The sequence below is a fragment of the Rhodococcus sp. PD04 genome, assembly GCF_035918275.1.
Lineage (GTDB): Bacteria > Actinomycetota > Actinomycetes > Mycobacteriales > Mycobacteriaceae > Rhodococcus > Rhodococcus rhodochrous.
Window position 1 is genome coordinate 803,358 of the sequence record NZ_CP142143.1, and the last position, 56,554, is coordinate 859,911.

Sequence of the window (56,554 nt, forward strand, 5' to 3'; positions counted from 1 at the left end):
CGGTGGTGTCCCGCCGAAGGTCGATCTCGACCGTGAGCGGCTGCTGTCGGAGATCCTCACCGCCGGTTCGCGCGACGGCCTGATCTCCGCCGCGCACGACCTGTCCGAGGGTGGCCTCGCGCAGGCCGTCGTCGAGGCCGCGCTCGCGGGTGAGACCGGCTGCCGCGTGCTGATCCCCGAGGGCGCCGATCCGTTCGTGACGCTGTTCTCCGAGTCGGCCGGCCGCGTGCTCGTGGCCGTGCCGCGCACCGAGGAGTCGCGCTTCACCGGTATGTGCACCGCACGCAACATGCCGTGGGTGCGCATCGGTGTCGTCGACGAGGGATCCGACTCCGTCGAGGTCCAGGGCCTGTTCTCGATCCCCATGACCGAGCTGCGCGAGGTGTGGGAAGGGACCCTGCCTGCCCTGTTCGGGTAACCGTGCCGGCCACCCAGGTCGATCGGCTGGCGGCGTTCGAGGCCCGGCAGGGCCGGATCATCGCTGCGGTCACCGACTTCGGTGAGCGCCACCCCCTCACCGCACGGGTGTGGGGGTGGCTCAGCCTGGACTTCACGGGCGTCGCCTTCGCCGCGCTCTTCTTCTGCTGGTCGCTGACGCCCTCGCTGCTCCCGCGCGACTGGCTCTTCCAGGGCCTGATCGGCGGCATCAACGCCGCGATCGGGTACGGCGTCGGATGCATCGTGGGCTGGGTCGTGGCACGCTTCCTGCTCCCCGGGCGGAGGTGGTGGCCGCCGCCGCTCCCGGTCCTGCGTGCCATCAAGGTCGCGGTTCCGGTCGCGGCCGTTCTCGCGTCGCTCGTCGCGCTCGTGCTCTCCGCCGGCGAGCAACGCCAGCTCGCAGCCCTCATGGGTGTCGAGGGCACCACGACCTCGGGATATCTACGCACCATCGTGCTGAGCGTCGCGGTCGCGGCCGCCCTCATCGCGCTGTGGCGCGGGCTGCGCGACATCGTCCGCTGGGTGTCGATGCTGCTCATGCGCCGCACCCGGATGCCGCTCGGTCTCGCCCGCACGCTGGGCGTTCTCGTCGTGGTCCTCGCCACCTTCATGCTCATCGACGGCGTGCTCATCCGCGGCACCTACGCCATCGTCAACCAGGCGTTCGGCCTGCAGGACGACACCACCCGTCCCGGCGCGATCCAACCCATCGATCCCGCCAAGTCCGGTAGCCCCGAATCCCTCGCGCCGTGGGAGACGCTCGGATTCGAGGGCCGCAACTTCGTCTCGCGGGGACTCGACGCCGAGGAACTCACCGCCGTCAACGGCAGTCCCGCACAGGAACCGATCCGCGTGTACGTCGGTCTCGACACCGCGCCCACCCCGGAAGAACGCATCGACCTCGTCCTCGCGGAACTCGAACGGACCGGTGCCTTCGACCGCTCCACGCTCGTCCTGATCCCCACTACCGGCACCGGCTGGGTCAATCCCACCGCAGCCCGCGCGATGGAGCTCGTCCACAACGGTGACCTGGCGATGGTGGCCTGGCAGTACTCCTACCTCCCGAGCTGGATCTCCTTCCTCGCCGATCGCGAGAAGGCCGCTGCCGCAGGCAAGATGCTGGTCGAGCGGGTGCACGAACGCTGGTCGCAGCTGCCCGAGGACGACCGTCCCGATCTGTTCCTCTACGGCGAGAGCCTCGGCACGCAGTCGGGGGAGGGCGCCTTCGACAGTCTCGCCGAGATCCGCGCCCAGATGGACGGAGTGCTGTGGGTGGGCCCGCCCAACTCCAACCGTCTGTGGCGACAGCTGGTCGAGCGCCGCGATCCCGGCACCACCGAGGTGCAGCCGGTGTACGCGGACGGTCTCGTTGTGCGCTTCGCCGACAGCCGGGAGGCGATCCACGAACCCGAGACACCGTGGTTGTCGCCGCGCGTGCTCTACATCCAGCACGCCTCGGATCCCGTCGTGTGGTGGTCGCCGGACCTGTTGTTCTCGCGTCCCGACTGGCTGTCGGAGCCGCCCGGACGCGATCGGCTGCCGCAGATGCGGTGGTTCCCCTTCGTCACCTTCTGGCAGGTCTCCGCCGACCTCACCAACGCTGCCGGTGTGCCCGACGGGCACGGCCACAACTACGGGTCGGCGGTGCTCGAGGGGTGGATAGCGGTCACCCAGCCCGAGGGGTGGACCGAGAACGACACCGAGCGGGTGCGCATCGCACTCGAGGCGTTCGCCGAGGTCGACGGGCCCGAGAAGTGACATCGCGAGTCGTCGTCCCGAGTTGCACCGCCCTGACGTGCACCGCTGCGGGATGCGCTGCCGCACTCGTCGCATGGAACAACGTCGTCCTCCCGGCGATGGATCTCGGTCCGCGTGGCAGGGCCGCCGCGAACGCCGGTTTCGGTGTCGCACTCGCCGCCGCGACCCGCGCCGCCGGTGTCTCCGCAGCCGAGCTCGGCTGGCGCAGGGCAGGGCAGGGACTGCGGTGGGGGACCGCGTCGGCGGCTCTGCCGGTCGCGGCCTACACGGTGATGCTCGCCGTCCCACCCGTGCGACGGCGGATGGCCGCCGGAGCGCGCCGCGCCGACCACACCGAGTGGGTCTTCGTGCACATACCCTTCGGGACGGTCCTGGCCGAGGAGTTGCTGTTCCGATCGGTGCTGTACGCCCTGGCCCGCCGCGCGTCGCGGAGGTGGCATCGGGTGCTGACCTCGGTCGCCTTCGGGCTCTGGCACGTCGTCCCCGCCCGGCGCGCCGGCGACTCGGTGCCCGGAACCGTCGTGCTGACCGCTCTGAGCGGGGTGGTGTTCGACGAACTGCGACGACGGACCGGCAGTGTCGTCGCGCCGATGCTCCTGCACCTGGCGATCAATGCCGGCGGTGCCGTCGCGGTCGGCATCGCGACGATGCCGCGTCGCTAGGCTGGGCTGCCATGGCACCCCGGAAACCTGTCGACCCCGCCGAACTGCGCGCAGCCCTCGAACGGGTGGGTCCGTGGGTGACGGGGGAGAGCGACGAGAAGCCGCCGCGCCCCGATCTCGCCGCCGCCGTCCGGCTCAGTGCCCGCACCCTCGAACAGATCGCGCCGGGGTCGAGCGTGGAGGTGCGGGTGCCGCCGTTCGTGGCCGTCCAGTGCATCGAGGGCCCTCGCCACACACGGGGGACACCGCCGAACGTCGTCGAGACCGATCCGCGGACGTGGCTGCGTCTGGTGGTCGGCAGCATCGATTTCGACGGGGCCGTGGACACGGGTGCGGTGGAGGCGTCGGGTGGGCGCGCAGCGGAGATCGGACGGCTGCTCCCGATCGCCCGACTCTGACGTTTTGCCGGGTCCACACAGGGCGTCCGGGAGGGAGCACCTCGCGCTGGCCGTAGAATGGGAGGAGCCCCGCTTGTCCAGCCTCAGGGAGCACGTCCGTGACCAGTGCCGATCTGTCGGTCCACACACGTAATCTTCTCGCCTCCACCGAACCCGAGAACGAACCCCGCGAAGAGTGCGGAGTGTTCGGAGTGTGGGCTCCCGGGGAGGACGTGTCGAAGCTCACCTATTACGGTCTCTATGCGCTGCAGCACCGCGGACAGGAAGCTGCGGGCATCGCCGTGGCCGACGGTTCGCAGGTGCTCGTGTTCAAGGATCTCGGTCTCGTCAGCCAGGTCTTCGACGAGCAGACGCTCGCCGCGATGACCGGCCACATCGCCATCGGTCACTGCCGCTACTCCACCACCGGGTCCACGACCTGGGAGAACGCGCAGCCGATCTTCCGCACCACCGCCACCGGCTCGGGCGTCGCGCTCGGCCACAACGGCAACCTCGTCAACACCGCCGAACTCGCCGAACGGGGACGCCGTCTCGGTGTGCTCGATCCCACGCGCCCCGGTGCGGCGAACTCCGACTCCGACACCGTCGGTGCGCTGCTCGCCCACGGCGCGAAGAACAGCACGATCGAAGAGGCCGCGATGGAGCTGCTCCCGCAGCTGCGCGGCGCGTTCTGCCTGACCTTCATGGACGAGCACACCCTCTACGCGGCCCGCGACCCGTGGGGTATCCGCCCGCTGTGCCTCGGACGCCTCGACCGCGGCTGGGTCGTCGCCAGCGAGACCGCCGCCCTCGACATCGTCGGCGCATCCTTCGTCCGCGACATCGAGCCCGGTGAGCTGCTCGCGATCGACGCTGACGGTGTGCGCTCGTCGCGCTTCGCGAATCCCGAGCCCAAGGGCTGCGTCTTCGAGTACGTCTACCTCGCGCGCCCCGACTCGACCATCGCCGGTCGCTCCGTGCACGCGACCCGCGTGGAGATCGGCCGCCGGCTCGCGAAGGAACACCCGATCGACGCCGATCTGGTCATCCCGGTGCCCGAGTCGGGCACCCCGGCCGCCGTCGGCTACGCGCAGGGCTCCGGCCTGCCCTACGGCCAGGGCCTGATGAAGAACGCCTACGTCGGCCGCACCTTCATCCAGCCCAGCCAGACCATCCGCCAGCTCGGCATCCGGCTGAAGCTGAACCCGCTGCGCGAGGTGATCCGCGGCAAGCGCCTCGTCGTCGTCGACGACTCGATCGTGCGCGGCAACACCCAGCGCGCCCTGATCCGCATGCTGCGCGAGGCCGGTGCCCTCGAGATCCACGTGCGCATCGCGTCGCCGCCGGTCAAGTGGCCCTGCTTCTACGGCATCGACTTCGCGTCGCCGGCCGAGCTGATCGCCAACGGCGCGGGTACCCGCGACACCGTCGAAGAGGGGCACGACTACGACGAGATGGTCGAGATGGTGCGCCGGTCGATCGGCGCCGACTCGCTCGGCTATATCTCGATCGACGGCATGATCGGCGCCACCGAGCAGCCCGCATCCCGTTTGTGCGCTGCATGTTTCGACGGCCACTACCCGATCGCCCTCCCCAGGGAACATCAGGCGGGCAAGGACGTCCTCAACGGCGTCGTCGACACCGATTCGGTCACCCCGACGGTGTTGGACAACGACAACGCGGACGTTCTCAGTCGGCCGTAGAAGCTGGTCGGGTACCGTAAGTGCCGCGGTCGGCACGGTTCGGCGTGTGTTTCGCATGCCCGGACGCAGGTGTGCCTGGCCGCATGTAGCCAGATTTTTCACGACAAGACACAACTCGAGGCTGGAGCCGACAACTCATGACCGAGGACGCAACCCCCGGAGCTTCCTACGCCGCGGCGGGCGTGGACATCGAGGCCGGTGACCGAGCCGTCGAACTGTTCGCCCCGCACGCGAAGAAGGCCACCCGCCCGGAGGTCATGGGCGGCCTGGGTGGGTTCGCCGGTCTGTTCGCGCTCAAGGGTGGATACAAGGAGCCGCTGCTCGCGGCGTCCACCGACGGTGTCGGCACCAAGCTCGCGGTGGCGCAGGCACTCGACAAGCACGACACGGTCGGTCTCGACCTCGTCGCCATGGTCGTCGACGACCTCGTGGTCTGCGGTGCCGAGCCGCTGTTCCTGCAGGACTACATCGCCGTCGGTCGCGTCGTGCCCGAGCGGGTCGCGGAGATCGTCGCCGGCATCGCCGAGGGCTGCGTCCAGGCCGGTTGCGCGCTGCTCGGTGGCGAGACCGCCGAGCATCCGGGTGTCATGGCCGCCGACGACTACGACCTGTCCGCCACCGGCGTGGGTGTCGTAGAGGCCGAGAAGCTCCTCGGACCCGACCGCGTGCGCCCCGGCGACGTCGTCATCGCGATGGGTGCCTCGGGTCTGCACTCGAACGGCTACTCGCTCGCCCGCAAGGTGCTGCTCGACATCGGCAAGATGAGCCTCACGGCGCACGTCGACGAGTTCGGTCGCACCCTCGGCGAGGAGCTGCTCGAGCCCACCCGCATCTACGCCAAGGACTGCCTCGCGCTCGCTGCCGAGACCGAGGTGCGTACCTTCTGCCACGTCACCGGTGGCGGTCTCGCCGCGAACCTCGCGCGCGTGATGCCCAAGGGACTCGTCGCCGAGCTCGACCGCACCACCTGGAGCCCGGCTCCGGTCTTCGGCCTCATCGCGCAGCGCGGACGGGTCGAGCGGGTCGAGATGGAGAAGACCTTCAACATGGGTGTCGGCATGGTGGCCATCGTGGCTCCCGAGGACGTCGACCGTGCTCTGGCAGTGCTCACGGCCCGGCACATCGACTGCTGGACGCTCGGCACGGTCCGCAAGGCACAGGACGGCGCCGACGAGCGCGCGGTGCTGCTCGGAGATCACCCGCGCTTCTGACGGGCGTGCGTCGCCCGACGCGAACACGACGAAAGGCCGGTTCCCCCAGGATGAATGGGGGACCGGCCTTTCGGCTCAGTGCCGTGTTGTGAACTCGGAAGTCACAGGCTCGAAGGCTGCGGACGGTGAGGAGCGCCGTCCGGCCTCGCGTCGAACGCCGACCACACCACCGACGGAGGGGGAGCCGAATGTCGGCCTCCCCCTCCGTCGGAGAGTGATATCAGGTCAGCGACGCCAGTCGTCGTCGTAGTCGTCGTCCCAACCGGAACGTTGCTCGGCGAAGACTTCGTCCCGCTGCGAGTTGGTTGCTCCGCCAGACAGCTCTCGCTGGAGGCTCTCGAAGTCGGTGGACGGCGAGCTGTACTTGAGTTGCCGTGCAACCTTGGTCTGCTTTGCCTTAGCCCGGCCGCGGCCCATGGCCAACCCCCTCGCGCTTTGACGGGGCGGCCTGGGGAAAAGTGGCGGCCCCGGTGTGTTGAGTATTTTCCTGACGCCCACTTTAGCGTGGAAACTTCGGTTGCGCCTCCACACACCCGGCTGGGCCGGTGTCCGTTACGCCTCATAACGACCCGACCTGCATGAATGCTGTTGAAATGTGATAAAGATGCCCTTCAGAACACCCCCGGGACGGCCCGGACGGTGCCGACTCGCACGCCACCACCGAACACCGGCGCCGACGAGAGCACCGCGAGCCGTTCGGAATCGAAGGTCGCGGCGTTCGCGGCGGTACCCGCTCCGAGGCGGTGGAGCAGGGCCGCGGTGAGCGGAAGGCGTGCCCGCTCGTGTCCGTCGTCGATCTTGAAAGCGAAGGACGTGCCGTCCGGCAGCGCACCGGCGTGGATCCCGTCGGCGCCCGCCTTGCAGAGCAGGCCGCCCACCGCGCGCATGAGCTTCAGGTCGTCCTTGCCGGTGCCGGAGATCAGGAACGGATGCTCGCGCACCGCGTCGGCCACGGCGCGCTCGGGCGTGCCGGTCTCCGCTGTCGCGAGCCGCGAGTAGGCGCGGGCGAGGTTGAACAGGGGGACGGGCACGATCGGTAGACCGCAGCCGTCGATGCCGAGATCGGTGTCCTCGATGTCGCCGGTCAGCTCGAGGATGGTCTCGGTCACCAGCTGCTGCAGCGGGTGGCCCGCGTCGGTGTAGCCGTCGGTGTCCCAGCCGTTCGCCGCGCACGCCGCGAGCATCGCCGCGTGCTTGCCCGAGCAGTTCATGTAGATCGACCGCGGCGTGCGTCCGGCGGCGAGCACCTCGGCGCGCGCGAGTTCGTTGCCGGGCAGATCCGTCGGGCAGCGGAGATCCTTCTCGGTGAAACCGGCACCGGACAGGACGCGCTCGACGGCCTCCACGTGGTCGGCCTCACCTTCGTGCGAGGCCGTGGCGATCGCCAGTTCCGCGGAGTCGCGGGGAACGAAGCCGGCGCGCAGCAACGCGACCGCCTGCATCGGCTTGTTCGACGACCGCGGGTAGATCGGTGTGTGCACCTCGCCCAGGGATACGAGGACCCCGCCGTCCGGGTCGAGGACGATCAGCGACCCGCGGTGGACGCACTCCCGGAAGCCCGAGCGCACCACCTCGACCAGTTCGACGCTCAACGACTCTCTCCCTTCCGTGCCCGCCCCACGAGACGGTGCGCCTTGTCGGCGACGCTGGGAGCGATGTCGGCCTGTTGCTCGAGCATCGCGGCGACCCGCTCGTGGCCCTGTCCGGTGAACAGATCGCGCACCGTGGCCCCGTGGGAGGGGACGTGCTCGACGACGATGCGGTCGCCGGAGGCCACCGGTCCCTCGGAGATCACCTTCAGGTACGCGCCGCAGTCGCCCCGGGCGACGAACCGCGTGGCCCAGTCGTCCTCCTCCGAACGGATCGCGAAGGTGCGGCAGGGGGTGCGGGGGCCGGTCACTTCGAGGAGCAGACCGCCGTCGCCGACGCGCCACCGCTCGCCGATGACGGCGTCGGTGGGGGAGAACCCGGCGACGTGCAGGTTCTCGCCGAACCAGCCGACGGGGAGCTCCCGGTCGAGTTCGGAGCCCCAGCGGCGCGACTCGTCCTGCGAGAAGGCGTAGACCGCCTTGAAGACGCCGCCGTGGTTGGCGGTGTCGCACTGGCGGTCGCCGGTCAGGCCGAGTTCACCGACGTGCACCGGTCCGTCGACGGGACGCTTGTCGATCGCGGTGACGGGATTACGCCGCAGTCCGGTCTCGTGCAGCGTGTGCACGACGCAGACCGCTGCGACGGTCCCCGAGGTCGCCGGCCGCATGCCGGCCGTCTCGGCGGTCACCGGCCGCGCAATCGGTCGACCGCCGCCCTTCCTGCCTGGATGCCGTCGTCGGGAGGGATGGAGTCGGGGTCGATGGACGCCGCGCACGGTCCTGCGACGAGGGCCGTGTCGGGCGTGATGGTGCGCTTGACGAGCGCGAGCGCGATCGGCCCGAGCTCGTGATGGTCGACGATCGTGCCGATGCGCCCGACCGCGCGACCTCCGGCGGTGATGTCGTCGCCCGTCTCGGGTCGTCCGTCGGCCGAGCCGTCGAGATGGAGAAGGACGAGATGTCGCGGGGGCTTGCCGAGGTTGTGGACCCGCGCGACGGTCTCCTGGCCGCGGTAGCACCCCTTGTCGAGGTGGACGGCACCGTACTGCTCGGGTCCGCCGATCCAGCGGGCCTCGTGGGGGATGGTGCGCTCGTCGGTGTCGACACCGATCCGGGGACGGACCGCTTCGACGCGCAAGGCCTCGAACGCCCAGCTGCCGGCCGGACGCGCGCCGGCGTCCCGCAGGGCGGTGAAGAGCGCGGTGAGCGACTCGCGCGGCACCAGGAGGTCGAAGGAGTGCTCGGTGGGCCACGGCATGCGGCGCACGAAGCCACCGGCGGGCAGGGCGACGGCGGCATAGGGTTCGGCCGGCAGCGCGTCGATCCCGAGTGCGGCGAGCACGGCGGGGCTGCCGGCGTCCGGTCCGAGGAGGCTCAGAACCGCGAGTTCGTTGCCGTCGCGAGGTTCGGCCTTCGCCCAGAACACCATCTTCTTCAGGAACGCGAGCAGGTCGGGTCCACGGTCGGCTTCGGTGTCGATCCACGTCACGCCGTCGAGGTCGGTCTGCACGAAGTGGTGCTCGACGCGGCCGTTCGCGTCGAGGCTCAGGTTCTCGGCGGAGGTGCCGTCCGGGAGCGACGCGATGTGCTGGCTGGAGATGGTGTGCAGCCAGCTCAGGCGTTCGTCGCCCGGAACGGCGATGACGAAGCGGGTGGAACGGTCGACCACGGCGGCGGATGTGGCGGCGGCACGTTGCTCGCCGAGCGGGTCGCCGTAATGCCAGGGGAGTCCGGCATCGGGCCCGCCGGAAGGCGAGGCGACTGCGCCGGGAAGTGCGAGAAGGGCGCTTTCGGACACGATCGGAGACTCGGTCACGACACCAGTCTATGGGGAACCGGCCGACAGGTCTGCCAGTGGCTAGGCTGAGCGCCATGGCTGAGCGGGTGCTGGTGACGCTGGACGGCGAGGTGAGGGATGCGGACGCACCCCTTCTGCACGCCGACGATTTCGGTGTTCTTCGTGGCGACGGGGTGTTCGAGACGTTGCTCGTGCGAGGAGGCCGGGCGCGTGCGCTCGAACTGCATCTCGCCCGGCTCGCGGCGTCCGCGGCCGCCGCGCAGTTGCCCGAACCCGATCGCGACGACTGGCGGCTCGCCGTCGACGTGGCACTCGAACAGTGGGGCGCCGAGCAGGAGGGCGTGCTGCGCCTGGTCTACACGCGTGGTCGTGAGGGTGCCGACACGCCGACGGCCTTCCTGCTCGTGACGCCGGTGGCCGAGCGTGTCGGCATCGCACGGCGCGACGGCGTGTCCGTGGTGACCCTCGAACGGGGTTTTTCGACCGATCTGGCGCAGAAGGCGCCGTGGCAGCTCCTCGGTGCCAAGACGCTGTCGTACGCGACGAACATGGCGGCACTGCGTCACGCCGAGTCGGTCGGCGCCGACGACGTGATCTTCGTCAGTGCCGAGGGCTACGTGCTCGAGGGTCCGCGGTCGACGGTGCTCGTCGCGCGTGGCCGGACGTTGCTCACTCCGCCGCCGGAGCAGGGGATCCTCCCCGGCACCACGCAGCAGGCACTGTTCGACCTGGCGGGGGAGCGGGACTTCACGGTCCGGTACGAGCCGCTGCGCCCGGCGGATCTCGTCGTCGCCGACGGTGTCTGGCTGATCTCGAGCGTGGCGCTCGCGGTGCGGGTGCACACGCTCAACGGGCACGCGCTGGTCTCGCGGGTCCAGGAGGGCGAGATCGAAGGCCTCGTCGACGAGGCGGTCGACACCGCCGGGTGAGTGAGGCGGGGTGTGCCCCCGCGGGTGATCCGTATCCGATGTGACGTGAGTCCGATGTGTCGGGCGACACGAACGTGTTCCACTTCGCGCAATCGCTACTACATTCGGTAGTAGCAAGGCCGGAGCAGTGCTGCCGGCGTGTCTTTGCGAACGAGAACCGCAGCGTCGGCCCCGCTCGGATTTCCGTATCGACCCGGGCCTCACCTCGGAGTGGCAATGGATGTCTTGGATCTGTCCCGGTGGCAGTTCGGGATCACGACGGTGTATCACTTCATCCTCGTGCCGTTGACGATCGGCCTCGCGCCGCTCGTCGCGATCATGCAGACGATGTGGGTGGTCACCGGCAAGGACCACTGGTACCGCCTCACGAAGTTCTTCGGGAAAATGTTCCTGATCAACTTCGCGCTCGGTGTCGCGACCGGCATCGTGCAGGAATTCCAGTTCGGCATGAACTGGAGCGAGTACTCCCGCTTCGTGGGCGACGTCTTCGGCGCACCCCTCGCCCTCGAAGGTCTCGTTGCCTTCTTCATGGAGTCGACATTCCTCGGCCTGTGGATCTTCGGCTGGACGCGCCTGCCGAAACTCGTTCACCTCGCGACCATCTGGCTCGTCGCGATCGGCGTGAACGCCTCCGCCTTCTTCATCATCGCGGCGAACTCGTTCATGCAGCATCCCGTCGGGGCCACCTACAACCCCGAGACCGGCCGCGCCGAGCTGACGAGCATCTGGGAACTGCTCACCAACAACACCGCGCTCGCAGCCTTCCCCCACGCGGTCGCCGGCGGCTTCCTCACCGCCGCAACCTTCGTCGCCGGCATCGGTGGCTGGTGGATGGTCCGCAACATGCGACGCGCCGCCGAGATCCGCACCTCGGAACCCGAGGAGGCCCAGCGCCTCGAGAACGACGCCCGCGGACTGTTCCGCCCCGTGACCCGCCTGGGCCTGATGGTCATGATCATCTCGGGCATCGGGTTGTTCGTCACCGGTGACGTCCAGGCCAAGCTCATGTTCGAGCAGCAGCCGATGAAGATGGCCTCGGCCGAGTCGCTGTGCCACACCGAGACCGACCCCAACTTCTCGATCCTCACGATCGGCACGCACAACGACTGCGACGGCGTCATCCACGTCCTCGACGTGCCCTACGTGCTGCCCTTCCTCGCGCAGGGTGAGTTCAGCGGCGTGACCCTCCAGGGCGTCGAGGACCTGCAGGCGCAGTACGAACAGGAATTCGGCCCCGGCAACTACAAGCCCAACCTGTTCGTCACCTACTGGTCGTTCCGCGCGATGATCGGCCTCGCCGCCGGTTCCGCGGCCCTGGCCCTGGCCGGGCTGTGGGTCACCCGCAGCGGCCGGGTGCCCGACCAGAGGTGGTTCTCGACGCTGTCGCTCGTCGCGATCCCCACGCCCTTCCTCGCCAACAGTGCGGGCTGGATCTTCACCGAGATGGGCCGGCAGCCCTGGGTGGTGCATCCGAATCCCACGGGCGTGGACATGATCCGGCTCACCGTCGACCAAGGTGTCTCCGAGCATGCGGCCGGAACGGTGCTCACCTCGCTGATCGCCTTCACCCTCGTCTACGCGGCGCTCGGCGTGGTGTGGTTCTGGCTCATCCGCAAGTACGCGATGGAAGGCCCGCAGGAGCACGACGCGCAGCCGCCGGGCTCCGACGACGACACCGACGACACGCAGCCGAAACAGCTGTCCTTCGCGTACTAGGAGTGGGCGGACATGGGACTTCAGGAAATCTGGTTCATCCTCATCGCAGTACTGTTCACCGGCTACTTCGTCCTCGAGGGGTTCGACTTCGGTGTCGGCATGCACTTCCCGGTGCTCGGCCGCGGTAGGACCGTCGAGGCGGACACCCGGCGCCGGGTGCTGCTCAACACGATCGGTCCGGTCTGGGACGGCAACGAGGTCTGGCTCATCACCGCGGGCGGTGCGCTGTTCGCGGCGTTCCCCGAGTGGTACGCGACCCTCTTCTCCGGCTTCTACCTCCCGCTGCTGCTGATCCTGCTCGCCCTGATCGTGCGCGTGTGCGCCATCGAATGGCGCGGCAAGGTCGACGATCCGACCTGGCGTCGCCGCTGCGACTGGGGGATCATCTTCGGCTCGTGGGTGCCCGCCGTGCTGTGGGGTGTGGCGTTCGCGAACATCGTGCGCGGCGTGGCGATCGACGCCGACAAGCAGTATGTCGGCGGGTTCTTCGACCTGCTGAACCCGTACGCCCTGCTCGGCGGTGCGACGACGGCGCTGGTCTTCGCTCTGCACGGCGCGGTGTTCATCGCGCTCAAGACCGAGGGACAGGTCCGGACGGATGCCGTGGCGATGTCGCGGAAACTGGCCGTGCCCGCCGTCCTCGTGGCCGGTGCGTTCGTGGTGTGGACCCAGCTCGCCTACGGCAAGGGCTGGACGATCGCGCTCGTCGCCGTGGCGGCGATCTCCCTGCTCGCGGTGGTCGCGCTGACCGCCGTCGCGCGTGAGGGCTGGGCGTTCGTGTTCACCACCGTCGCGATCGCCGCGACCTCGGTGCTGCTGTTCGCGTCGCTGTTCCCGAACGTCATGCCGTCGACCCTCGACCCGTCCTGGTCGCTGACGATCGAGAACGCGTCGTCGAGCCCGTACACACTGAAGGTCATGACGTGGGCCGCAGCGTTCATGACCCCGGTCGTCCTGGCCTACCAGGGCTGGACGTACTGGGTGTTCCGTCAGCGTCTGTCGACCGACCACATCCCGCACTCGATCGGTCTGAAGATCGGCTCGAAGTGAGCATGACGCAGTCCGCCGCCCCCGCCGACGCGCCCGCGCGCCGGCGGGGTCCGGTGGACCCGCGGTTGTGGCGCTACTCGGCCGCAGCCCGCGGATATCTCGTCCTGACCGTGGTCACGTCGGTGGTCGACGTCGTGATGGTCGTCGTCACCGCACTCATGGTCGGACGGGTCCTCGCGGGCGTCATCACCACCGACGCCCGGTCCGTCGGCGACCGGACGACCGAACTGGCGATCCTAGCGGCGGCGATCGTCGTGCGGGTCGCGGTGACGTGGCTGCAGTCGCGGTATGCGCACCGGTCCGCGACCCGCGTGGTCGCCGAACTCGAACACGAGGTCCTCGATTCCGCGGCGAATCTGCCCCCGCGCGAACTCGACCCGCGACGCGACGAGATCGCGGTGGTTCTCACCCGCGGACTCGACGGGCTGAAGGAATATCTCACCGGCTATCTGCCGGCGCTGCTGCTGGCCGTGATCCTCACCCCGGTGACGATCGTCGTGATCGCCCTGCACGACCTCACCTCGGCGGTCATCGTCGTGATCACGCTGCCGCTCATCCCGATCTTCATGATCCTCATCGGCCTGCTCACCAAGGGCAAGGCCGACCGCACCCTGCGCGCGATGACGACACTGTCGTCGCAACTGCTCGACCTCCTCGCGGGTCTTCCCACGCTGCGCGCCCTCGGTCGTGAGAAGGGGCCCGCCGATCGCGTGCGCGAACTCGGCGACGAGCACCGCGCGACCACGATGTCGGCCCTGCGCGTGGCGTTCCTGTCCGGCACGGTCCTCGAATTCCTCGCGACGCTGTCCGTCGCCCTCGTCGCCGTGAGCATCGGCATGCGGCTCGTCTACGGGTCGATGCCCCTCGAGGCCGGCATCATCGCGTTGATCCTCGCGCCCGAGGCCTACCTCCCGCTGCGCACCGTCGGCAACAAGTTCCACGCCGCCGAGGACGGGATGGCGGCAGCCGACAAGGCGTTCGCCGTGCTCGACTCGGTGCCGGACGACGCCTCCTCGCGTCACGCCCCCACGGACGCGATCGGCACCGGCCGGGTCGCGAACTGCGAGATCGCCTTCGACGGCGTCTCCGTGCCCGGCCGCGACGGCTGCGCCCCACACCGGCTCGACGCGATCTGCCGTCCCGGCCGGATCACCGCGTTCACCGGCGCCAACGGGGCCGGCAAATCCACCGCCCTGCTGGCGCTGCTCGGGCTCGCCGAGCCGAGTGAGGGGACCGTCACCGTCGACGGACGTCCCGTCGCGGGCGACGAGAACTGGTGGTCGCAGGTTGCGTGGCTTCCGCAGCGGCCGGTGCTGCTGCCCGGCACGCTCGCCGACAACCTGCGACTCACCGGTGTCGACCCGGAGACCACCGAACTCGACGACGTCTGCGCCGCCACCGGCTTCGACAGCGTGCTCGCCGAACTTCCGGACGGCTGGCGGACCGTCGTGGGGACCGGAGGCACGGGCCTGTCGCTCGGCCAACGTCAGCGACTGGCGCTCACCCGCACCCTCGCCTCCCCGCGCCCGGTCCTGCTGCTCGACGAACCCACGGCCCACCTCGACGAGGACACCGAGGCCACCGTCCTGTCCACGCTGCGCGGGCTCGCCGCGGCCGGCCGCACCGTGGTGGTCGTCGCGCATCGCTCCACCCTGCTCGCCATCGCGGACGAGGTCGTCACCGTCCACGCAGGGCCGACGGAGGTGTCCCGATGAAGGATCTGCGCCGGGCGATGGCCCTGCTCGAACTCGAGCCGCGCCGAGTGCTGCTCGCCGTCCTCGCCGGAGTCGCGACCCTCGGCAGTGCCCTGCTGCTCGCCGGTCTCTCGGCGTGGCTGATCGTGCGGGCATGGGAGATGCCGCCCGTCCTGGACCTGACCGTCGCGGTCGTCGCGGTGCGGGCGCTGGGCATCTCCCGCGGGTTGTTCCGCTACTTCGAACGACTCGCAACGCACGAGACCGCGCTGCGCGGCACCACCTCGGCCCGCGCGAATCTCTACCGGCGACTCGCGGACGGCGACCCGGCCGCCACCCTGGGCCTGGGACGCGGCGACCTGCTCGCGCGCACCGGTGCCGACGTCGACGCTCTCGGCGACGTCGTGGTGCGCGCACTCGTGCCCATCGCCGTCGCGGCCGTGCTCTCCCTCGCGGCGGTCGTGACCCTCACCGTCATCGCTCCCGCCGCCGGCGTGGTCCTCGCCGCGGCGCTGCTCGTCGCCGGACTGCTCGCACCGTGGCTGTCCGCCCGCGCCGCGGCCCGCGCGGACGCCGATGCGAACGCCGCACGGACCCGGTTCACCGAGGACGCGGTCACGGTGCTGGACCACGCGGCGGAACTGCGGGTCGCGGGACGGCTCGACACACTCACCCGGCGGGCCCGCGCCGCGAACGTCGCCTCCGTCCGTGCCACCGACCGCTCTGCGGTCCCCGCGGCGTTCGCCGACGCGGCCGCACCCCTCGCGGTCGGCGCGAGTGTGCTCGGTGCCCTCCTCGTCGGTATCGCCGTCTTCGGCTCCGGTCCGGCGGCCATGAGCCCGACGACACTCGGCATCCTCGTCCTGCTGCCGCTGTCGGCGTTCGAGGCCACCGCCGTCCTCCCGGCAGCCGCGCAGACCCTCAATCGCGCACGCCTGGCGGCCGGTCGCATCACGGAGATGCTCGACCGCGCCGACAGGACGGTGCCGCACGGCACCGAACCGGCCGACGGACCCGGCCGGCTACGTGCGGTGGGTCTGCGAGGCGGATGGCCCGGCGGACCGTCCACTGAACCGGTCGACCTCGACCTGCGGCCGGGCTGTCGCGTCGCGATCGTGGGCGGCAGCGGCAGCGGCAAGACCACCGTGCTCATGACGCTCGCGGGCCTGCTCGCCCCACGCGGAGGCGCAGTGACGCTCGACGATGTCGACCTCGCGGACATCGATCCCGCGGCCCTGCGCCGGAAGATCGGCTTCTTCGCGGAGGACGCCCACCTGTTCGACACGTCGATCCTCGAGAACCTGCGTGTCGCGCGGGGCGACGTGGACGAGGGCGAAGCACTGGCCGCCCTCGGCACCGTGGGGCTGGGGGAGTGGGTGGACGGACTCCCGCAGGGAGTCCACACCGTCCTGGGGGCCGGAGCCCGCACGGTCTCCGGTGGGCAGCGCCGTCGCCTCCTGCTGGCCCGGGCTCTGCTGTCGCCCGCACGGATCCTGCTGCTCGACGAACCCACGGAACATCTCGACGACGAGAGCGCCGACCTGATGCAGCGACTCCTCCTGGACCGCGACGCACGCTTGGTCGGCCCCGAGCGCACCGTCGTGGTGGTCACCCACCGTCTGCCCGCGGATACCGCCGCCGACCTGGTCGTTCGCGTCGAGAAAAATGCGTTGCCCGCCTCGTGAACGAAGCGTAGTTTCGCTGGTACACGAGGAAGGAGGTGGTCTGGAAGTGATTGATATTCGGACGCGTGAGGTGGCTACCCGCTAGCTGCTTGCCGACGACGGAATTCACCGACCGCGCGCGGCTGGCGAATCCCAGGTAGTCACCCGGCCCCCGAGTCCCCGGTCCGTCCGATCGGGACCGCCGACTGCGGAGCGATCCGTGCGGTGGTGCGGCTCGGGGGCTGTTCGCATTTCGGGCAAGATCGGCGTTTCGGGTGTGCAAGTTCGTCCGTTTTGGGTACACCGGTTTGGTGCCGATACTTCAAAAAGCTCACGATTCGTTAAGATTGCGCACGTCACCGGGGGTTTTCTTCTCTTCTGCGCTCATCGCGCTGCTCTTCGTCGTACTCACGATCCTGTTCACCGACGGCGTCGATTCGATCTTCAGTACCGCGTCCAACTGGATCATGACGAACCTCGGATGGTTCTACATCCTGGGCGTCACGACCTTCCTGCTCTTCCTCGTCGGAATCGCCTTCACTCATTACGGTCGGGTCCGGCTCGGCGGTGACGACGAGCGACCCGAGCACTCGACTCTGGCGTGGTTCGCCATGTTGTTCGCCGCCGGTATCGGCACGATCCTCATGTTCTGGGGTGTCGCCGAGCCGATCTCCCACTTCGCGAACCCGCCCATGCAGGACGTCGAGCCGGAGTCCGTGGAGGCCGCGGAAGAGGCCATGGGCTTCGCGCTCTACCACTTCGGACTGCACACCTGGACGATCTTCGCCCTGCCCGGCCTGGGCTTCGGTTACTTCATCTACAAGCGGCACCTGCCGCCGCGCGTCAGCTCGATCTTCGCGCCCCTGCTCGGGGGCCGCATCTACGGCCCGATCGGCAAGACCATCGACGTCGTCGCGATCATCGGCACGGTTTTCGGTGTCGCGACCTCGGTCGGCCTGGGCACCCTGCAGATCAACGCCGGTCTCGCGCAGCTGTTCGACATCCAGGAATCCGGGGTCGTCCAGATCGCCCTCATCGCGCTCGTGACGGTGATGGCCGGCATCTCGGTCGCCCTCGGTCTCGACAAGGGCATCAAACGCCTGTCGAACATCAACATCGGCATGGCCGTCATGCTGCTGGTCTTCGTGGTCGTCACCGGACCGAGTCTGTTCCTGCTCAAGGGCATGATCGAGTCTGCCGGGATCTACGCCGAGGCCCTGCCGCGTCTGGCGTTCTGGAACGACACCTTCGCCGACTCGGGCTGGCAGAACACTTGGACCGTCTTCTACTGGGCGTGGACCATCACCTGGTCGCCCTTCGTCGGTATCTTCATCGCTCGCATCTCGCGAGGCCGCACCATCCGCGAGTTCGTCGGCGGTGTCCTCGGTCTGCCCGTGCTGTTCTCGGTGATCTGGTTCAGCATCTTCGGGATGGGCTCGTTCCACATCGAGCTCGAGGGCGAGGGTGGACTCGTCGAACGTGTCGTGGACGCCGGCGACATCCCGGGTGCCTTGTTCGAGTTCCTCGGCAACTTCCCGCTCACCGGCCTGGTGTCCGGCATCGCGATCATCCTGGTGGTGATCTTCTTCGTCACCTCGGTGGACTCGACGTCGATGGTGCTCGACATGATGGCCTCCGGGCACGAGGAGAAGGCGCCCATCCACCAGCGCCTGTTCTGGGCGGTGCTCATGGGCCTGGTCGCAGCGACCATGCTCGTCGCTACCGGTAAGGACGGGCTCGACGCCCTGCAACAGGTCATCACCGTGGTGGGCCTGCCGTTCTTCGTGATGGGCTTCATCATGATGTACAGCCTGGTACGCGGCATCCGCGAGGACCTAGGCGAGCGGCCGGAACCGGTCACCCGCCAGTGGCCCGAGGTGCGATCGGCCGAGGAACTCGAGGCGGCCGAGGAACTGCCCGCTCCCGAGGTCGTCGTCCAGACCAGGGCCATCCCCGACGAGAACGAGAACGAGAACGCCGCCGAGGATGCCGAAGACGTCGGCGTCCACCGGGTCCATGCCGGCGAACCCGATGCGCTCCGTGCACGAGGCGACGGTGAGCATGCCGACAAGAAGAGCACCACCGGCACGACGGTCGTCGAGGAGAACTGAGAAAAACGGTCCGGGTCTGTTCCTCCACAGGGGAACAGACCTGGACCGTTCGAATCTCGGAAGAAAGAGGCTCGGTCAGCCGATGTGGCGTGACAGACGGGCAGACATCCGGGGCTTCAGTTCGCCGTCGGCGGTGACGCGCTCCTCGACGTAGGCGAGGTCGCCGCCGTCGACGATGCCGTAGAGGCGCTTGGCGCCACCGACGACCTCACCGGACTTGGTGCGGATCACGACGTCGGTCGCGAGCTCCCACGAGGACTGGGTGAGTGCGGTGCCGTAGTACAGCTCGACGACGCCGGAGCTGTGCGTCAGCAGCAGTTCGAGCGTCTCGGGATCGTCGCTGTCGGGCGCGCCCGTTCCGGACACGCGCCAGAAGCCGCTCTCGCGCCGATCCTCGCCCACGTATTCACCCGAGTCGTCGAGACGCCACGTGCGCGACTCCCACACCAGATACGCGCCGCCGTTGTGCGCGACGGTGATCTGCTGACCGAACGGATAGTCGCCGGTCTCGGGATCGTTGGCCTCACCCTCGCCGCGCCACACACCGACCAAGGGAAGGACGGCGAGCAGGGCAGGACTCAGGTCGGGGCCGAGCCGCAGGTTCGCGGTGTCCTCGGCGCCCGGCAGCCCGGCCAGGACGGGAAGGTTCAGCTCGGCGGTGACGCGAGCGCGCTCGGCGGCCCGGGCTATCGCCTCGTCGCCGCTACGCCGCTGGGCGTCCGATCCGTCGTTCGTCACGATCCGTCGGAGACCACGCGGTAGATGGTGTACAGCGCGAACCAGGTGATGAGGAGCGCCGCGGCGACCAGCAGAATTTCGAAGAAGATGACCACGCGGTCATTCTAGACAACGTCTTTTCGGGTACGACGAAGGGCTCCGCTCCTGATGGAGCAGAGCCCTTCGACGAGGTGTTCCGGCCGGATTACTTCGCGACCGTCACGTCCACGTTGTGCACGCCGGGAGCGGTGGGGCTCACGGTGGAGGTGCCGTTGCCGGAGCTCGACAGGGCGCGGATCTTCCAGTCGCCGGGGGCGGCGAAGAAACGGAAGTCGCCGGTCGCGGAGGCGACGACCTCGGCGGTGAACTCGTCGGTGCCGTCGAGCAGGCGCACGAAGGCACCGCCCACGGGCTCACCGTGGGCGTTCAGGACACGGCCGGTGATGACCGTCTCCTTCTCGGTGTCGACGCCGGCGGGCAGGGTCTGGGTCTGGACAGGGGCTCCGCACATGATCAGTTGACCTCCAGTTCGATGGGTGCACCGACGAGCGAGCCGTACTCGACCCAGCTGCCGTCGTAGTTCTTGACGTTCTTCTTGCCGAGGATCTCCTGGAGCACGAACCAGGTGTGGCTCGAGCGCTCACCGATACGGCAGTAGGCGATGGTCTCCTTGCTGTCGTCGAAGCCCTTCTCGGCGTACAGCTTCTCGAGGTCCTCGTCCGACTTGAAGGTGCCGTCCTCGTTGGCGGTGGTGCTCCACGGGATGTTGATGGCACCGGGGACGTGGCCGCGCTGCTGCGCCTGCTCCTGCGGCAGGTGCGCCGGGGCGAGGATCTTGCCGGAGAACTCGTCGGGCGAACGCACGTCGACGATGTTCTTGGTGCCGATCGATTCGATGACCTCGTCGCGGAAGGCGCGGATGGAGTAGTCGGGCTCGGCGGCCTTGTACTCGGTGGCCGGACGGGTGACCTCGTCCTTCGACAGCGGACGGCCGTCGAGCTCCCACTTCTTGCGGCCGCCGTCGATGAGCTTGACGTCCTGGTGGCCGTAGAGCTTGAAGTACCAGTAGGCGTAGGCGGCGAACCAGTTGTTGTTGCCGCCGTAGAGCACGACCGTGTCGTCGTTGGCGATGCCCTTGCGCGAGAGGAGCTCGGAGAACTGCTCACGGTTCAGGAAGTCGCGGCGGACGGCGTCCTGCAGGTCCTTGCGCCAGTCGAGCTTGACGGCACCTTCGATGTGGCCGCCGTCGTAGGCGGAGGTGTCCTCGTCGACCTCGACGAAGACGGTCTTCGGCGCATTGAGGTTCTGCTCTGCCCAGTCGGCGGAGACCAGGACGTCGGAGCGAGCCATGGGTGTTCCTTTCGGTGAGGGAATCCGGGAGGTTTCCGTGACCGGAACCCGTGCGAGGGTCCGTGCCAGGGTGAGGTGTGGGATGTCGAGTTCGGTGACCGCCGGTCAGGCGGGCACGCGACGCATTCGAGCGACCAGCGGGTAGATCCGGCAGCCGAGACACACGCCGAAGGCGGCGTTGAGCAGCGCCGCGAACAGCGCGAAGCCTGCGGCCACCGAGCCCACGACGATCGCGCCGGCGAAGAACGCGACCGTTCCGACGAGGGCGAAGACGAATCCGACGAGCTGCGCGAACCGCAGCGGCTCCACCGGCTCGGTCTCGATCGGAGCACCGAGGCGGGGAGCGACGAACCTCGCGAACAGCGCACCGTACGGGCTGCGTCGCGGGCCGAGTGCCGCTCCGAGAGCGAACACGATCGTCTGCAGGGCCAGGATCACGGCCGCTGCGACGGGAGAGAAGGTGGCGACGACCAGGGCGAGGACGAGGACGCCGGTGGTGATCCACGCCGCGAAACGCGGGCCACGGACGTCGACCTGCCGACCGGACGTGCGGGGAGTGGATACGGACATGGGGAATCTCCTGCTGGATTCTGATTCGCTGGGCGGAGGGTGTTCAAACGACCGCGGGGCGACGCATCGGTTCGGCGGCATCGATGCCGCAGGGGTCGGGACGAACCCGTCGATACGTTCAGCAGGGACAACAACAGCCACCGAGGCGGCACAGATCGACTGCGCGGCGTCGGGTGAGCATCAGCTCGTGGCGGTTCTGCACGCGAGGGAGTTTAACGCACGTCACCTCGGGGGTGGACCCCCGGGATCACAACGACGACAGGGCTGTGCGCAGGTCGTCGGCGGACGGAACGCCGGACGCGCGGAACCGTTCGCGCCCCTCGCCGTCGAAGACGAAGGTGGTGGGCAGCGACAGCACTCCGAGTTTCCGTGCCAGGACGGGATTTTCGTCGAGATCCAGCTCGACCTCGCGTGCCCGACCAGGATCGCGGTCGAGAACCTGCACGACGACGCGTCGCACGGCCGCGCACGGGCCGCACCACGGCGCGGAGAAATGCAGGACCACCGGTATGCCGTCGCCGACACCCGCCGTGGCCAGTGCGGGATGGAGTTCGTGGGTGCCCACCGAGGCGTCGTCGCCGGTGGTGCGGAGCTTGCCGGAACGGGTGCGCAGGGCCGTTCCCACCGCCAGTGTGGCGACTATCACGACCATGAGGACGATCACTGCGATCATGCGGGCGTCTGCACTTCCTGGAGATCGATGACGGCGTCACGGGCCTCGCCCTCGATGACTATCCGCGAACCCCGCGCCTCGACGAAGGTGGGGCGGACGCCGAAGGGCAGATTCTGCGGCTCGATCGTCGTCGTGAACAGTCCGAGTACCGCCGGCTTCAGGACGTCGGGAACCGAGAAGTCGGCGCGTCCCTCGGGGCCGAAGTAGAGATCCGACGCGACGATGTGGACGCGGTCGCCGTCGAGCACCAGATCGGCCTGCACGCTGACCGTCGCCTCCACCGGCCCGACGGGCACCGTTCCCGTGAGGACGACCCCGCCGGCGGTCGTCGGCCCGGAGCCGCCGGACCCTCCCGTGCCGTCGGACTTGCTCGCCGGGGGAGCGGAAACCTGCAGGTCGGGGATGCCGTAGAGCTGTCCGAGCTCGGTGGCGTCGAGCATGACGCGGCCGTACAGCAGGTCGACGGGGACCGACCGGATCGACCCGTCGAGCAGCTCACCGGCCTCGGCGTGCGCACCGATCAGATTGGCCTCGACCGTGATGTCCCCGAGCAGATCGGTGTGGACGTTGTCGGCCACGATCTCGACGTTCTCGTAGTGACCGTCGCGGGCCTGCAGGAGGAAGGGGAAGCCGTGGATGGTCACCGCCGGATCGGACTCGAGAACGCCACCCTCCCGCAACGCACGCGAGACGCGGTATTCCGACCACGCCGCCGCGCCGAAGTCGGCGAGGACCGCGAGTCCGAGCAGGACTACGAGACCGAAGATCAGTTTGCGCACGCCCACCATTGTGTCGGACGCGCCGTCGGTCGGACCGCGCCCGTCCGCTCCGATGCCGTCCACGGAATTCTCGTGCTTACATAGCGGTAACAATCGGGGCGTTACTCTGTTGCACGACGTTTACGACCCTTATCCGCGCTGGTCGCGCGAAGAACTGGAGGCCCAGTGGAGCTGCTCCTTCTGACCTCCGACCCGAATCCGGATGCGGTCCTGCCGTCCTTGGCGCTGCTCCCGCATTCGGTCAGGCCGGCTCCTACAGAAGTATCGTCGCTGCTCGAAGCAGGTTCGGCGGATATCGCCATCGTCGATGCCCGCTCCGATCTCGCGGCCGCGCGAGGACTGTGTCGACTGCTCGGCAGCACCGGGTCGGCAGTGCCCGTCGTCGCCGTGCTCACCGAAGGCGGACTCGTGGCCGTCAACCCCGAATGGGGACTCGACGACATCCTGCTGTCCAGCACCGGACCGGCCGAGCTCGACGCGCGCCTGCGCCTGCTCATGGGCCGCTCGGGTGTCGCGGTGGGGCCGGAGAACACCGGCAAGATCACCCTCGGGGAACTCACGATCGACGAGGGCACCTACACCGCCCGCCTGCGCGGACGTCCCCTCGACCTCACCTACAAGGAGTTCGAACTCCTCAAGTACCTCGCCCAGCACGCCGGCCGGGTGTTCACCCGCGCCCAGCTGCTGCAGGAGGTCTGGGGTTACGACTTCTTCGGTGGTACCCGCACCGTCGACGTCCACGTCCGACGCCTGCGCGCGAAGCTCGGCCCCGAGCACGAAGCACTCATCGGAACGGTCCGCAACGTCGGTTACAAGGCCGTGCGTCCCTCCAACCGCGTGGGCAAGGGTGGCAATGCCACTCCCGATGTCGACGACGACGATGTGGACGACGCACTCCTCGACGACCCTCGTGCGGAGGATTCCGGCACGGGTGACCCGGGCGCAGGGGAGTCCGGGGCACAATTCGTTCCGTGAGCACCGATACGGAATTCGTCGACCACCCGTCCGCCGACCACGCCGAAGCCGTACGCGCCGTGTTGTCGCGGGCGACGCAGACCGACGGCACCGCGCCGATCTCCGAACAGGCGGTGCACTCCCTCGGACGCGAGGGTGCGGCCCGGCATCTCGTCGCGTTCGGAGACGACGGTGAGGTTGCGGGTTACGCGAACGTCGTGCCTGCTCAGGATGGTCATCCGGCAATGGCCGAAGTCGTCGTCGACCCGCCGCGGCGCGGGCACGGACTCGGTCGCGAACTCGTCGATCGTGCACTCACCGAAGGTGGCGACGGCACCCGCGTGTGGGCGCACGGCGACCTGCCCGCCGCGCAGGCGGTCGCGCGCCGTCTCGGCCTGACCGGTGTCCGTGAACTCCTCCAGTTGCGTCGTTCCCTCGAACAGGACGATCTTCCCGCCCTCGAGGTCCCCGACTCGGTGCTGCTGCGCACCTACGGCGGCCCGCAGGACGACGCCGAGCTGCTCCGCGTCAACGCCGCGGCCTTCGAGTGGCACCCCGAGCAGGGTCGTTGGACGGCCGCCGACGTGGAGGAACGCCGCCGCGAGTCCTGGTTCGATCCCGAAGGCCTGTTCCTTGCATTCGATCCCGCCGAGCCCGAGAAGTTGCTCGGATTCCACTGGACCAAGGTGCACCCGGCCACGGCGTCCGACCCGCAGCTCGGCGAAGTCTACGTCGTGGGTATCGACCCCTCCGCGCAGGGCCGCGGACTCGGTCGCCTGCTCACCCTCGCGGGCCTGCACTACCTGCGCGATCGGGGTCTGCCCGGTGTCCTGCTCTACGTCGAGGGCGACAACACCGCGGCGTTGAACACCTACGGCAAGCTCGGCTTCGAGCGGTTCCACGTGGACGTCGCCTACGCCCGGGCCTGAACACCTGCGATCGCCGGGTGGACGAACCGCGTGAGGGGTGCACCCTGCCATCCGACACGTCGATCGCGGTCAGGATTCGAGTGATGGTCGCAACACCATCGCCAGGTGTATCCGGCGTGTTCATCCGCCGTTAACCTTCGGTCGTCCGAGCGTCCACCGTCTCCTCCTAACTTCACTAGCGGGTCGAGTACTGCAGACCCGGCGCCGGGCGTCGCCCGCGCCACGAGGCCGCCGCCGTCCGCGCGGCGGTCGTGTGAAGTACTTCTCGGAGGAGAACAGGTGAACTTCAAGCGCAACGGCGCCCTGCTCGGCGTGGTGACCGCCGCAGCTCTCACACTCTCGGCGTGCGGTACCGACGACAATTCCGGCTCGGTCGACGTCGACGCGTCCGCCTCCGCCGCGACATGCGACGGCAAGTCCACCCTGTCGGGTGCGGGCTCCTCGGCCCAGAAGAACGCGATGGACCAGTTCGTCTCCACCTACATCGCGGTGTGCTCCGAGAAGGGCACGAACGTCAACGTCGCGTACAACCCCACCGGCTCCGGTGACGGCCGCACGCAGTTCATCGCGAACCAGATCGACTTCGCCGGCTCCGACTCGGCCATCGAGGACGAGCAGGCGGCACAGGCCGCCGAGCGTTGCGCCGGCAATCCCGCATGGAACCTGCCGCTGGTTTTCGGCCCGGTGGCCCTGGCCTACAACGTCGAGGGTGTCGGCGATCTCGTGCTGGACGCCGAGACGGCCGCGAAGATCTTCAACGGCTCGATCACGAAGTGGAACGACCCGGCCATCGCCGCACTCAACGAGGGTGCCCCGCTGCCCGACGCGGACATCACCCCGATCGTGCGTTCGGACTCGTCGGGCACCACCGACAACTTCCAGCAGTACCTCGAGACCGCGTCGAACGGCGCCTGGACCTCGGGTGCCGGTTCGGACTTCACCGGCGGGGTCGGTGAGGGCGCGAAGGGATCCGCGGGTGTCGCGCAGGCCGTCGCCGGCTCGCCGAACTCCATCACCTACGTCGAGAAGTCCTTCGCCGACCAGAACAACCTGAGCATCGCGAAGATCGACAACGGCTCCGGCCCCGTCGAGCTGACCGAGGAGACCGCAGGTAAGGCCATCGAGGGTGCCGAGTTCGTCCCGGCCTCCGAAGGCGATCTCACGCTCGACCTGTCGTCGATCTTCGGCAGTTCCGAGGAGGGTGCCTACCCGCTGGTGCTGGCCACCTACGAGATCGTGTGCTCGGGCGGCTACGACGCCGACACCGCCGCGGCCGTCAAGTCGTTCCTGATCTCCGCCGCCAACGAGGGTCAGGAAGGCCTGTCCGAGCAGGGCTACGTCCCGCTGCCGGACGCCTTCAAGACCCGCCTCACCGAGTCGATCGACGCCATCGCCGCCGGATGACCCGCCGATCCCTCGGCCGGGTGAGTGACCGAGGGATCATCGACCCGCCCGTTCCTGACGAATACGCTGAGAAGGATTGCGAGCGCACATGAGTGACGCGCACAACACGTCGGTCTCCATCGCGGCCGACGAACCGACCCGCTCAGGAACGGGCGGTGCAACCGGCATCACGGAGGACACGATCAGCACCCCACCCCCATCCCCGGACCGGGCACGCAAGACCGTCGTGCGGCCGGGAGACAGAATCTTCGGCTCCCTGGCATCCGGCTCCGCCGTCCTGATCTCCGTGATCATCGGCGCGATCGCAGTCTTCCTCGTCTGGCGCGCCGTCCCGGCACTGCAACGCAACCAGGTCAACTTCCTCACCAGCCGTGAATGGATCACGCAGGACATCACCGACATGGCGTTCGGTGTCCTCGACCTGTTCCAGGTGACGGTGCTCGTCTCCTTCTTCGCGCTGTTCCTCGCCATGCCCGTCGCGCTGGGCATCGCGATCTTCCTCACCTCGTACTCGCCCGATCGGCTCCGGAAACCGCTGGCGTACGTCATCGACCTGCTCGCCGCGGTCCCGTCGATCGTCTACGGCCTGTGGGGCATGCTCGTCCTCGCCCCGTTCCTGCGCCCCGTCGCGGAATGGCTCAACACCAACCTCGCCTGGTTCCCGCTCTTCGCCACCGGCAGCGGCTCCATCGTGGGCGGCGGAACGATCTTCACCGCCGGCATCGTCCTCGCCGTGATGATCCTGCCGACCATCGCCGCGGTCAGCCGCGAAGTGTTCGTGCAGACCCCGACGGCCCACATCGAGGGTGCGCTCGCCCTCGGCGCGACCCGCTGGGAGGTCGTCCGGACCACCGTCATCCCGTTCGGCAAGTCCGGCTACATCAGCGGTTCGATGCTCGGTCTCGGCCGCGCGCTCGGCGAGACGATGGCGCTGTACCTCATCCTGCGCACCACCTCGCAGGCGTTCTCCTGGTCGCTGTTCGACGGTGGCGCGACGATCGCGTCCAAGATCGCGCTGGGATACGCCGAGTTCAACAACGACATCCAGGCGGGCGCCTACATCGCCGCCGGTCTCGTGCTCTTCGTGCTCACCTTCGTGGTCAACGCCGCCGCGCGCATGATCGTCGCAGGAAAGAAGGACTGATCCATGTCGACCACCTCCACGTCGACCACCGCGCTCTCCTCGCCGGTCAAGCCCCCGGCCTTCCAGCGGGTCAGCGGACGTCGCCGCGTCAAGGACACCGCAGCCACGGTGCTCGTCACCCTGTCGGTCGTCGTCGCGCTGATCCCCCTGGCCTGGGTGCTGTTCACCGTCGTCGCCAAGGGCCTGCCCGCCCTGATCTCACCGACCTGGTTCACGCACTCCCTGAGCGGACTGACGGCGTCGTCGACCGGCGGTGGCATCTACCACGCCCTCGTCGGCACCCTCCTGCAGGGACTCGTCTGCGCGGTCATCTCCATCCCGCTCGGTGTCTTCGTCGCGATCTATCTCGTCGAGTACGCCGGCAGGTCGCGGCTCGGTCGGATCACCACGTTCATGGTGGACATCCTCAGCGGTGTCCCGTCGATCGTTGCGGCGCTGTTCATCTACGCGTTGTGGGTGTCGACCTTCGGGATGCCCAAGTCGGGCTTCGCGGTGGCGCTCGCGCTCGTGCTGCTCATGGTGCCGGTGGTCGTCCGCAGCACCGAGGAGATGCTGCGAATCGTCCCGCAGGATCTGCGCGAAGCGTCCTACGCACTCGGTGTCCCCAAGTGGAAGACCATCGCGCGCATCGTGCTGCCCACCTCGCTCGCCGGCATCATCACCGGCATCATGCTCGCACTGGCCCGCGTCATGGGCGAGACGGCGCCGCTGCTGATCCTCGTCGGCTACGCGCCCTTCATCAATTTCGACCTGTTCGGAGGTGAGCAGGGCACCCTCCCGGGTGTCATGGTCGCCGAGATGAACAACCCGACCGACGCCGGTTCGCAGCGCATCTGGGGCGCCGCGCTCACCCTGATCCTGGTCATCGCGGTCCTCAACATCGCGGCCAAGCTGATCAGCCGGTACTCGCAGGTCGGCAAGAAATAACCCACAGACCTCTTCTCACATCGATACACCAGTAGGGAGCCGGTAATGGCCAAGCGTCTGGATCTCAAGGACGTCAACATCTACTACGGCAAGTTCCACGCCGTGGCCGACGTGACGCTGTCCGTGCCGCCGCGGAACGTCACCGCCTTCATCGGCCCGTCCGGTTGCGGCAAGTCCACCGTGCTCCGGTCGATCAACCGCATGCACGAGGTGACGCCCGGCGCCCGTGTCGAGGGATCCATCCTCCTCGACGGCGAGGACATCTACGATCCGAACGTCGACCCGGTCGGTGTGCGCAAGACGATCGGCATGGTCTTCCAGCGTCCCAACCCGTTCCCCACGATGTCGATCCGCGACAACGTCGTCGCCGGCCTGAAGCTGCAGGGCGTGCGCGACCGCAGGACCCTCGACGAGATCGCCGAGAAGTCGCTGCGCGGCGCCAACCTGTGGAACGAGGTCAAGGACCGCCTCGACAAGCCGGGCGGTGGCCTGTCCGGTGGCCAGCAGCAGCGTCTGTGCATCGCGCGTGCCATCGCGGTCCAGCCCGACGTGCTGCTCATGGACGAGCCGTGTTCGGCTCTCGACCCGATCTCGACGCTGGCCATCGAAGACCTGATCGGTGAGCTGAAGAGGGACTTCACCATCGTCATCGTCACGCACAACATGCAGCAGGCCGCGCGCGTGAGCGACCAGACGGCGTTCTTCAACCTCGAGGCGACCGGCCGCCCGGGTGGTCTGGTGGAGATCGACGACACCGAGAAGATCTTCTCGAATCCGAGCCGGAAGGCCACCGAGGACTACATCTCGGGCCGTTTCGGCTGAGTCTTCACCACATACACGAGGCCCCGACCGGATCCGTCCGGTCGGGGCCTCGTCGTTCGGGTACTTACCGAGCCCGGTACTTCCTGGACTCAGTGGTTCTCCGGGTAGACGGTCAGGCTGTCCACCTTCTCCACGAGCTGACGGATCTCCTCCTCGGTGGGGAGCTTGCCCGTCACGAGGAAGATGACGCGGCGGCCCACCTCGACGGCGTGATCGGCGAACCGCTCGTAGAAGCGGCCGAGCAGGGTGACGTCGACGGCGGCCGCGACCCCGTGGTCCCACTCGCGGTCCATGAGCACGGTGAACAGGTGACGGTGCAGGTCGTCCATCGCCTCGTCCTCGTGGTGGAGGCGGGCGGCCCGGGCAGGATCACGGGTCTCGAGGATCTCGCGTGTGGCAGCGCCGAGGGCCACCGCGATCCGTCCCATCTCGGCGAAGTAACCCTTCACCTCGTCGGGAAGCACGTGCTTGGGATGGCGTCGGCGGGTCGCCTTCGCGATGTGCAGTGCGAGCGCACCCATGCGGTCGATGTCGGCCACGATCTGGATGCCGCTGACGACGGCACGCAGATCGCCGGCGACCGGACCTTGAAGGGCGAGCAGCTGGAACGCCTTCTCCTCGCAGATCGCGCCGAGATCGGTGATCTTCTCGTGCTCGTCGATCACCTGCTCGGCGAGAGCGAGATCGGCTTCGAGAAGAGCTCTGGTGGACCGCTCCATCGCGGTCCCGGCGAGCCCGGCCATCTCCCCGAGGAGATCACCGAGTTCGCCCATCTGTTCGTTGTAGACGACGCGCATAATGGCACAGCCTACGACCTCGATCGGTCCGAACGGCGAGCATCGGATGAACCACAGGTGAACGTCGACGGCCGAACAGTGGTGTCTACGTGCACAGATCGTCGGCGGCGTTGGTGATCGCGAGATCGGCGGGGAGCTCGACCGACGACTCCGACCGGGTCTGGATCTCCATCGGGGCGAGCTGCGTGCCCGCCGGGGTGGGAGCGACGACGGTGCCGTCGAAGCTGGTGCCCAGGACGATCTCCACGATGCCACCCAGCTGAGCCGAGGGCGGAGCCTCCTGCAGCACCGCACCGGGGAAGGCCGATGCGACCGTCGCGGCGTCGGTCTCCTGGCCCTCGCTGAAGCGGATCACGGTCTGCTTGCTCGTCCCGGACGCGTAGTTGCCCACCGAGTAGACCGGGAAACCGTAGGCGGCGACCTCCTCGGCGGTGCGGGCCGCCAGTCCGGACAGACCCGACGCGTTCGAGACCTGCACCGACACCGTCGACGGATCGACCGCGAGCTGCGCGGGCAGCGGTTCGGCCGGGGGAGCGGCCGCGACCTCCGTCGGGTCCTCCTCCCGCTTCTCACCCGGCAGCGGGAGATCGTCGATGATCGCGGTGAAGATCGCCTTGATGTCGTCCGTGCGGGGGATCTCGTTGCCCCAATCGTTGGTGCCGGCCGTGGGGATGGTCAGGAAGGACACCGCACCCGCCTCGACGTTCTGCATCGAACGTCCGAGTTTGACGAGCGACTCGGCGTTGACGTTCTCGACGAAGGTCGCGCGGGTGAAGGCGCCGATGAAGCCGTTGAGCTTCCCGGGGTCGAACAGCACCTTGTTCGACAACGTCGAGCGCAGCAGCGACGACAGGAACTTCTGCTGCCGGCTGATCCGGCCGTAGTCGCTGTTGCCTTCCTGGTCGATCTTGCGGGCACGGACGTAGTCGAGTGCCCGTTTGCCGTCGAGCGTGTGGGTGCCGGGAGTCTCGATCAGGGGACCGAGTTCGTTGTCGTACAACGGTATGGAGGTGCACACCTCGACACCGCCGATCTCGTCGACCATCGATTCGAAGCCGGCGAAGTCGATGCCCACGAAATGGCCGATCTTCAACCCGGACATCTTCTGGATCACCTTGACCAGGCATTTCGGTCCGCCGAGGGCGTAGGTCGCGTTGAGCTTGTCGCCGTCGGCCGCCGGATACAGCTCGGAGTCGTATTCGCCGGTCGCGCTGTCCCAGCCGCGACAGACCGGTCGCTCGACGTCCAGGTCGCGCGGGAACGACACCGCGACCACGCGGCTGCGGTCGGCGGGGATGTTGACGAGGATGACGGTGTCGGCACGGGCGCCCTCGGCGTCGTCGACGGTTCCGGCGCCGATCTCACCGCTCGCGCCGGCGCGGGTGTCGGTGCCGATGATCAGATACGTCTCGTCGCCGGTCTGACCGACCGGATCGACGATGTCTTCCGAGTCGATGTCGAGCGCGGCGATCTGGGAGAAACCGGCCTCCGTGGATCGGACGTACCCCCACACCGCCCCGTTCCCGATGAGCGCGAGGACGGAGACGAACGCAACCACGGCTCTCGTCGCGAACCGGAGACGCTTCTGCTTGCGCTGTTTGCTCTGCGCGAGCCGGCCGAGCGTGGCGTTGCCCACCGTGCGGGGCCGAGCGGATCCATGCGCCTTCGGGTCGGGCGTGCCGTCGTTCTCCTCCTCGACGGGCGCCGCAGCGCCCTCGGGGGCCACCGTATCGATCTTGACGGTCGGCTGTTCGTTCGCGAGCGACGGTTGCTGTCGAGGGGGAGGCGTCTGTTGCGATCCGGCGGTCCGAGCCGGCACGACGGGAGGTGCCGGTCGCGGCTCGGCCGGTGGACGTGGCTCTGCGGGCGGTGCGGAGCGCGGGTCCGCGGGAGATACCGGGCGGGAGTCCGCCGGCGGCACCGGGCGCGCGGACGGCACCGAAGGCGGGGGAGCCGGTACCGAAGGCGGAGGAGTCGCTATCGAGGGCGGAGCAGACGGGGGGCCGGCCATCCGATCCGGCGCCTGAGTGCGCGGCGGGACGGGATTCTCCGGCGGCCGGGGACGGGACGGTCCCGGAGGCACCCGGGGAGCACCGGGCCGGACCGGCGGTACGACCGTGGTCGGAGGTCCCGAAGAGGCCGGCGGCACCGGAGGGGTGGGCGGTCCCGACGGAGTCGGGGGCGGCGTCCTGCGCGGGAGCTCCGCGCGACCGGCATCGTCCTCGGGCGCGACGTGCCGAGCGGATTCCGGGTCGTGAGGACGGGCGGGAGGTAACGACGAGGTGGACGTGTGCGGCGGATCGGCAGGAGGCGGATCCGTCGGTGGTTCCGACCGTGGGGACGGATCGGATCGTCGTCCCACCTTGTCGAGCAGTTCGGCGACGGTGAGCTGCTCCGGATCGTCCGAGTCCGCGGCCCGGCGGTTGCGTGCACTCTCGTGGCGACGCGAATCGGCATCGGTGTCGTCGGAGCGGTGCACCCCACCCGAGCGGCTGCGGCGGGACGAGCGGGATTCGCGGTAGCTGCTGTCGGCTATCGGCCGTTCCCAGGGAGCGCGAGGATCCGGGGATCCTGTCTCGTGCTCCTCGTCCACCGATACCTGCTCTTTCCGCGGTCGCACCGCCTCGTCATCCGTCGTCGTCCACGTGATCGCTCACCGGCGACCGTCGCGAGGACTCCGCAATGATACTGATCGTCTGTTGCATGTGACCGTGACGCGGCTGTGTCGCACGACATCCATCGGTCGCTCCGCCTGTCCTCCGGGACCACGTGCCGGGACGGGTTACCCGCCCGAGTGCATAATGTCGGCGCCCTCGGGCACGCAGGTGTCCTCGGGGTCGTCGAGCCAGCCGTCGGGCAGAGCGACGCTGCTCGGGGAGCCCTGACGTCCCCGCGGGCCTTCGGCATCCGCGGGGAAGGGCACGTCGTGGTCGAGTTTGCCCAGCAGGTCGTCGAGCTCGGCGAGCGTCGACACGCGGGCGAGGCCGTTGCGGATCTCCGAACCCGCAGGGAAGCCGCGCAGGTACCAGGCGATGTGCTTGCGCATGTCGCGCAGACCGCGGTCCTCGCCGTGGTGGTCGGCGAGCAGTTCGGCGTGCCGCCGCATGATCTGCGTCACCTCACCGAGATTCGGCGGGGTGGGGATCGGGCGACCACCGAGCGCGGCGCTCAGTTCGGCGAACAGCCACGGGCGTCCGAGGCAGCCGCGACCGACGACGACGCCGTCGCACCCGGTCTGCGCCATCATCTTCTCGGCGTCGGAGGCGTCGAAGATGTCGCCGTTGCCGAGCACGGGCACATCGGTGACGTGCTCCTTCAACCGTGCGATCTCGCCCCAGTCGGCCGCTCCCGAATATCGCTGCGCAGCGGTCCGGGCGTGGAGGGCCACGGCCGCGGCACCCTCGGAGGCTGCGATGCGACCGGCATCGAGGTGGGTGTGGTGTTCGTCGTCGATCCCGATGCGGAACTTGACCGTGACCGGGATGTCGGTGCCCTCGGTGGCGCGGACGGCGGCCGCGACGATCTGCCCGAACAACCGGCGCTTGTAGGGGAGGGCCGAACCTCCGCCCTTGCGGGTCACCTTCGGGACCGGGCATCCGAAGTTCATGTCGATGTGGTCGGCGAGGTTCTCGTCGACGATCATCTTCGCCGCGGCGTAGGTGGTGTCGGGATCGACGGTGTACAGCTGCAGCGACCGCGGTGTCTCGGTGGGGCCGAAGGTGGTCATGTGCATGGTGACCGCGTGCCGCTCGACGAGGGCGCGGGCGGTGACCATCTCGCACACGTACAGGCCCGACGTGCTGCCGGCCCGTTCGAGTTCGAGTTCGCGGCACAGCGTGCGGAATGCGACGTTCGTCACTCCCGCCATCGGCGCCAGCACGACCGGGCTGTTCAGTTCGAGCGGACCGATACGGAGGGATGACATGGGTACCTCTGGAAAACGTTGTGTGACAAAGAAATAGCGTGCCCGTCAGGGATGGGCCGCGGAAACGACTGTGCCCGGCACCGAAACCGGCGCCGGGCACAGGATAACCTCCGCGGACTCAGGCGGCGGTGTGCATCCGGACTCAGGCGTCCGTACACATGGGACTCAGGCGTCCGCGCCGACCTTCTCGCGCTTGGCGGCCTCACGGGCGAGGGAGCGATCGCGCATCTCCTCGAACCGCCCCGCCTGACGCCCCAGCTCGTCGAGGAAATTGCCGAGCTTGTCGAGATCCTGCTGCGCCTCGCTGCCGAGATCGCGCTCGAAGATCCTCCACTTGCGCAGCACCGGCATCACGACGTCGTCGAGGTGCTGACGCAGGTCGTAGATGCCGTGCTTGGCCATCAACACACCGTTGCGACGGAAGTTCGGCATGCCGGCACCCGGCATCTGGAAGTTCTCGAGCACCTCGACGATCGCGGCGAGCGTCTGGGCCGGAGCGATGTCGATCGCCGCGTCGCAGATGTTCCGGTAGAAGATCATGTGCAGGTTCTCGTCGGCGGCGATGCGCTGGAGCATCTTGTCGGCGATCGAGTCGTCGCAGGCACGACCGGTGTTGCGGTGCGACACGCGGGTCGCGAGCTCCTGGAAGGTCACGTAGGCGACGGAGTGGAGCATGCCCGTCGAGTTGGGGGACGCGAAGCCGTTCGTCATGTGCTCCATGCGGGCGTTCTCGAGTGCGACGGGATCGACACCGCGCGTGACGACCAGGTAGTCGCGCATGACGATGCCGTGGCGGTTCTCCTCCGCGGTCCACCGGCCGACCCAGGTGCCCCAGGCGCCGTCGCGCGAGAAGCTCTCGGCGATCTCCCGGTGGTAGGAGGGCAGGTTGTCCTCGGTGAGGAGGTTGGTGATCATGGCCGCCTTGGCGACCTCGTCGAGCTTCGACTGCTCGGGTTCCCAGTCGACACCGCCCATCGCGGCGAAGTTCCGGCCCTCGTCCCACGGCACGTAGTCGTGGGGGTGCCAGTCCTTCGCCATCGAGAGATGCCGGTTGAGGTTCGCTTCGGCCACAGGCTCCAGCTCTCGCAGCAGCTCCAGTTGAGTCAGGACTCGCGTCATGCTCTTCTACCCCTCACATCGGTGTCCGTGTACTCCGCCGGCCTACGGAGGAGGGGAGCCCGGCCGTTCGTCGCCGCGGCACGCGGCGCACCGGTGGCCCCCCCACATTCGCCCGGATCACGGTACAGGTCCGGGCGGCCCGATGACAGCACCGTCCCGCTCGTGCCGTATCACACGGACGAGCGGAACGTGCGGTTCCGGAGGGTCTCAGCGCTTGCCGCCACCGAGAAGTCCCCCGAGGAGACCGCCGAGTCCACCACCCGAACTGCCGCCGAGCACGCTGCCGAGGACGTCGCCGATCCCACCGCCGGAGGTGGCCGATCCACCACCGGCGTTCTTCAGCAGACCCCCGAGGAGATCGGCGAGACCTCCGCCCTGCGGAGCGCTCGCGGTGTTCGTTCCCGCACCGCCACCGATCTGCTTGGCGAGATAGGACAGCACGATGGGGGCGATGATCGGCAGGACCTTGGCGATCAGATCGTTCCCGCCGGCGCCGTTCACGGAACCGAGGGTCGAGATCACCTGGTCCTTCTTGTCGCCGAAGACGTTGGAGACGATCCTGTCGCCGTCCTCGGTGTCGATCCCGTCGACATCGACCTCACCCTCGGCCAGGTTCGACTCGGAATGCTTGCCCAGCGCGGAGAGCAGAGATGCCGCTCCGGTCGGGTTCTGGGCGTTGGCGTCGAGACCGCCGACGAGGGTGGGGAGCGCTGCGCGGACGGCCGTCTCCGCCGTCGCGTTGTCGACACCGAGTCGCTGCGCCACCTGGTCGACGGGAATGCGGGACATCAGATCGTCGAGACTTGCCATCGTTCCTGCCTTGGCTCGTGGGTGCCCCGAAGTGGCCACCCGGTGCCGAGAGGGTATCGGGACGAAGCCCGTTGCAGCGGGAGGCGTCAGTCGAGCGAGGCGGCGCTCGTCGAAGAACGGCGCAGCGCGATCAGGCAGCACAGCAGTGCGACGAGCGTGCCGCTGAGCAGGAGCACCGTCCCGTTCTGATTGGTCAGGGTCGTACTGCGATTGAGTTCGACGTACTCGCCGTGGGTCTGGAGCAGACGTGTCCAGAACACCGCGGCCGTCGCGACACCGATCAGCGTCCCGGCCCAGCCGACGGCCACCGAGTCGAACAGTGCGGCAGCGAGGAGCAGGACCGCGGCGACGACCAGTGGTACTGCGAGGGACTCGTACAGCGGCAGACCCGGGACCGCGACACCGGCCAGGTCGCCGTCGGGGAAACCGTCGCGCAACGCCGACAGGGGAATCTCGGTGGGTCGTATTCCGCCGACCACCGGCAGCACCGACCCGATTCCCAGTGCGACAGCGGCCAGGAACAGGCCCAGGTCCACGAAACTGCGCATGTTCCTCCCCGGACGATGAACGTTCGATTACCCCTGCGGCTCACCGTATACAAAGTCGGGCAACCGCACCGGGTGAAATTCGCAGTGCGAAGGGACCTGATCCGAATGCGGTGGTCCGTAGGCTGAGATGCACACCGCAGGTGCACGTACCGATCGGCGAGGAAGGTTCGATATGGCGGACATGAATGTCGACGAAGCGGGTTCGCGGAAAGGCTTGCCGCCGTGGGCGAAGAAGACCATCGCCGTGGTCGTGGCCCTGATCGTGCTCGTCATCGCCTACTACACCCTGGCGGCGTTCGTTCCTCGTTGGTGGGCGCAGCGGATCGCGAACCTCGCCGAGGGCGGCTTCGTGCGCGGCGTGTTGTGGGGTCTGCTCTTCGGCATCCTCTGCACGGCGATCCCCATCGCGCTGCTCTCGTGGATCTGGCAGGTCCGCAACTGGAAGTACGGCCGCGGGCTGCAGGTCGCCTTCGGCGTGCTCGCGCTGGTGGTCGCGCTACCGAACCTCATGACCCTGGCGGTCGTGCTGGGTACCGGGAACGGTGCGCACGCGGGGGAGCGCATCCTCGACGTGGACGCGCCCGGCTTCCGCGGCGCCACGTTGATCGGCGCGATCATCGGAGCGCTGCTCGCGGTGGTCTTCGTCGTCGCGCTCACCCGTTATCGCAAGCGCGGACGGGATCTGAAGCAGGCCCGCACGGATCTCGAGCAGCGCCGGATCGAGCAGGAACGGCTCGAAGCGCGCCGTGACGCGGAGAAGGAACTCGGCCGGCACACCGACGACGTCCCGCCCGGCTCCCACCGACTCTGACGTAGGGCCCGGGCTCCGAAGAAGACCCCGAAAGGTCCGGGAACGACGAACGCCGGCGTCGCGTACGACGCCGGCGTTGCCCGGTGCCCCCAGTAGGGCTCGAACCTACGACCTGCGGATTAAAAGTCCGTAGCTCTACCAACTGAGCTATAGGGGCATGGGCGCACAGTGTAACCACACCGCACGGTGAGCCACGCTGCGCGATCGATGATATCGGACATCCGGCGGTGCGGGCGCCGCCCGCGACGAATGGAAAAAGGCCCGGGTGCCCACCCCCTGCTCCGCACCCGAGCCGGACAAAGCGTACCACTCGGTGTGTTCTGTGGAAACCCGGGTCCCGGGGGTGGGGCTCACATTTCACCCGGTGGAACACGGCCCGGAACCGGGGTTGTGGGGGCAGACTAGAGTTGTCTCGTGGGGGAACACAGGAACGTGGAAGGCTGAATTTCCCCATGCCCCGTCAACAGGAGCGTGCGCGTCGTACGCGGGCTGCGATCGTCCGATCGGCAGCCACCGAATTCGCGCGGCGAGGTTTCGCCGCAGCATCGATCAACGCCATCCTCGAGCAGTCGAATGCCACCAAGGGTGCGATGTACTTCCACTTCGCGTCCAAGGAGGATTTGGCCCGGGCGGTACTCGACGAAGGGCTCGAGCACTACCGCGCCATCGTCGACAGGTGGATGGACGTCCCCGGTCTCGACCCCTTCGAGCGGCTGCACGGCCTCATCGGTGATCTCGGTGCGGCCCTGCACGACGACGTGGTCATCGCCGCGGAGTTCCGTCTGGTCACCGAACCCGAGTTCGCGGAGGAGGTCAGGCTGCGCGGCAGCGTCCTGTGGGGGCGGGCCGGCTACCAGCTGGCACGCGAAGCGCAGGAGAAGGGCCTGTTCCGGCCCGGCGTCGATCTACAGCGTTTCGTCGAGGCGATCGCGTCGTCGCTCGCCGGTCAGCGCTATCTCGCCGACCTCACCTCACCGGAGACCGACGTCCGCGCACGCTTCGAGGCCTGCGTGGAAGTGCCGCTCGAGGCGATGGCGTCGGAACAGTGGCTCGCGCAATGGCGGGAGAAGGGTTGGCCGAGCAGGCCCGACAACGACGAATCGACGGCTTGACCTGCTGGTTTGTGATTCGCGAATGCCGTGGCATAAGCTGTCCAAGCTCCCAACGGAACGCCAAACCCGTTGAGGGTGCGGTTCGGAGAGATCCGATCGGGCCCCCTTCGTCTAGCGGCCTAGGACGCCGCCCTTTCAAGGCGGTAGCGCGGGTTCGAATCCCGTAGGGGGTACGCTTCGACCTCGTCGAAGTGTGCAGTATCTTGGTGTGAGAAGTGAATATGTATGGCCCTGTGGCGCAGTTGGTTAGCGCGCCGCCCTGTCACGGCGGAGGTCGCGGGTTCGAGTCCCGTCAGGGTCGCTCCAGAGTTTCGATCGGCATTCGGTTCGGGTGCCGTCCGGCCAGGTAGCTCAGTTGGTACGAGCGTCCGCCTGAAAAGCGGAAGGTCGCCGGTTCGATCCCGGCCCTGGCCACCACGGTTGTCCGGCGAACAACCATCAATTTCATATCTTCGACCCACCGGTTACGGTGGGTCGAGCTATGGGAACTTCGGTTCCTCATGGCCCTGTGGCGCAGTTGGTTAGCGCGCCGCCCTGTCACGGCGGAGGTCGCGGGTTCGAGTCCCGTCAGGGTCGCTCCAGGCGAAGCCCCGGTATCACATCGATACCGGGGCTTCGTCGTCATCTGTTCGCGGGCCTGTGTCCACTCGCCGTTCCCACTCGTATCGTGGATCCGCACCGGGTGTGGTCCGGCTCGCTATCGTGAGGACACAAAACATGTTCTAGTGTGTGCCCTACACAACTAGTGGACATCTGTCCGAGCGACCTGGCCCTCCGAGCGAACCCCGAGGTGGAATGTGCGCGTAGCTCTGTTGTCCTACCGGAGCAAGCCGCATTGTGGGGGCCAGGGGGTCTACGTTCGCCATCTCAGTCGCGAACTCGTCGCCCAGGGACACACCGTCGAGGTGTTCTCCGGCCAGCCGTACCCCGAGCTCGACCCCGGCGTGACGCTCACGAAGGTACCCAGTCTCGATCTCTACCGCGACGACGATCCGTTCCGCACGCCGAAGCCGGGCGAGTACCGCGACTGGATCGACGTCCTCGAGGTCGCCACCATGTGGACCGCCGGCTTCCCCGAACCGCGCACCTTCGGTCTGCGCGCCGCACGCCTGCTGCGCGACCGCCTCGGCGACTTCGACGTCGTGCACGACAACCAGTCGCTCGCGTCCGGGTTGCTGCGCATCGCCGAGGATCTTCCCCTCGTCGCGACGATCCACCATCCGATCACCCGCGACCGCGAACTCGATCTCGCCTCCGCGACCACCCTCCGCCGCAGGATCACGCTCCGGCGGTGGTACGGATTCCTGCGCATGCAGGAGAATGTGGCCCGGCGGATCCCCACCCTGCTCACGGTGTCGGAGAACTCGGCCGACGACATCCGCACGGCCTTCGGGATCGAATCCGAACGTATCCACACGATCCCGCTCGGCGTGAACACGGAGGTGTTCGCGCCGCGGAAGGACGAACGCGTTCCCGGTCGGATCGTCTGCGTCGCGAGCGCCGACGCCCCGCTGAAGGGTGTTCCCACCCTGCTCGAAGCGGTCGCGAAGTTGCGCACCGAACGCGAGGTCGAACTGGTCCTCGTCTCGAAGCTCGCGCCGGGTGGGGCCACCGAGAAGCTCATCGACGAACTCGCCATCGGCGACGTCGTGCGCACCGTCTCCGGGATCGACGACACCGAACTCGCCGACCTGCTCGCCTCCGCCGAGATCGCGGCGGTGCCGTCGCTGTACGAGGGATTCTCGTTGCCGGCCGTCGAGGCGATGTCGTGCGGAACACCGCTCGTCGCGAGCCGCGCCGGGGCCATCCCCGAGGTCGTCGGGGACGCCGGTCTGTTGGTGCCCCCGGGCGACGCCGAACAGCTCGCCGCAGGACTCGCGGGCCTGTTCGACGACCCGGCCGAGCGTCGTCGTCTCGGCGCGAAGGGCCGCGACCGCGTGCTCGAACGCTACAGCTGGGCGGCCGTGGCCGCGCAGACCGCCGCGATCTACGACAAGGCGATCGCCGCGCATCGAGAGGGGAAGAACGGATGCTGACCGTCGACTTCGACCGCCTGGGCGTCGTACCGGGGATACGCGCCCTCGACATCGGGGCCGGCGCGGGGCGCCACTCCTTCGAGCTGTACCGCCGCGGCGCCGACGTCGTCGCCTTCGACCAGAACGCCGACGACATGAAGGCCGTCGCCGACATGTTCGTCGCGATGGAACTCGAAGGCGAGGTCCCCGAGGGTGCGCTGGCCCGGGCCGAGGTCGGCGACGCGCTCGCGCTGCCCTACGACGACGCGACCTTCGATCTCGTGCTCATCTCCGAGGTGCTCGAGCACGTGCCGGAGGACGAGCGGGCCATCGCCGAACTCGTCCGGGTCCTCAAGCCCGGTGGTGTCGCGGCCGTGACCGTGCCGCGCTGGCTGCCGGAGAAGATCTGCTGGGCACTGTCCGATGCCTACCACGAGGTGGAGGGCGGGCACATCCGCATCTACAAGGCCGACGAGCTCGCCGCGAAACTCACCGCCGCCGGTCTCACGGTCTCGGGCACCGACCACGCCCACGCGCTGCACGCGCCGTACTGGTGGCTCAAGTGCGCCGTCGGCGTCGACAACGACGACAATCCGCTGACGAAGGCGTACCACCGGCTGTTGGTCTGGGATCTCATGAAGGCCCCGTGGATCACCCGCACAGCCGAGAAGATCCTCGATCCCGTCATCGGGAAGAGTGTCGTCTTCTACCTCGAGAAGCCGGGAAACGCCGGTGCGGCGCGGTGAATCCGCGCGCGTGACGGTGCCGTCGGTACCGGGTGTGCTGTCGCCGGAACAGAGTCTGGCGACGGGCCGGGCCATCGCGCGGATGCAGGAGTCCTCGGGAGCCGTCCCGTGGTTCCCCGGAGGTCACATCGACCCGTGGGATCACATCGAATCCGCGATGGCGTTGACCGCCAGCGGTTTGCGCGAGGAGGCGGACGCCGCCTTCGAGTGGTCGCGGCGGACGCAGCGCGCCGACGGGTCGTGGCCCATCCAGTTCCGCGGCGACATCGTCGAGAACCACGACACCGACAGCAATTTCACCGCCTACATCGCCGTGGGCGTATGGCACCACCATCTCGTGACGGGCGATCGCGGGTTCGTCGAGCACATGTGGCCGACGGTGCGTGCTGCGCTCGACCTCGTGGTCGACATGCAGTTGCCGGGCGGCCAGATCTCCTGGGCGCGAGGCGACGGCGGGATGTTCGACGAAGCGCTGCTCACAGGCTGTTCGAGCATCCACCAGAGTCTGTGGTGCGGTCTGCGGATCGCCGACCTGATCGGTGAGGCGCAACCCGAATGGGAGGTCGCGCTGATTCGTCTCGGCCACGCTCTGCGTCGGCACCCCGAGGCGTTCACGCCCAAGCCCGAGTACTCGATGGACTGGTACTACCCGATCCTCGGCGGAGCGGTGCGCGGCACCGACGCGCACGAACGGATCCGCGAGCGCTGGTCGGATTTCGTTGTCGACGGGCTCGGGATCCGTTGCGTCGACCATCGCCCGTGGGTCACCGGAGCCGAGACGTGCGAACTGGTCCTGGCGCTCGACGCACTCGGCCACGCCGGGCGTGCCCGCGAATTGTTCGCGGCCATGCAGCATCTGCGCGACCCGGACGGTTCGTACTGGACCGGTCTGGTCTACGCCGACGGCAAGCGCTGGCCGGTGGAGGTCAGTTCCTGGACCAGCGCAGCGGTGATCCTCGCCGCCGACGCGCTCTCGCGCACGACGGGAGGAAACGCGATCTTCCGGGATGCGGCGGCACCCGCCGACCAGCTGGGCGCCGACCGCTGCACCGAACGTTGCCCGGTGCTCGTCCCGTAGTTCAGCTGCCGGGCAGGGATCCGACCGTGCCGGCGGTGCGTTCGAGAACCCGCAGCGAGGACGTCACCGATTTCTCGACGAACTCGCCGCTCTCCAGTGCGAGACAGTAGATCTCGTACGGGGGCCGGCCGCCGTCCTTCGGGTCGGGGAAGACGTCGTGGATGATCAGGGCGCCGCCGATGCGCACCCATCTCGCCCAGCCGTCGTAGTCCGCCCGGGCCGCCTCGCTGCTGTGTCCGCCGTCGATGAACACGAACGAGGCGGGGGTGCGCCAGAACGACGCCACCACAGGAGAATTGCCGACCACCGCGACGACGTGCGATTCGAGGTCGCCGTCGGCGAGGGTGTGCCGCAGCGCGCCGACCGTGTCGAGGCGGCCGGTGTGCGGGTCGACCAGCGACGGATCGTGGTACTCCCAGCCGGGCTGATGCTCCTCCGAACCGTGGTGGTGGTCGACGGTGACGATGGTGCCGCCGGTCGCCTTGGCCGCAGCTCCGAGATACACGGTCGAGCGGCCGCAGTAGGTGCCGATCTCGACGCCGACGCCGTCACCGAGATACTGCACCGCAGCCTCGTGCAGTGCGGTTCCCTCGTCCTGAGGCATGAAACCTGGTGTCGCCTCGGCGAGTCCGATCGCCTCACGGGGCAGGGTGGTGCGGGACATCGGATGGATCTCCGTTCTTCTCGCGTGATGCGGTGTATCCCGGATCACCCTACCGACCGGTCGCGCCGTCCGATGCTCTCGGACACGACGGTGAGACTGTCGAGTTCGCGGATCGCGGCGCACGACCGCTCGACCATCACCGCGAACATGCGGTCGCCGCGGTCGGTCCTCGTGCCGTAGGCGCACCCGAAGACCGCGACGAGCGGACCCTGCAACATCGCGAATCGGTAGTCGTCCCAGCACTGCTGCAGGCCGTAGCCTTCGACGCCGTGGCACAGCAACGCGCGGTGATAGGTCGAGACCAACTCCTGCTCGTGCTCGCGTCGGACCGTCGGCTCCAGACTCGTTCCGACGAAGTACGCGAGGTCGCGGGCGGGGAGTCCCACCGTCAGGGTCTGCCAGTCCACCGCGACGACACCGCTCTCGCCACCGGGTGGGAACAGGAGGTTGTCGAGCCGGTAGTCGCCGTGCAGCAGCGCGAACCGGTCGGATCGCGCGAGCACCCACTCCTCGGTGAGCTCGGCGCAGGCCCGCAGCGTGTCGCGGTCGTCGGCACCGATCAGATCACCGAGACCGTCGAGGAAGGTCTCGATGGCCGGGCCGTACAGCTCGGCGAGGATCCGTGCCTGCTCGGCGTCCGTGGTGGTGAGCCAGTCCGATTCGTGGAGGTCGGGTGCGCACCAGCGGGGACCGTGCAGTCCGGCGAGATTGCGGACGGCGTCGTGCGCCTCGTCGACGGTGCACCCGGCGAGCTGGTCGCCGGGCAGTGCCGGGGCGGCGTCCTCGAGGAGCAGGGTGAACTCCCCGTCCTCGCCGGAGGCGACATGATAGCAGGTGGGGGTCCGCACCGCGACGGACGGTTCGATGTCGCTGTAGAAGCGTGCCTCCCCACGATAGGCGCCGGCGAGCATCCTCCGCGTCGCGGGATCGGGTGACGGAAGCTTCGCGACGAGTGAGGACGGCACGTCGTCGCCCGTCAGGACGAGCCGGTAGCACAGGGCGATCTGACCCGTGCCGATCCGCTCGACGTCCACCGTGCGTACCGTGCCGCCGAGCACGGCCGAGAGTCGTTCGGGCGTCAGATCCTCCGCCGACAGGAACAGATCGGTCATGGTGTGCTCCGGCCGGGGTTGGCGGGTAGGGATACGAAACGTGCGGGGTCGCGGATCGTCCGCCACGCGGCGACGACCGGGACGAGTTCGGAGGGCGTGGCGCCGTGCAGGATCACACTGTCGGCACCGGCGTCGAACTGGTCGGCGATGCGGGTCGCGCACTGTGCGGCGCTGCCGGTCGCGCTCGCGGCGAGCCACTCGTCGGGCAGCAGCGACCGGATGTGCACGAGCAGTTCGGTGGGTGCCGCGTCGATCGGTCCGGAATGGGCACGGACCTCGGCGTCCTCCCGAAAACGGTGCAGTACCTGCGGGTCCCAGCCGTTCGCGCGGACGAGCACGTCACCGTAGCCCTGCAGGTAGGTCGCGAGCCGTCCGGTGAGCTTCCGCAACCGGAGGTCCTCGGGGATCGACTCGTCGACGGTCGCGAGGACCGACCAGATACGGACGGACTGCGGGTCGCGGCCGGCCTGCTCGGCGGCGTCTCGCACCGTCTTCACGGCGCGGGCGAGCGTGTCGTCGGTGAAGAAGGTGTGCAGGACGACGGCGTCGGCCACGCGTCCTGCCAGGTCGAGTGTGCGCTCGCCGAGCGCGACCATGAGGATCGGGATGCGGTCGACACCCTCGGCGGTGCGTCGCAGATACGGGAAATCACCGGCCGGGCCGTGGTGGTCGACGACGGCGTCACCGCGCCACAGCGTCCGGAGCAGGTCGACGGTGTCCTCGAGCCTCGCCGACGTCACGCGCGGCAGCCCCATGAGATCGAACAGCACGTCGAAGCCGCGGCCGAGCCCGAGGGCGTACCGGCCGCGGCTCAACCGATGCAGGGTGGTCGCCATCGTCGCCGTGACGAGGGGATGGCGGGTGTGCGGATTGGTCGCCGCGGTGCCGATCCCGAGCGTACGGCTCGTCGCGGCCGCCGCACCGGCCAGCGCTGCCGCGTCCTTGGTGTCGAACCGTTCCGACAGGAAGACCGAACCGAGGCCGATCTCCTCGGCGACGGTGATCTCGTCGAGCAGCGCCCTCGGGTCGTCGGTGTGCCCGGCGAGGCCGTAGAACCCGAGTTCCGGACAGTCCGGGGCCGGGCCGCCCGCTTCTGCGTCCGCCCCCGAGGTGTTCACGAGCGGGTCGCGGCCCGTCGCTTGTGCAGCACGCTTCCGATCGTCGAATCGAGTTTCGTGCCGAGCGGCCACCCGACGTAATGGCACAGGAACAGGGCGATCTCGCGGAGTTGCTCCTCGTCGAGTTCCTCGTTGTGCAGGGCCGCGCCGATCTGGATCTCCGCGACGTCGGTGAGTCCCTGCGCTGTGAGAGCACCGAGCAGGAGCAGTCGCCGATCGCGGATGCTCAATCCCGGCCGCGACCAGATGTCGGCGAACAGGTGGTCGGCGGTGACGGCGAAATGATCGCCCGGGCCGTCCTGCATCTCCCAGCCGTAGACCTTGGACATCATCTCCAGGCCGCGGCGGCGGGTCTCGTCCGTCATGCGTGCTCCTTCCGGGAACGGGTCTGCGCGATCTCTCCCGTGCCGACTCCGAGGCCGGGGCCGAGGTCGGACAGCGCCCGGGCTCCGAGCGGCAGGTCGACTCCGAGGCGATCGCCGAGGTCCAGTGCCAGCGCGAGATCCTTCTCGCCGAGGGCGCGCACGCGCGAGAAGATCGGGAACCAGGAGTCGTCCTCCGCGAGGGGAGATGTGGTGTCGCGCCACATGATCGAACCGGCGCCGCCGGTGATCGCGTCGGTGTGCCGGACGACCTTGCCGAGCTCGGTGATGTCGATGCCCGCGGCCTCGGCGAGTCGCTGTGCTTCCGTGGCCGCGGTGAACGCGATGAAGTGGAGCAGGTTGCGGGCGAGCTTCATCCGGGTTCCTGCCCCGACGGGGCCCGCGTGCACGACCAGCGACGCGAAGGTGCCGAAGGGTTCCTCGATCTTCGCGAAGCTGTCGTCGGTCGCGCCGACCATCACGGCGAGGATGCCGTTCTTCGCGCCACCGGCGCCACCGCTGACCGGTGCGTCGACGAAGTCGACTCCCTTCTCGGCACACTTCGCGGCGAGCTCGACGGCGGTGGTGTCGGAGATCGTCGAGTGGACCGCGACGACCGTGCCGGGCCGGGCCGTCGCGAGCAGTCCGTCCGGACCGGTCACGACGTCGCGGACCTGGGCGTCGTCGAGGACGGTCACGCACACGAGGTCGCAACCGGCGGCCAGCTCCGCCGGGCTCGACGCCGCGGCGGCACCCTTGTCGGTGAACGGGCTCATCGCCTCGGGCACCACGTCGAGCACGGTGAGGCCCCCGGGCCGGGTGAGCAGCCGCTCGGCCATGGGCGCCCCCATGTTGCCCAGCCCGATGTAACCGACCCGGCCGATCGTGGAGCCGGTCACGAGCGGATCACCTGCCCGCCGTCGACGTTGAAGATCTGCCCCGTGACCCAGGCCGCCTCGTCGGAGAGCAGGAACAGACACATGCCGACGAGATCGTCGGGAGTGCCCATGCGCTCGAGCGGCAACTGCTTCACCATGTCGGCGACCATGTTCGCGGGGGTGGTGGTGCGGGTCGCCTCGGTGTCGATGGGACCGGGGGCGATCGCGTTGATGCGGATGTTCGAACCGCCGAGCTCGACGGCGAGTTGCTGTGTGAGACCGTTGATCCCGACCTTCGCGAGCCCGTAGAAGCCCGAATACAGCCAGGCCGCCGTCGACGACTGGTTGACGATCGACCCGCCGTTCTTCGTCATGTACGGCCACACCGCGCGGGTGACGTTGAGGGCACCGTCGAGGTTCACACTCATGAACTTCTTGTAGTAGTCCCACGGAACCGTCAGCAGCAGATCGAGTTTCATGCCGCCGTAGATGGCGGCATTGTTGACCACGTGGTCGATGCCGCCGTAGGTCTCGACGGTCGACGCGGCGAGTGCCTCGGCGGAGGCGGGGTCGGAGACATCGACCGAGGTGAAACTCGCGACGCCCCCGTCGGCGACGATCTGTTTGGCGACCTGCTCGCCGAGTTCGGCGTCGATGTCGGCGACCACCACGTTCGCGCCCTCGGCGGCGAGCGCACGCGCGTACGCCTCGCCGATCCCCTGGGCGGCGCCGGTGACGATCGCGGTGCGACCGGTGAAACGTGCCATCGGAAAAGTCCTTTCGGAAGTTCGGGTCAGCTCGCGGGTTCGGCGACGAGCTTGGTCTCCAGGTACTCCTCGAAACCGGTCACACCCATCTCGCGGCCGATCCCGGACTGCTTGTAACCCCCGAACGGGGCGTCGGCGGCGTACCAGATGCCGCCGTTGACGCCCAGCGTGCCGGTCCGTACACCTGCGACGACCCGCGCGATGCGGTCCGGATCGGTGCCGTACACCGAACCCGAGAGGCCGTAGGGGGAGTCGTTGGCGATGCGGATCGCGTCGTCGTCGCCGTCGTGAGGGATGATCACGAGCACCGGACCGAAGATCTCCTCCTGCGCTGTGCGTGCGGAGTTGTCGAGGCCGGAGATGAGGGTGGGTTCGACGAAGAAGCCGCGCTCGTGTTCGGTCGGACGTCCGCCGCCGGTGACGATCGTGCCGCCCTCCTCGACGGCGAGGCGGATGTAGCCCTCGACACGCTGCCGCTGCTTCTCGGAGATGAGCGGCCCGCACACCGTGCCGGGATCGCGCGGGTCGCCGGGCCGGATGCCGCTCATGGACTTCGCGGTCAGGGCCACGGCTTCGTCGTACCGTTCGCGGGGGACGAGCAGACGCGTGGTGATCGCGCAGCCCTGGCCGGCATGCGTGCACACGGTGAAGGCCGCCATCGAGCAGGCGCCGCGCAGGTCGGCGTCGTCGAGGACGATGAACGCCGACTTGCCGCCGAGTTCGAGGAAGACCTTCTTGAGGTTCTCGGAGGCCGCGCGCATCACGGCCCGGCCGGTCGCGGTGGAACCGGTGAACGAGATCAGGTCGACGCGCGGATCCTCGCTCAGCTGTGCGCCGAGGCTGTGGTCGCTCGAGGTGACGATGTTCAGCACTCCCGGTGGGATGTCGGTCTCCTCGGCCGCGATCCGCCCGACCAGGGCCGCGCACCACGGGGTGTCGGGGGCGGGCTTGAGTACCACGGTGTTCCCGGCGGCGAGAGCGGGTCCGAGCTTGGCGAAGTTGATCTGGTGCGGGAAGTTCCACGGTGTGATCGCGCCGACGACCCCGACTGCTTCCTTGAGCAGATAGCGGTGGGTCGGGATGCCCATGGGGGAGGCGTTGCCGAGATCCTGCGTCCACGCGTAGCTCTCGGCGAGGTCGGCGAAGTAGAGCAGGTCGTCGATGGGGCCTTCGAGATGCGCGGCGCTCGTGAGGAATCGGGGAGCGCCGACCTCGGCGATGGTGATCTCCCGCAGTTCCTCGATGTGCTCGCGCAGGGCGTCGCGCAACTGACGGAGGCAGCGGGCCCGGAAGGTGTGGTCGCGTGACCAGTCGGTGTCGTCGAAGGCGCGACGTGCGGCCGCGATCGCGGCGTCCATGTCGGTGGCGGTGCCCTCGGCCGCGTGGCCGAGCAGTTCTTCGGTGCTCGGATCGGTGATCGCGAAGGTGCCTCCGCTGCCGGGTACGAGCTTGCCGTCGATCAGAAGGGTGGAGCTGTCGGTGGGGCGAAGTGTCATCAGACGTTCCCTCGGTTCTGGACAGGTGTCTGGACTATAGTTCGGGCACTCGAGGCAGCGCAATGGGTGAACGGGGAACCTTATGGCAGACAACAATTCGGGGCCGGACAATTCGACCCCGCTCGCGGGCCGCGTCGTGGTCGTGACGGGCTCCAGCCGGGGGATCGGACGGGCGGTGGCGCGGACCCTCGTGGACGAGGGCGCACGGGTGGTGGTCAACGGCCGCGACGCCGAGGCGGTGCGCGACACCGTGTCGGAGCTCGTGTCGCAGGGCGCCAGTGCGATCGGAGTGTCCGGTTCGGCGGCCGCCTCCGGGGTCGCGGAGGATCTCCTCGGGGCGGCCCTCGACGAGTTCGGCGCGGCGGACGCGCTGATCAACTGTGCCGGCACCGCGGAACCTCCGGGCTCGTCGATCCTCACAGTCACCGACGAGGAATGGGACGACCTGATCGATTCGCATCTGACCGGCACCTTCCGTACGTGCCGGGTGTTCGCGCCCCGGTTCGTGGCGCAGGGGCGCGGGGTGATCGTCAACACCGGATCGTTCGCGTTCCTCGGCGACTACGGCGGTACCGGATACCCGGCCGGAAAGGGTGCGGTGAACAGCCTGACCGCGGCGATCGCTGCCGAACTGCGCGAGCACGGAGTGCGGGCCAACGTCGTGTGCCCGGGAGCCCGCACGCGACTGTCGACGGGACCGGAGTACGAGCGGCACATCGAGCGACTGCACGAGCGCGGATTGCTCGACGACGTCACCTACGAGGGCTCGCGCAACCCGGCGCCGCCGGAGTACGTGGCGCGGCTCTACGCCTACCTCGCGAGCGACACGGCGACCGTGACCGGCGGAATCTTCGCCGGCTCCGGATGTTTCGTCGGTCGGTTCGACAAGCCGACACCGACGCTGCTGGCGTGGCGGGACCACGACACGTCGCCGCCCTGGACGCTCGACGAACTCGCCCACCTCGTGGAGGGCGCGAGTCGTGCGGGAGCGTCGGGTTAGGTCAATCCTCGACGAGCCACTTCCAGCCCTTGGTACGCACCACCATCAGCAGTCCGGCGGCGAGCAGGAGTGCATGCCCCGCGAGATGCAGCGGCGCGGGCAGGTCGACGTAGTTGAGCGCGAACCAGCTCTTCGAGTCGCCGAAGAGATTGTTGATCAGGCCGCCTCCGCCCTGGACGACGAACAGGACACCGACGAGGGTCGCGATCGATTCCACGAGTGCCTCCACATCTGTGACGATACATTTGTATTGATCCGCTGCCCACGCTACGGTGGGGAAGCGAACAAATCAATACAAATGAACTGAAATGATGGTGGTGCCGTGACGGTTCGTGGCCTCGGCGCAACGCACGACGAGAGACGGTGGGAGATCCTCGACGCGGTCTTCACCATCGTCGACACCGAAGGTGCCCAGCAGGTGACGATCAGGCGCGTCGCGGCGGTGGCGGGCGTGTCGGTGGGGCGGGTGCAGCATTACTTCCCGACCAAGGACGCCCTGTTGACGGGAGCGTTCACTGCGGTCAACGAACTGGGAACCGAGCGCGTGCGGCAGCGGATCCCGGAGAACGGTGTCGAGGGGGAGGGCCCCGCATCGATCCTCGACGCGGTGCTGACCGAACTGATCCCGGAGACGGCCGACGACTGCCGGCTCGTGCGCGTCGCGCAGACGTTCGAGACGTATGCGTGCACACGATCCGAGCTGAAGGACCGCGTCGTGCGCGGATACGACGAACTCGTATCGCTCCTGGCGCAGCTGATCGGCGGATGTCTCGCCACCGACAGCGGCAAGCAGGAGGACGCGGCGCGGTTCCGGTCCCGGGCCTACGAACTGCTCGGCCTGGCAACCGGTCTCGCCGCACTCGTCGTCGTGGACGCTCTCGCGCCGCGAGCGGCCCGCGACATCCTGACGCACCGCCTCACCGAACTGCTCGACGCGTCACCCGAGGCGGACGGGTAGCTCCGTCGTGTGGGGGGCAGGGCTCAGAAGACCCGCAGTCTGAGGCATCGCCGCGTGCGCAGATCGAGCAGATAGGCCTTCCACAGCAGCGGCCACACCCACGGCGTGACGCGGTGCAGGCGCCGGACCGCCACGAGATAGCGGTCGAAGCGCCGCTGGTCGTCGGGTGTCCACCGGTAGTGCATGAGGTCGCGGAACTCCGGCGGCAGTGCGCCGCGGGTGATCAGTTCGAACGACCTGCCGAGCACCCGGTGGATGCCGCGGCCCAGTCGTCCGAGACGCACTTCGAGGAACGCGAGATTGCAGAGTTCGGTGAGGTACTCGCGCACCTGCTCGTTCATGGAGATGTCGGCGATGCCGGCCTTCCACAGTTCCTCGTACTCCTCGCGGGTCGTGGGCCACGACTCCGGTCGGACGTTCAGCGTCGTCGCGAGGGTCGCGCCGTCGCGGAGGATCCGGGCGTACTGCTCGTCGGTGAGCGGGCCGTACAGGAACTCGTGCTGGTCGACGAAGTACTTGAGCAGGCAGACCGCGACCCACAACTGCAGGGCTGGGGAGTTGGCGCTGTAGCGGACCTCCGCGCCGGGTGACGAGGCGACCCGGGCGTGGATCCTCCGCACCGACTCGCGGACGAAATCGCGGTCGGTGTCGTTGCCGAACACTGCGACCGCCAGATAGGTACCGGTCGTGCGGGCCCGCTTGATCGGATGAAGGTCGGCCCGGCCGGAGTCGACCGTGCTGTCGACGACGCCCTGGCCGACGCCGGGATGTGCGAGCTGCATGATGACGTTGGCGGCGTTGATCGTGCCACCGAGCGGTGAGACGAGATCGCCGAGAGTGTCGATCGCCCGCATGACCCCTCCATCTGAAGACGGATGTGTTCAGTTGATGGGTGTCACTCTAGCGCGTCCTGGTGGGGTCGAGGGAGGCGCCGGTCAGAACTCCGCGCACGACCGTCTCGTAGATGTGGTCGAGATCGAGCTCGTCGCCCAGGAAGCCGCTGCTCTGGAGGACCGCGAAACCGTGCAGGGCGGCGAACATGCCGACCGCGGCCTCGAGCGTCTCCTCCTCGGGGACGCCGCAGGACGCGAGCATCGTGCGCAGGGCCACGTTGGCGTCAAGCGCGGCGGCGAGCAGGCCGCCGCGGTCGACCGGTGCGGTGGTCAGCGCGCCGTAGCGGCGGGGATGTTCGACGGCCCAGGCGTGGTGGGCGTCGATCAGGGCGCGAAGCCCGTCGATGCCGCTGCGGCCCATCGCGACCTCGCGCAGATGTGCTCCGAGCTCGGTCATCGCGCGGATCTGCACGGCCGCCCGCACGTCGTCGAGATTGCGGACGTGGTTGTACAGCGAGGCCGTGACGATTCCCAAGCGCGACGAGAGGGTGCTCATCGTGAGCTGTTCCCATCCCAGCTCGTCGACGATCCCGAGCGCTGCTGCGACGACCTTGTCGCGGCTCAGTGTCCGCCGACGCACGGGTCGGGAGTTGTCGTCTGCCATGAAAACAGTCTAAGGGGCTTCCGTTCCAAACGAACGTGAGTAGTTTGTAAACGAATGCCATTCGTACGATCCCACGAGAGCGGCTTCATGACGACTTCACCCACAGATCTCAAGAACCCCGACGTCTTTGCCCAGGGGGTCCCACACGACTACTTCTCCGAACTCCGACGCACCTGTCCGGTTCACCGCCAACCCGAGGAGGGCGGCGTGGGCTTCTGGGCCGTCACCCGGCACGCCGACGTCATCGCGGTCTCCCGCGACAGCACGACCTTCTCCTCGGCGCTCGGAACCACCCAGATCGACGATTTCGACGAGGAGACACGCCTCAAACAGGCGTCCATGCTGCTCAACCTCGACCCGCCGGAGCACACCCGCCTGCGGCAACTCGTCAGCCGAGGTTTCACCCCCCGCATGGTGAAGACGCTCGAGGAGCGTATCCGGCAGACGTGTGAACGCACCGTCGACGCCGCCGTCGAGGCCGCACGCGACGGCACTGTGATCGACTTCGTCCCGGCGATCTCGGCACCCCTGCCGCTGGAGGTGATCGCAGCCCTGCTCGGCGCACCGGCCGAGGACGTGGGAAAGCTGTACGACTGGTCGAATCGCATGATCGGCTGGGACGACCCCGAATACGGCACCACCCAGGAGGACGGCGAACTCGCCGCCGCCGAGATCTTCCTGTACGCCAACGAGATCGCCGCGCAACGGCGAGTCGAACCGCGCGATGACATCGTCTCGAAGCTGGTGTGTCCCGACGGGAACGGCGACACGCTCTCCGAGATGGAATTCGACATGTTCTTCGTTCTGCTCGTCATCGCGGGCAACGAGACGACGCGCAACGCGATCTCGGGCGGGATGCAGGCATTCGTCGACCATCCCGAGCAGTGGCGCCGGCTGCAGAACGATCCCGGTCTGACCGACAGCGCAGTGGAGGAGATCCTGCGCTGGGTCACCCCCGTGGTGGGCTTCCGCCGCACGCCCACCTGCCCGGTGTCGATCGGCGACCAGCAGGTCGAACGGGGTGACAAGGTGATCGTGTACTACCCGAGCGCGAACCGCGACGAGGAGGTCTTCGACGACGCGCACATCTTCGACATCGGGCGCGAGCACAATCCGCACGTGGCGTTCGGTGGGACGGGTGTGCACTTCTGTCTCGGGGCGCATCTGGCGCGGCTCGAACTGCGGATCATGTTCGAGACCCTCGCCGCGCGTATCGACCGCGTCGAGCCGGCCGGCGAACCACGTCGGTTGCGGTCGAACTTCATCAACGGCATCAAGGCCATGCCCGTCCGTATCCACCCGCGACAGCGCTGAATTCGTCGGATGAACGCGCCGCGGGCATTGCCGACCCCCTTCGACCGTAGTAATGTCCAGACACGTGTCCAGAAACGTGAATCTCGAATCGACCCGTCGCCGCCTGACCGAGAAGCAGGCCGACACGGTTGCGAGGCTCACGCAGGCCGCGGTCGAGGTGCTCCGCGAGGAGGGATTCACGGGGCTGACGGTGCGTATGGTCGCCGCCCGTGCCGGAGTCGCCCCGGCGACCGCCTACACCTACTTCTCGTCCAAGGAACACCTCGTCGCCGAGGTGTTCTGGCGCCGGCTGGCCAACGCTCCCACGGCCGACGCCGCCGACGCCGAGAACACGAGCCGTGCCGATCGGGTGGTCGCGGTACTGCGGGGAATCGCGCTGCTGCTGGCCGACGAACCCGAACTCGCCGCCGCCGTCACCAGTGCACTGCTCGGTCAGGACCCCGATGTCGAACACCTGCGTGCGCGCATCGGACTCGACATCCGTCACCGGATCTCGGCAGCGCTCGGCGCCGACTCCGATCCCGACGAACTCGAAGCACTCGAACTGCTCTATGCCGGCGCGCTGGTCCGGGCCGGTATGGGCTACGGCACCTACGAGAAACTCGCCGACAGGCTGGAGACATCCGTCCGACTTCTATTGGAGTGATCCATGATCCAGGCATCTCCGGGCTCCGCGTCGCACGCAGGGCCCGCTTCGCCCGATCCACCGACGCTCGGCCCCGTGATCTTCAACCCGTACGACTACGCCTTCCACGAAGATCCGTATCCCACCTATCGCCGCCTCCGTGAAGAGGCGCCGGTCTACCACAACCCCGACCTCGAGTTCTGGGCTTTGTCCCGTCACGCCGACGTCGTCGCGGCCTTCCGCGACAACACTCGCCTCTCGAGCGCGAACGGTGTCTCGCTCGATCCGTCCGCCTACGGACCCAACGCCCACAAGGTGATGTCCTTCCTCGCGATGGACGACCCGCGGCACATGCGCATGCGCCGCCTCGTCTCCAAAGGATTCACTCCGCGTCGCGTCGCCGACCTCGAGGAACGCATCCTCGAGCTGACGCTGCGCTACCTCGAACCCGCTGTCGGGGCAAGGGAATTCGACTGGATCTCGGAGTTCGCCGGCAAGCTGCCCATGGACGTGATCTCCGAACTCATGGGTGTGCCCGAATCCGACCGCAACGAGATCCGCCGTCTCGCCGACCTCGTCGTCCACCGCGAGGAGGGCGTACTCGACGTGCCGGTCGCCGCGATGGAGGCCTCGTTGCACCTCGTCGGCTACTACGCCGACATGCTCGCCGAACGTCGGAAGAAGGAGACCTCCGACCTCACGTCGGCGCTGCTGGCCGCCGAGATCGACGGCGACCGGCTCACCGACGACGAGATCATCGGCTTCATGTTCCTCATGGTGGTCGCGGGCAACGAGACCACCACGAAACTGCTCGGGAATGCCCTCTACTGGGGCGCGCACAACAAGTCCGAGGTGGCGCAGGTGCTCCGCGACCCCGCTCGTGCACCGCAATGGGTCGAGGAGACCCTCCGCTACGACACCTCGAGTCAGATCGTCGCCCGCACCGCCGTCGCCGACATCGAACTGCACGACGCCACCATCCCGGCCGGTGGGAAGGTCCTGCTGCTCATCGGCTCCGCCAACCGCGACTCCGACGTCTTCGACGCCGCCGACGACTTCCGCATCGGACGCGACAGCTCCCAGAAGATCGCCAGTTTCGGTGGGGGAGTGCACTTCTGTCTCGGCGCACACCTGGCCCGCCTCGAGGCGAACATCGCGCTCGAGCAGTTCTCCCGGCGCGTCGCCGACTACGAGATCGACGAGGACCGTTGTGAACGTGTCCATTCCACCAATGTCCGAGGCTTCGCGGCCCTTCCTGTAGAGGTCACCGAACGACATGCCTAGATTCGAACCCCACCCCGAACGTCGTCCCGCGCTGGTCGCCGGGGCCTCGTCCGGAATCGGTACCGCCACCGCCTACGCGCTCGCCGAGGCCGGACATCCCGTCGCGCTCGGGGCGCGCCGCGTGGAGGAGTGCGCGGCGATCGCGGAGAAGATCCGCGCTGAGGGCGGCGAGGCCTTCGCCCACTTCCTCGACGTGTCGTCCACCGACTCCGTCGACGAATTCGTCACCGCAGCAGAAGAGGCTCTGGGCGCTGCGGAGATCGTCGTCTCGGGAGCGGGCGACATGGATTTCGCGCTGCCCCACGAGATGGACCCCGACCGGTTCGCCTTCCAGGTCAACGTGCACCTGATGGGCACGCAACGCCTGGCCCATCGCGTGCTGCCCGGCATGATCGACCGCAAGCGCGGCGACTTCGTCGTGATCGGATCCGACTGTGCCGTGCTTCCCCGGCCCTGGATGGGTGCCTACAATGCCGCCAAGACCGGCCTCGAAGCGCTCGTCCGCGAGATGCGGATGGAACTCGAGGGCACGGGTGTCCGCGCGTCGGTCGTGCGCCCCGGGCCGACGCAGACCGGTGCCGGTATGACCGCGCCGGCGGAGGTGCTCGAACCGATGCTCGAGGACTGGGGCACATGGGGTTTCGCCCGACATCCCTATTTCCTTCGTGCATCCGACATCGCCGCGGCCGCGCTCTCGGTCGTCTCGGCCCCCCGCGGCGCCCACATCGTGCTCATCGAGGTTCAACCCGAAGCACCCCTGCGGAAGGACAATCCATGACCACACTCGTCGAACCCCGGCGTGTGTCCGGCGGCGAACACGAACACGGCCACCTCGAGGAACTGCGGACCGATCCCATCGCGCTCATGCGCCGGGTGCGCGAGGAGTGCGGCGACGTCGGGGTCTTCCAGCTCGCCGACAAGAAGGTCGTACTCCTTTCCGGCGCGGAGGCCAACGAATTCTTCTTCCGCGCCGCGGACGAGGATCTCGACCAGCAGGCCGCCTATCCCTTCATGAAGCCGGTCTTCGGTGAGGGCGTCGTCTTCGACGCCAGCCCCGAGCGCCGCAAGGAGATGCTGCACAACTCGGCGCTGCGCGGCGAACAGATGCGAGGTCACGCGGCGACCATCGACCGCGAGGTGCAGGACATGGTCGCCGGCTGGGGCGACGAAGGCGAGATCGACCTGCTCGAGTTCTTCGCCGAGCTGACCATCTACACGTCGTCGGCCTGCCTGATCGGCAAGAAGTTCCGCGACCAGCTCGACGGACGATTCGCCCACCTCTACCACGACCTCGAGAAGGGCACCGACGCTCTGGCCTTCGTCGATCCCTACGCGCCGATCGAGAGTTTCCGACGACGTGACGAGGCCCGCCGCGGACTCGTGGCACTCGTGCAGGAGATCATGGACGGGCGCATCGCGAACCCGCCGCAGGGCAAGGAGGACCGCGACATGCTCGACGTCCTCGTCTCCATCAAGGACGAGGACGGCAAGGAACGGTTCAGTGCCGACGAGATCACCGGCATCTTCATCTCGATGATGTTCGCCGGCC

57 protein-coding genes and 5 tRNA genes (2 of these 62 only partly in view) are annotated in these 56,554 nt (G+C 68.4%); 34 read left to right on the forward strand and 28 right to left on the reverse strand.

Annotated features, from left to right (window positions below):
* The 6 genes from purL to purM all read left to right on the forward strand — a co-directional run.
* Window positions 1–418: the end of a phosphoribosylformylglycinamidine synthase subunit PurL gene (gene purL / locus U9J23_RS03690; protein WP_085469198.1), read on the forward strand. 1,862 nt of this gene lie to the left of the window's left edge; only the last 418 of its 2,280 coding nucleotides appear in the window; its start codon lies off the left edge, out of view; the stop codon is at window positions 416–418.
* A gap of 2 nt (window positions 419–420) precedes the next feature.
* A complete protein-coding gene (locus U9J23_RS03695; RefSeq protein WP_059384272.1) occupies window positions 421–2,196 on the forward strand; it encodes an alpha/beta hydrolase in 1,776 nt (591 codons plus the stop codon).
* 98 nt (window positions 2,197–2,294) lie between these two features.
* Window positions 2,295–2,858, forward strand: coding sequence for a CPBP family intramembrane glutamic endopeptidase (locus tag U9J23_RS03700; protein WP_272267091.1), 564 nt, complete (start codon window positions 2,295–2,297; stop codon window positions 2,856–2,858).
* 11 nt (window positions 2,859–2,869) lie between these two features.
* A complete protein-coding gene (locus U9J23_RS03705; protein ID WP_106200611.1) occupies window positions 2,870–3,256 on the forward strand; it encodes a sterol carrier family protein in 387 nt (128 codons plus the stop codon).
* A 98-nt stretch (window positions 3,257–3,354) separates the two neighbouring features.
* Window positions 3,355–4,938, forward strand: a complete 1,584-nt coding sequence (purF, locus tag U9J23_RS03710; RefSeq protein WP_059384270.1) for an amidophosphoribosyltransferase — start codon at window positions 3,355–3,357, stop codon at window positions 4,936–4,938.
* A gap of 137 nt (window positions 4,939–5,075) precedes the next feature.
* On the forward strand, window positions 5,076–6,149 hold the full coding sequence (gene purM, locus U9J23_RS03715; protein ID WP_059384269.1) for a phosphoribosylformylglycinamidine cyclo-ligase: 1,074 nt from the start codon (window positions 5,076–5,078) through the stop codon (window positions 6,147–6,149).
* 225 nt (window positions 6,150–6,374) lie between these two features.
* On the opposite strand, the gene U9J23_RS03720 is transcribed toward purM, so the two are convergent.
* The 4 genes from U9J23_RS03720 to ygfZ form a co-directional block, all read right to left on the reverse strand.
* Entirely contained in the window at window positions 6,375–6,566 is a 192-nt protein-coding gene (locus U9J23_RS03720; protein ID WP_006551813.1) for a DUF3073 domain-containing protein, read from the reverse strand.
* Window positions 6,567–6,760: 194 nt separating this feature from the next.
* A complete protein-coding gene (locus U9J23_RS03725; RefSeq protein ID WP_059384268.1) occupies window positions 6,761–7,741 on the reverse strand; it encodes an asparaginase in 981 nt (326 codons plus the stop codon).
* Window positions 7,738–8,406, reverse strand: a complete 669-nt coding sequence (locus tag U9J23_RS03730) for an MOSC domain-containing protein (RefSeq protein WP_059384288.1) — start codon at window positions 8,404–8,406, stop codon at window positions 7,738–7,740. The genes U9J23_RS03725 and U9J23_RS03730 overlap by 4 nt, the downstream gene beginning before the upstream one ends.
* 17 nt (window positions 8,407–8,423) lie before the next feature.
* The gene (gene ygfZ, locus U9J23_RS03735) at window positions 8,424–9,554 is read right to left on the reverse strand and encodes a CAF17-like 4Fe-4S cluster assembly/insertion protein YgfZ (RefSeq protein WP_059384267.1); all 1,131 of its coding nucleotides are present in this window, start codon (window positions 9,552–9,554) and stop codon (window positions 8,424–8,426) included.
* Window positions 9,555–9,610: 56 nt separating this feature from the next.
* Here ygfZ and U9J23_RS03740 point away from each other — a divergent pair, with 56 nt between their 5' ends.
* The 6 genes from U9J23_RS03740 (at window position 9,611) to U9J23_RS03765 (ending at window position 18,700) form a co-directional block, all read left to right on the forward strand.
* Window positions 9,611–10,465: an aminodeoxychorismate lyase gene (locus U9J23_RS03740; RefSeq protein ID WP_059384266.1), complete on the forward strand. Its 855-nt coding sequence runs from the start codon at window positions 9,611–9,613 to the stop codon at window positions 10,463–10,465.
* Window positions 10,466–10,681: 216 nt separating this feature from the next.
* The gene (locus U9J23_RS03745; RefSeq protein ID WP_059384265.1) at window positions 10,682–12,181 is read left to right on the forward strand and encodes a cytochrome ubiquinol oxidase subunit I; all 1,500 of its coding nucleotides are present in this window, start codon (window positions 10,682–10,684) and stop codon (window positions 12,179–12,181) included.
* Window positions 12,182–12,193: 12 nt separating this feature from the next.
* Window positions 12,194–13,231: a cytochrome d ubiquinol oxidase subunit II gene (gene cydB, locus U9J23_RS03750; protein WP_085469201.1), complete on the forward strand. Its 1,038-nt coding sequence runs from the start codon at window positions 12,194–12,196 to the stop codon at window positions 13,229–13,231.
* Between the two features lie 2 nt (window positions 13,232–13,233).
* Window positions 13,234–14,946, forward strand: a complete 1,713-nt coding sequence (gene cydD, locus U9J23_RS03755; protein WP_326601465.1) for a thiol reductant ABC exporter subunit CydD — start codon at window positions 13,234–13,236, stop codon at window positions 14,944–14,946.
* Entirely contained in the window at window positions 14,943–16,610 is a 1,668-nt protein-coding gene (gene cydC, locus U9J23_RS03760; protein WP_085469202.1) for a thiol reductant ABC exporter subunit CydC, read from the forward strand. Before cydD ends, cydC begins: the two co-directional genes overlap by 4 nt.
* Window positions 16,611–16,906: 296 nt before the next feature.
* Entirely contained in the window at window positions 16,907–18,700 is a 1,794-nt protein-coding gene (locus U9J23_RS03765; RefSeq protein WP_370684060.1) for a BCCT family transporter, read from the forward strand.
* Window positions 18,701–18,775: 75 nt separating this feature from the next.
* Here U9J23_RS03765 and U9J23_RS03770 read toward each other — a convergent pair whose 3' ends face one another.
* From U9J23_RS03770 to U9J23_RS03795, 7 genes are all read right to left on the reverse strand, one after another.
* Window positions 18,776–19,438, reverse strand: a complete 663-nt coding sequence (locus U9J23_RS03770; protein WP_059384261.1) for an FABP family protein — start codon at window positions 19,436–19,438, stop codon at window positions 18,776–18,778.
* Window positions 19,439–19,622: 184 nt separating this feature from the next.
* Entirely contained in the window at window positions 19,623–19,928 is a 306-nt protein-coding gene (locus tag U9J23_RS03775) for a DUF1416 domain-containing protein (protein WP_272266911.1), read from the reverse strand.
* Window positions 19,929–19,930: 2 nt separating this feature from the next.
* Window positions 19,931–20,767 (reverse strand): sulfurtransferase, encoded by an 837-nt coding sequence (locus U9J23_RS03780; protein ID WP_085469203.1) that lies wholly within the window; start codon window positions 20,765–20,767, stop codon window positions 19,931–19,933.
* 105 nt (window positions 20,768–20,872) lie between these two features.
* The gene (locus U9J23_RS03785; protein WP_059384259.1) at window positions 20,873–21,337 is read right to left on the reverse strand and encodes a DUF4395 domain-containing protein; all 465 of its coding nucleotides are present in this window, start codon (window positions 21,335–21,337) and stop codon (window positions 20,873–20,875) included.
* A 118-nt stretch (window positions 21,338–21,455) separates the two neighbouring features.
* On the reverse strand, window positions 21,456–21,563 hold the full coding sequence (locus tag U9J23_RS27735) for a putative leader peptide (protein ID WP_367652172.1): 108 nt from the start codon (window positions 21,561–21,563) through the stop codon (window positions 21,456–21,458).
* A 21-nt stretch (window positions 21,564–21,584) separates the two neighbouring features.
* Entirely contained in the window at window positions 21,585–22,010 is a 426-nt protein-coding gene (locus U9J23_RS03790; protein ID WP_145709522.1) for a thioredoxin family protein, read from the reverse strand.
* Window positions 22,007–22,789: an LmeA family phospholipid-binding protein gene (locus U9J23_RS03795; protein WP_080968406.1), complete on the reverse strand. Its 783-nt coding sequence runs from the start codon at window positions 22,787–22,789 to the stop codon at window positions 22,007–22,009. The genes U9J23_RS03790 and U9J23_RS03795 overlap by 4 nt, the downstream gene beginning before the upstream one ends.
* Window positions 22,790–22,954: 165 nt before the next feature.
* Between U9J23_RS03795 and U9J23_RS03800 the strand changes: the two genes are divergently transcribed.
* From U9J23_RS03800 to pstB, 6 genes are all read left to right on the forward strand, one after another.
* Window positions 22,955–23,764 carry a winged helix-turn-helix transcriptional regulator gene (locus U9J23_RS03800; protein WP_059384257.1) on the forward strand — a complete coding sequence of 270 codons (810 nt, stop codon included), beginning with the start codon at window positions 22,955–22,957 and terminating at the stop codon, window positions 23,762–23,764.
* Window positions 23,761–24,672, forward strand: coding sequence for a mycothiol synthase (mshD, locus tag U9J23_RS03805; RefSeq protein ID WP_106200608.1), 912 nt, complete (start codon window positions 23,761–23,763; stop codon window positions 24,670–24,672). Before U9J23_RS03800 ends, mshD begins: the two co-directional genes overlap by 4 nt.
* Window positions 24,673–24,951: 279 nt before the next feature.
* Window positions 24,952–26,076: a phosphate ABC transporter substrate-binding protein PstS gene (gene pstS / locus U9J23_RS03810; RefSeq protein WP_059384255.1), complete on the forward strand. Its 1,125-nt coding sequence runs from the start codon at window positions 24,952–24,954 to the stop codon at window positions 26,074–26,076.
* Between the two features lie 88 nt (window positions 26,077–26,164).
* Entirely contained in the window at window positions 26,165–27,220 is a 1,056-nt protein-coding gene (pstC, locus tag U9J23_RS03815; protein WP_059384254.1) for a phosphate ABC transporter permease subunit PstC, read from the forward strand.
* 3 nt (window positions 27,221–27,223) lie between these two features.
* A complete protein-coding gene (gene pstA / locus U9J23_RS03820) occupies window positions 27,224–28,147 on the forward strand; it encodes a phosphate ABC transporter permease PstA (protein WP_059384253.1) in 924 nt (307 codons plus the stop codon).
* A 45-nt stretch (window positions 28,148–28,192) separates the two neighbouring features.
* Entirely contained in the window at window positions 28,193–28,969 is a 777-nt protein-coding gene (pstB, locus tag U9J23_RS03825) for a phosphate ABC transporter ATP-binding protein PstB (RefSeq protein ID WP_059384252.1), read from the forward strand.
* A gap of 89 nt (window positions 28,970–29,058) precedes the next feature.
* Here the strand turns inward: pstB and phoU are convergent, their stop codons facing one another.
* From phoU to U9J23_RS03855, 6 genes are all read right to left on the reverse strand, one after another.
* Entirely contained in the window at window positions 29,059–29,766 is a 708-nt protein-coding gene (gene phoU / locus U9J23_RS03830; protein ID WP_059384251.1) for a phosphate signaling complex protein PhoU, read from the reverse strand.
* A gap of 85 nt (window positions 29,767–29,851) precedes the next feature.
* Entirely contained in the window at window positions 29,852–31,777 is a 1,926-nt protein-coding gene (locus tag U9J23_RS03835) for an LCP family protein (protein WP_272266902.1), read from the reverse strand.
* Between the two features lie 771 nt (window positions 31,778–32,548).
* Window positions 32,549–33,691 carry a tRNA dihydrouridine synthase DusB gene (dusB, locus tag U9J23_RS03840; protein ID WP_059384248.1) on the reverse strand — a complete coding sequence of 381 codons (1,143 nt, stop codon included), beginning with the start codon at window positions 33,689–33,691 and terminating at the stop codon, window positions 32,549–32,551.
* 165 nt (window positions 33,692–33,856) lie between these two features.
* On the reverse strand, window positions 33,857–34,810 hold the full coding sequence (locus U9J23_RS03845; protein ID WP_059384247.1) for an acyl-ACP desaturase: 954 nt from the start codon (window positions 34,808–34,810) through the stop codon (window positions 33,857–33,859).
* Window positions 34,811–35,017: 207 nt separating this feature from the next.
* Entirely contained in the window at window positions 35,018–35,620 is a 603-nt protein-coding gene (locus U9J23_RS03850; protein WP_059384246.1) for a DUF937 domain-containing protein, read from the reverse strand.
* Between the two features lie 86 nt (window positions 35,621–35,706).
* The gene (locus U9J23_RS03855) at window positions 35,707–36,168 is read right to left on the reverse strand and encodes a hypothetical protein (RefSeq protein WP_272266898.1); all 462 of its coding nucleotides are present in this window, start codon (window positions 36,166–36,168) and stop codon (window positions 35,707–35,709) included.
* 172 nt (window positions 36,169–36,340) lie between these two features.
* On the opposite strand from U9J23_RS03855, the gene U9J23_RS03860 reads away from it, so the two are divergent.
* Window positions 36,341–36,979, forward strand: a complete 639-nt coding sequence (locus tag U9J23_RS03860) for a hypothetical protein (protein WP_059384245.1) — start codon at window positions 36,341–36,343, stop codon at window positions 36,977–36,979.
* 84 nt (window positions 36,980–37,063) lie between these two features.
* Here U9J23_RS03860 and U9J23_RS03865 read toward each other — a convergent pair.
* A tRNA-Lys gene (locus tag U9J23_RS03865) sits at window positions 37,064–37,136 on the reverse strand.
* A gap of 295 nt (window positions 37,137–37,431) precedes the next feature.
* On the opposite strand from U9J23_RS03865, the gene U9J23_RS03870 reads away from it, so the two are divergent.
* The 8 genes from U9J23_RS03870 (at window position 37,432) to U9J23_RS03905 (ending at window position 41,930) form a co-directional block, all read left to right on the forward strand.
* Window positions 37,432–38,091, forward strand: coding sequence for a TetR/AcrR family transcriptional regulator (locus tag U9J23_RS03870; protein WP_059384244.1), 660 nt, complete (start codon window positions 37,432–37,434; stop codon window positions 38,089–38,091).
* 100 nt (window positions 38,092–38,191) lie between these two features.
* Window positions 38,192–38,264, forward strand: a tRNA-Glu gene (locus U9J23_RS03875).
* 54 nt (window positions 38,265–38,318) lie between these two features.
* A tRNA-Asp gene (locus U9J23_RS03880) sits at window positions 38,319–38,392 on the forward strand.
* Window positions 38,393–38,431: 39 nt separating this feature from the next.
* Window positions 38,432–38,508: transfer RNA gene (locus tag U9J23_RS03885), tRNA-Phe, on the forward strand.
* Between the two features lie 85 nt (window positions 38,509–38,593).
* Window positions 38,594–38,667, forward strand: a tRNA-Asp gene (locus tag U9J23_RS03890).
* Window positions 38,668–38,888: 221 nt separating this feature from the next.
* Entirely contained in the window at window positions 38,889–40,127 is a 1,239-nt protein-coding gene (locus U9J23_RS03895) for a glycosyltransferase family 4 protein (RefSeq protein ID WP_085469208.1), read from the forward strand.
* A complete protein-coding gene (locus tag U9J23_RS03900; RefSeq protein ID WP_326601481.1) occupies window positions 40,121–40,852 on the forward strand; it encodes a class I SAM-dependent methyltransferase in 732 nt (243 codons plus the stop codon). Before U9J23_RS03895 ends, U9J23_RS03900 begins: the two co-directional genes overlap by 7 nt.
* Entirely contained in the window at window positions 40,839–41,930 is a 1,092-nt protein-coding gene (locus U9J23_RS03905; protein WP_272266891.1) for a prenyltransferase, read from the forward strand. The genes U9J23_RS03900 and U9J23_RS03905 overlap by 14 nt, the downstream gene beginning before the upstream one ends.
* 1 nt (window position 41,931) lies before the next feature.
* On the opposite strand, the gene U9J23_RS03910 is transcribed toward U9J23_RS03905, so the two are convergent.
* Genes U9J23_RS03910 through U9J23_RS03940 form a run of 7 tightly spaced genes read right to left on the reverse strand, consistent with a single transcriptional unit; the run spans window position 41,932 to window position 48,327 of the window.
* Entirely contained in the window at window positions 41,932–42,594 is a 663-nt protein-coding gene (locus tag U9J23_RS03910; RefSeq protein WP_059384240.1) for a class I SAM-dependent methyltransferase, read from the reverse strand.
* Window positions 42,595–42,638: 44 nt separating this feature from the next.
* Entirely contained in the window at window positions 42,639–43,706 is a 1,068-nt protein-coding gene (locus U9J23_RS03915) for a phosphotransferase family protein (RefSeq protein ID WP_059384239.1), read from the reverse strand.
* Window positions 43,703–44,824 (reverse strand): TIGR03857 family LLM class F420-dependent oxidoreductase, encoded by a 1,122-nt coding sequence (locus U9J23_RS03920; protein ID WP_085469211.1) that lies wholly within the window; start codon window positions 44,822–44,824, stop codon window positions 43,703–43,705. Before U9J23_RS03920 ends, U9J23_RS03915 begins: the two co-directional genes overlap by 4 nt.
* A complete protein-coding gene (locus tag U9J23_RS03925; protein ID WP_085469212.1) occupies window positions 44,821–45,189 on the reverse strand; it encodes a carboxymuconolactone decarboxylase family protein in 369 nt (122 codons plus the stop codon). Before U9J23_RS03925 ends, U9J23_RS03920 begins: the two co-directional genes overlap by 4 nt.
* Complete coding sequence (locus tag U9J23_RS03930; protein WP_326601486.1) at window positions 45,186–46,085, reverse strand: NAD(P)-dependent oxidoreductase; 900 nt, start codon at window positions 46,083–46,085, stop codon at window positions 45,186–45,188. The genes U9J23_RS03925 and U9J23_RS03930 overlap by 4 nt, the downstream gene beginning before the upstream one ends.
* Window positions 46,082–46,831, reverse strand: coding sequence for an SDR family oxidoreductase (locus U9J23_RS03935; RefSeq protein ID WP_059384235.1), 750 nt, complete (start codon window positions 46,829–46,831; stop codon window positions 46,082–46,084). The genes U9J23_RS03930 and U9J23_RS03935 overlap by 4 nt, the downstream gene beginning before the upstream one ends.
* Window positions 46,832–46,857: 26 nt before the next feature.
* Window positions 46,858–48,327, reverse strand: coding sequence for an aldehyde dehydrogenase (locus U9J23_RS03940; protein ID WP_085469215.1), 1,470 nt, complete (start codon window positions 48,325–48,327; stop codon window positions 46,858–46,860).
* 82 nt (window positions 48,328–48,409) lie between these two features.
* Between U9J23_RS03940 and U9J23_RS03945 the strand changes: the two genes are divergently transcribed.
* Window positions 48,410–49,327 carry an SDR family NAD(P)-dependent oxidoreductase gene (locus tag U9J23_RS03945; protein ID WP_059384233.1) on the forward strand — a complete coding sequence of 306 codons (918 nt, stop codon included), beginning with the start codon at window positions 48,410–48,412 and terminating at the stop codon, window positions 49,325–49,327.
* Window position 49,328: 1 nt separating this feature from the next.
* On the opposite strand, the gene U9J23_RS03950 is transcribed toward U9J23_RS03945, so the two are convergent.
* The gene (locus tag U9J23_RS03950; RefSeq protein ID WP_197700690.1) at window positions 49,329–49,556 is read right to left on the reverse strand and encodes a hypothetical protein; all 228 of its coding nucleotides are present in this window, start codon (window positions 49,554–49,556) and stop codon (window positions 49,329–49,331) included.
* A 93-nt stretch (window positions 49,557–49,649) separates the two neighbouring features.
* On the opposite strand from U9J23_RS03950, the gene U9J23_RS03955 reads away from it, so the two are divergent.
* Window positions 49,650–50,285: a TetR/AcrR family transcriptional regulator gene (locus tag U9J23_RS03955; RefSeq protein WP_085469216.1), complete on the forward strand. Its 636-nt coding sequence runs from the start codon at window positions 49,650–49,652 to the stop codon at window positions 50,283–50,285.
* A gap of 23 nt (window positions 50,286–50,308) precedes the next feature.
* Here U9J23_RS03955 and U9J23_RS03960 read toward each other — a convergent pair whose 3' ends face one another.
* Together U9J23_RS03960 and U9J23_RS03965 are read right to left on the reverse strand one after the other, a co-directional pair.
* A complete protein-coding gene (locus U9J23_RS03960; protein WP_085469217.1) occupies window positions 50,309–51,139 on the reverse strand; it encodes an oxygenase MpaB family protein in 831 nt (276 codons plus the stop codon).
* A gap of 46 nt (window positions 51,140–51,185) precedes the next feature.
* A complete protein-coding gene (locus U9J23_RS03965; RefSeq protein ID WP_145707835.1) occupies window positions 51,186–51,782 on the reverse strand; it encodes a TetR/AcrR family transcriptional regulator in 597 nt (198 codons plus the stop codon).
* Window positions 51,783–51,869: 87 nt separating this feature from the next.
* Here U9J23_RS03965 and U9J23_RS03970 point away from each other — a divergent pair, with 87 nt between their 5' ends.
* From U9J23_RS03970 to U9J23_RS03990, 5 genes are all read left to right on the forward strand, one after another.
* Window positions 51,870–53,096: a cytochrome P450 gene (locus tag U9J23_RS03970; RefSeq protein WP_085469218.1), complete on the forward strand. Its 1,227-nt coding sequence runs from the start codon at window positions 51,870–51,872 to the stop codon at window positions 53,094–53,096.
* Window positions 53,097–53,172: 76 nt separating this feature from the next.
* Window positions 53,173–53,742 (forward strand): TetR/AcrR family transcriptional regulator, encoded by a 570-nt coding sequence (locus U9J23_RS03975; protein WP_272267089.1) that lies wholly within the window; start codon window positions 53,173–53,175, stop codon window positions 53,740–53,742.
* Between the two features lie 75 nt (window positions 53,743–53,817).
* Window positions 53,818–55,005 carry a cytochrome P450 gene (locus U9J23_RS03980; protein WP_106200598.1) on the forward strand — a complete coding sequence of 396 codons (1,188 nt, stop codon included), beginning with the start codon at window positions 53,818–53,820 and terminating at the stop codon, window positions 55,003–55,005.
* Window positions 54,998–55,783: an SDR family oxidoreductase gene (locus tag U9J23_RS03985; RefSeq protein WP_059384227.1), complete on the forward strand. Its 786-nt coding sequence runs from the start codon at window positions 54,998–55,000 to the stop codon at window positions 55,781–55,783. The genes U9J23_RS03980 and U9J23_RS03985 overlap by 8 nt, the downstream gene beginning before the upstream one ends.
* Window positions 55,780–56,554, forward strand: the 5' portion of a protein-coding gene (locus tag U9J23_RS03990) for a cytochrome P450 (RefSeq protein WP_272266872.1). It continues 614 nt past the right edge of the window; the window shows 775 of its 1,389 coding nt (coding positions 1–775); its start codon is at window positions 55,780–55,782; its stop codon lies off the right edge, out of view. The genes U9J23_RS03985 and U9J23_RS03990 overlap by 4 nt, the downstream gene beginning before the upstream one ends.

Coding starts and splice junctions, on each gene's coding strand:
- U9J23_RS03700 (WP_272267091.1), top strand. CDS start 2,295: ATGGATCTCGGTCCGCGTGGCAGGGCCGCCGCGAACGCCGGTTTCGGT.
- U9J23_RS03705 (WP_106200611.1), top strand. CDS start 2,870: ATGGCACCCCGGAAACCTGTCGACCCCGCCGAACTGCGCGCAGCCCTC.
- purM (WP_059384269.1), top strand. CDS start 5,076: ATGACCGAGGACGCAACCCCCGGAGCTTCCTACGCCGCGGCGGGCGTG.
- U9J23_RS03720 (WP_006551813.1), bottom strand. CDS start 6,566: ATGGGCCGCGGCCGGGCTAAGGCAAAGCAGACCAAGGTTGCACGGCAA.
- U9J23_RS03730 (WP_059384288.1), bottom strand. CDS start 8,406: ATGCGGCCGGCGACCTCGGGGACCGTCGCAGCGGTCTGCGTCGTGCAC.
- U9J23_RS03740 (WP_059384266.1), top strand. CDS start 9,611: ATGGCTGAGCGGGTGCTGGTGACGCTGGACGGCGAGGTGAGGGATGCG.
- U9J23_RS03745 (WP_059384265.1), top strand. CDS start 10,682: ATGGATGTCTTGGATCTGTCCCGGTGGCAGTTCGGGATCACGACGGTG.
- cydB (WP_085469201.1), top strand. CDS start 12,194: ATGGGACTTCAGGAAATCTGGTTCATCCTCATCGCAGTACTGTTCACC.
- cydD (WP_326601465.1), top strand. CDS start 13,234: ATGACGCAGTCCGCCGCCCCCGCCGACGCGCCCGCGCGCCGGCGGGGT.
- cydC (WP_085469202.1), top strand. CDS start 14,943: ATGAAGGATCTGCGCCGGGCGATGGCCCTGCTCGAACTCGAGCCGCGC.
- U9J23_RS03775 (WP_272266911.1), bottom strand. CDS start 19,928: ATGTGCGGAGCCCCTGTCCAGACCCAGACCCTGCCCGCCGGCGTCGAC.
- U9J23_RS03780 (WP_085469203.1), bottom strand. CDS start 20,767: ATGGCTCGCTCCGACGTCCTGGTCTCCGCCGACTGGGCAGAGCAGAAC.
- U9J23_RS03785 (WP_059384259.1), bottom strand. CDS start 21,337: ATGTCCGTATCCACTCCCCGCACGTCCGGTCGGCAGGTCGACGTCCGT.
- U9J23_RS03790 (WP_145709522.1), bottom strand. CDS start 22,010: ATGATCGCAGTGATCGTCCTCATGGTCGTGATAGTCGCCACACTGGCG.
- pstC (WP_059384254.1), top strand. CDS start 26,165: ATGAGTGACGCGCACAACACGTCGGTCTCCATCGCGGCCGACGAACCG.
- pstA (WP_059384253.1), top strand. CDS start 27,224: ATGTCGACCACCTCCACGTCGACCACCGCGCTCTCCTCGCCGGTCAAG.
- pstB (WP_059384252.1), top strand. CDS start 28,193: ATGGCCAAGCGTCTGGATCTCAAGGACGTCAACATCTACTACGGCAAG.
- phoU (WP_059384251.1), bottom strand. CDS start 29,766: ATGCGCGTCGTCTACAACGAACAGATGGGCGAACTCGGTGATCTCCTC.
- U9J23_RS03835 (WP_272266902.1), bottom strand. CDS start 31,777: ATGGCCGGCCCCCCGTCTGCTCCGCCCTCGATAGCGACTCCTCCGCCT.
- dusB (WP_059384248.1), bottom strand. CDS start 33,691: ATGTCATCCCTCCGTATCGGTCCGCTCGAACTGAACAGCCCGGTCGTG.
- U9J23_RS03845 (WP_059384247.1), bottom strand. CDS start 34,810: ATGACGCGAGTCCTGACTCAACTGGAGCTGCTGCGAGAGCTGGAGCCT.
- U9J23_RS03850 (WP_059384246.1), bottom strand. CDS start 35,620: ATGGCAAGTCTCGACGATCTGATGTCCCGCATTCCCGTCGACCAGGTG.
- U9J23_RS03855 (WP_272266898.1), bottom strand. CDS start 36,168: ATGCGCAGTTTCGTGGACCTGGGCCTGTTCCTGGCCGCTGTCGCACTG.
- U9J23_RS03860 (WP_059384245.1), top strand. CDS start 36,341: ATGGCGGACATGAATGTCGACGAAGCGGGTTCGCGGAAAGGCTTGCCG.
- U9J23_RS03870 (WP_059384244.1), top strand. CDS start 37,432: ATGCCCCGTCAACAGGAGCGTGCGCGTCGTACGCGGGCTGCGATCGTC.
- U9J23_RS03900 (WP_326601481.1), top strand. CDS start 40,121: ATGCTGACCGTCGACTTCGACCGCCTGGGCGTCGTACCGGGGATACGC.
- U9J23_RS03910 (WP_059384240.1), bottom strand. CDS start 42,594: ATGTCCCGCACCACCCTGCCCCGTGAGGCGATCGGACTCGCCGAGGCG.
- U9J23_RS03915 (WP_059384239.1), bottom strand. CDS start 43,706: ATGACCGATCTGTTCCTGTCGGCGGAGGATCTGACGCCCGAACGACTC.
- U9J23_RS03925 (WP_085469212.1), bottom strand. CDS start 45,189: ATGACGGACGAGACCCGCCGCCGCGGCCTGGAGATGATGTCCAAGGTC.
- U9J23_RS03935 (WP_059384235.1), bottom strand. CDS start 46,831: ATGGCACGTTTCACCGGTCGCACCGCGATCGTCACCGGCGCCGCCCAG.
- U9J23_RS03940 (WP_085469215.1), bottom strand. CDS start 48,327: ATGACACTTCGCCCCACCGACAGCTCCACCCTTCTGATCGACGGCAAG.
- U9J23_RS03945 (WP_059384233.1), top strand. CDS start 48,410: ATGGCAGACAACAATTCGGGGCCGGACAATTCGACCCCGCTCGCGGGC.
- U9J23_RS03960 (WP_085469217.1), bottom strand. CDS start 51,139: ATGCGGGCGATCGACACTCTCGGCGATCTCGTCTCACCGCTCGGTGGC.
- U9J23_RS03965 (WP_145707835.1), bottom strand. CDS start 51,782: ATGGCAGACGACAACTCCCGACCCGTGCGTCGGCGGACACTGAGCCGC.
- U9J23_RS03970 (WP_085469218.1), top strand. CDS start 51,870: ATGACGACTTCACCCACAGATCTCAAGAACCCCGACGTCTTTGCCCAG.
- U9J23_RS03985 (WP_059384227.1), top strand. CDS start 54,998: ATGCCTAGATTCGAACCCCACCCCGAACGTCGTCCCGCGCTGGTCGCC.